This window comes from Sphingomonas agri (assembly GCF_038148795.1).
Taxonomy (GTDB): Bacteria; Pseudomonadota; Alphaproteobacteria; order Sphingomonadales; family Sphingomonadaceae; genus Sphingomicrobium; species Sphingomicrobium agri.
This window is the reverse complement of the sequence record NZ_JBAPEU010000003.1, coordinates 1-55,898: the sequence shown is the minus strand read 5'-3', so window position 1 is coordinate 55,898 and position 55,898 is coordinate 1. Positions and strand designations below refer to the sequence as shown.

55 protein-coding genes and 1 pseudogene (1 of these 56 running past the window's edge) are annotated in these 55,898 nt (G+C 62.1%); 33 read left to right on the top strand and 23 right to left on the bottom strand.

The features are described 5' to 3' along the window. Nucleotides 1–37: the start of a hypothetical protein gene (locus tag V8192_RS12300; RefSeq protein ID WP_341633398.1), read on the bottom strand. Its footprint begins 677 nt before the window's first position; 37 of the gene's 714 nt are visible here — the first part of the coding sequence; the start codon lies at nt 35–37; its stop codon lies off the left edge, out of view. A gap of 431 nt (nt 38–468) precedes the next feature. After that, on the bottom strand, nt 469–714 hold the full coding sequence (locus V8192_RS12295; protein ID WP_341633397.1) for a hypothetical protein: 246 nt from the start codon (nt 712–714) through the stop codon (nt 469–471). Nucleotides 715–1,570: 856 nt separating this feature from the next. Between V8192_RS12295 and V8192_RS12290 the strand changes: the two genes are divergently transcribed. From V8192_RS12290 to V8192_RS12235, 12 genes are all read left to right on the top strand, one after another. Continuing rightward, nucleotides 1,571–3,979, top strand: a complete 2,409-nt coding sequence (locus tag V8192_RS12290; protein WP_341633396.1) for a heavy metal translocating P-type ATPase — start codon at nt 1,571–1,573, stop codon at nt 3,977–3,979. Then, complete coding sequence (cueR, locus tag V8192_RS12285) at nt 3,976–4,425, top strand: Cu(I)-responsive transcriptional regulator (protein ID WP_341633395.1); 450 nt, start codon at nt 3,976–3,978, stop codon at nt 4,423–4,425. The genes V8192_RS12290 and cueR overlap by 4 nt, the downstream gene beginning before the upstream one ends. Beyond that, nucleotides 4,425–4,775, top strand: coding sequence for a hypothetical protein (locus V8192_RS12280; protein ID WP_341633394.1), 351 nt, complete (start codon nt 4,425–4,427; stop codon nt 4,773–4,775). The genes cueR and V8192_RS12280 overlap by 1 nt, the downstream gene beginning before the upstream one ends. Before the next feature lie 36 nt (nt 4,776–4,811). Then, complete coding sequence (locus V8192_RS12275) at nt 4,812–5,114, top strand: hypothetical protein (RefSeq protein ID WP_341633393.1); 303 nt, start codon at nt 4,812–4,814, stop codon at nt 5,112–5,114. 84 nt (nt 5,115–5,198) lie between these two features. Further along, nucleotides 5,199–7,280 (top strand): copper resistance system multicopper oxidase, encoded by a 2,082-nt coding sequence (locus V8192_RS12270; RefSeq protein WP_341633392.1) that lies wholly within the window; start codon nt 5,199–5,201, stop codon nt 7,278–7,280. Further along, complete coding sequence (locus V8192_RS12265) at nt 7,267–8,445, top strand: copper resistance protein B (protein ID WP_341633391.1); 1,179 nt, start codon at nt 7,267–7,269, stop codon at nt 8,443–8,445. Before V8192_RS12270 ends, V8192_RS12265 begins: the two co-directional genes overlap by 14 nt. A 21-nt stretch (nt 8,446–8,466) precedes the next feature. Further along, nucleotides 8,467–8,949 carry a nuclear transport factor 2 family protein gene (locus V8192_RS12260; protein ID WP_341633390.1) on the top strand — a complete coding sequence of 161 codons (483 nt, stop codon included), beginning with the start codon at nt 8,467–8,469 and terminating at the stop codon, nt 8,947–8,949. A gap of 51 nt (nt 8,950–9,000) precedes the next feature. Then, nucleotides 9,001–9,672, top strand: coding sequence for a c-type cytochrome (locus V8192_RS12255; RefSeq protein ID WP_341633389.1), 672 nt, complete (start codon nt 9,001–9,003; stop codon nt 9,670–9,672). A 44-nt stretch (nt 9,673–9,716) separates the two neighbouring features. Continuing rightward, nucleotides 9,717–10,205, top strand: a complete 489-nt coding sequence (locus V8192_RS12250; RefSeq protein ID WP_341633388.1) for a DUF305 domain-containing protein — start codon at nt 9,717–9,719, stop codon at nt 10,203–10,205. A gap of 529 nt (nt 10,206–10,734) precedes the next feature. After that, nucleotides 10,735–11,985, top strand: a complete 1,251-nt coding sequence (locus tag V8192_RS12245) for a TolC family protein (RefSeq protein WP_341633387.1) — start codon at nt 10,735–10,737, stop codon at nt 11,983–11,985. Continuing rightward, the gene (locus V8192_RS12240; protein WP_341633386.1) at nt 11,982–13,241 is read left to right on the top strand and encodes an efflux RND transporter periplasmic adaptor subunit; all 1,260 of its coding nucleotides are present in this window, start codon (nt 11,982–11,984) and stop codon (nt 13,239–13,241) included. The genes V8192_RS12245 and V8192_RS12240 overlap by 4 nt, the downstream gene beginning before the upstream one ends. Continuing rightward, entirely contained in the window at nt 13,238–16,414 is a 3,177-nt protein-coding gene (locus tag V8192_RS12235; protein WP_341633385.1) for an efflux RND transporter permease subunit, read from the top strand. Before V8192_RS12240 ends, V8192_RS12235 begins: the two co-directional genes overlap by 4 nt. Before the next feature lie 9 nt (nt 16,415–16,423). On the opposite strand, the gene V8192_RS12230 is transcribed toward V8192_RS12235, so the two are convergent. Both V8192_RS12230 and V8192_RS12225 read right to left on the bottom strand, forming a co-directional pair. Next, the gene (locus tag V8192_RS12230; RefSeq protein ID WP_505574279.1) at nt 16,424–16,810 is read right to left on the bottom strand and encodes a DUF302 domain-containing protein; all 387 of its coding nucleotides are present in this window, start codon (nt 16,808–16,810) and stop codon (nt 16,424–16,426) included. 173 nt (nt 16,811–16,983) lie between these two features. Beyond that, a complete protein-coding gene (locus V8192_RS12225; RefSeq protein WP_373276357.1) occupies nt 16,984–18,927 on the bottom strand; it encodes an FTR1 family protein in 1,944 nt (647 codons plus the stop codon). A 90-nt stretch (nt 18,928–19,017) separates the two neighbouring features. Here V8192_RS12225 and V8192_RS12220 point away from each other — a divergent pair. Together V8192_RS12220 and V8192_RS12215 are read left to right on the top strand one after the other, a co-directional pair. Next, nucleotides 19,018–19,182 (top strand): annotated as a pseudogene (locus tag V8192_RS12220) (hypothetical protein); the annotation flags it as partial. A 106-nt stretch (nt 19,183–19,288) separates the two neighbouring features. Then, entirely contained in the window at nt 19,289–19,648 is a 360-nt protein-coding gene (locus V8192_RS12215; protein WP_341633382.1) for a cation efflux transmembrane domain-containing protein, read from the top strand. Nucleotides 19,649–19,773: 125 nt separating this feature from the next. Here V8192_RS12215 and V8192_RS12210 read toward each other — a convergent pair whose 3' ends face one another. The 3 genes from V8192_RS12210 to V8192_RS12200 form a co-directional block, all read right to left on the bottom strand. Further along, nucleotides 19,774–20,073, bottom strand: a complete 300-nt coding sequence (locus V8192_RS12210; protein ID WP_341633381.1) for a GDCCVxC domain-containing (seleno)protein — start codon at nt 20,071–20,073, stop codon at nt 19,774–19,776. Beyond that, on the bottom strand, nt 20,001–20,384 hold the full coding sequence (merC, locus tag V8192_RS12205) for an organomercurial transporter MerC (protein WP_341633380.1): 384 nt from the start codon (nt 20,382–20,384) through the stop codon (nt 20,001–20,003). The genes V8192_RS12210 and merC overlap by 73 nt, the downstream gene beginning before the upstream one ends. Before the next feature lie 89 nt (nt 20,385–20,473). Then, entirely contained in the window at nt 20,474–20,956 is a 483-nt protein-coding gene (locus tag V8192_RS12200; RefSeq protein ID WP_341633379.1) for a hypothetical protein, read from the bottom strand. Between the two features lie 246 nt (nt 20,957–21,202). On the opposite strand from V8192_RS12200, the gene V8192_RS12195 reads away from it, so the two are divergent. The 6 genes from V8192_RS12195 to V8192_RS12170 all read left to right on the top strand — a co-directional run bounded on the left by V8192_RS12195 (nt 21,203) and on the right by V8192_RS12170 (nt 25,501). Further along, a complete protein-coding gene (locus V8192_RS12195; protein ID WP_341633378.1) occupies nt 21,203–21,550 on the top strand; it encodes an ArsR/SmtB family transcription factor in 348 nt (115 codons plus the stop codon). Continuing rightward, nucleotides 21,547–21,993, top strand: coding sequence for an ArsI/CadI family heavy metal resistance metalloenzyme (locus V8192_RS12190; protein WP_341633377.1), 447 nt, complete (start codon nt 21,547–21,549; stop codon nt 21,991–21,993). Before V8192_RS12195 ends, V8192_RS12190 begins: the two co-directional genes overlap by 4 nt. Then, the gene (locus V8192_RS12185) at nt 21,990–22,493 is read left to right on the top strand and encodes an arsenate reductase ArsC (RefSeq protein ID WP_341633376.1); all 504 of its coding nucleotides are present in this window, start codon (nt 21,990–21,992) and stop codon (nt 22,491–22,493) included. The genes V8192_RS12190 and V8192_RS12185 overlap by 4 nt, the downstream gene beginning before the upstream one ends. Continuing rightward, nucleotides 22,483–23,154: an aquaporin gene (locus V8192_RS12180; RefSeq protein WP_341633375.1), complete on the top strand. Its 672-nt coding sequence runs from the start codon at nt 22,483–22,485 to the stop codon at nt 23,152–23,154. Before V8192_RS12185 ends, V8192_RS12180 begins: the two co-directional genes overlap by 11 nt. Before the next feature lie 1,172 nt (nt 23,155–24,326). Then, entirely contained in the window at nt 24,327–25,025 is a 699-nt protein-coding gene (locus V8192_RS12175) for a DUF3800 domain-containing protein (protein ID WP_341633374.1), read from the top strand. Then, complete coding sequence (locus tag V8192_RS12170; RefSeq protein ID WP_341633373.1) at nt 25,025–25,501, top strand: hypothetical protein; 477 nt, start codon at nt 25,025–25,027, stop codon at nt 25,499–25,501. Before V8192_RS12175 ends, V8192_RS12170 begins: the two co-directional genes overlap by 1 nt. A 629-nt stretch (nt 25,502–26,130) precedes the next feature. On the opposite strand, the gene V8192_RS14685 is transcribed toward V8192_RS12170, so the two are convergent. Both V8192_RS14685 and V8192_RS12165 read right to left on the bottom strand, forming a co-directional pair. Next, entirely contained in the window at nt 26,131–26,487 is a 357-nt protein-coding gene (locus V8192_RS14685; RefSeq protein WP_505574277.1) for a ubiquitination-like system serine protease family protein, read from the bottom strand. Next, nucleotides 26,487–27,626 carry a HesA/MoeB/ThiF family protein gene (locus V8192_RS12165; RefSeq protein WP_341633372.1) on the bottom strand — a complete coding sequence of 380 codons (1,140 nt, stop codon included), beginning with the start codon at nt 27,624–27,626 and terminating at the stop codon, nt 26,487–26,489. Before V8192_RS12165 ends, V8192_RS14685 begins: the two co-directional genes overlap by 1 nt. An 84-nt stretch (nt 27,627–27,710) precedes the next feature. Here V8192_RS12165 and V8192_RS12160 point away from each other — a divergent pair, with 84 nt between their 5' ends. Continuing rightward, on the top strand, nt 27,711–27,860 hold the full coding sequence (locus tag V8192_RS12160) for a hypothetical protein (protein ID WP_341633371.1): 150 nt from the start codon (nt 27,711–27,713) through the stop codon (nt 27,858–27,860). Nucleotides 27,861–27,874: 14 nt separating this feature from the next. On the opposite strand, the gene V8192_RS12155 is transcribed toward V8192_RS12160, so the two are convergent. After that, complete coding sequence (locus V8192_RS12155) at nt 27,875–28,273, bottom strand: E2/UBC family protein (RefSeq protein ID WP_341633370.1); 399 nt, start codon at nt 28,271–28,273, stop codon at nt 27,875–27,877. A 3-nt stretch (nt 28,274–28,276) separates the two neighbouring features. Then, on the bottom strand, nt 28,277–28,552 hold the full coding sequence (locus V8192_RS12150) for a multiubiquitin domain-containing protein (RefSeq protein ID WP_341633369.1): 276 nt from the start codon (nt 28,550–28,552) through the stop codon (nt 28,277–28,279). Between the two features lie 125 nt (nt 28,553–28,677). On the opposite strand from V8192_RS12150, the gene V8192_RS12145 reads away from it, so the two are divergent. The 4 genes from V8192_RS12145 to V8192_RS12130 are packed head-to-tail and all read left to right on the top strand — an operon-like array spanning nt 28,678 to nt 31,022. Continuing rightward, entirely contained in the window at nt 28,678–29,220 is a 543-nt protein-coding gene (locus V8192_RS12145) for a hypothetical protein (RefSeq protein WP_341633368.1), read from the top strand. Further along, a complete protein-coding gene (locus tag V8192_RS12140) occupies nt 29,220–29,531 on the top strand; it encodes a hypothetical protein (RefSeq protein ID WP_341633367.1) in 312 nt (103 codons plus the stop codon). The genes V8192_RS12145 and V8192_RS12140 overlap by 1 nt, the downstream gene beginning before the upstream one ends. A gap of 25 nt (nt 29,532–29,556) precedes the next feature. Continuing rightward, on the top strand, nt 29,557–30,870 hold the full coding sequence (locus V8192_RS12135) for a hypothetical protein (RefSeq protein ID WP_341633366.1): 1,314 nt from the start codon (nt 29,557–29,559) through the stop codon (nt 30,868–30,870). Further along, nucleotides 30,867–31,022, top strand: coding sequence for a hypothetical protein (locus V8192_RS12130; RefSeq protein WP_341633365.1), 156 nt, complete (start codon nt 30,867–30,869; stop codon nt 31,020–31,022). Before V8192_RS12135 ends, V8192_RS12130 begins: the two co-directional genes overlap by 4 nt. A 220-nt stretch (nt 31,023–31,242) precedes the next feature. Here the strand turns inward: V8192_RS12130 and V8192_RS12125 are convergent, their stop codons facing one another. From V8192_RS12125 to V8192_RS12105, 5 genes are read right to left on the bottom strand one after another with little or no spacing between them, the layout of a single operon-like run. Next, complete coding sequence (locus V8192_RS12125; protein ID WP_341633364.1) at nt 31,243–31,473, bottom strand: hypothetical protein; 231 nt, start codon at nt 31,471–31,473, stop codon at nt 31,243–31,245. Next, the gene (locus V8192_RS12120) at nt 31,466–33,976 is read right to left on the bottom strand and encodes an ABC transporter permease (RefSeq protein WP_341633363.1); all 2,511 of its coding nucleotides are present in this window, start codon (nt 33,974–33,976) and stop codon (nt 31,466–31,468) included. The genes V8192_RS12125 and V8192_RS12120 overlap by 8 nt, the downstream gene beginning before the upstream one ends. Nucleotides 33,977–34,012: 36 nt before the next feature. Then, entirely contained in the window at nt 34,013–36,508 is a 2,496-nt protein-coding gene (locus V8192_RS12115) for an FtsX-like permease family protein (protein WP_341633362.1), read from the bottom strand. 40 nt (nt 36,509–36,548) lie between these two features. Next, nucleotides 36,549–37,220: an ABC transporter ATP-binding protein gene (locus V8192_RS12110; protein WP_373276365.1), complete on the bottom strand. Its 672-nt coding sequence runs from the start codon at nt 37,218–37,220 to the stop codon at nt 36,549–36,551. Between the two features lie 25 nt (nt 37,221–37,245). Next, nucleotides 37,246–38,559 carry an efflux RND transporter periplasmic adaptor subunit gene (locus V8192_RS12105; RefSeq protein WP_341633360.1) on the bottom strand — a complete coding sequence of 438 codons (1,314 nt, stop codon included), beginning with the start codon at nt 38,557–38,559 and terminating at the stop codon, nt 37,246–37,248. Nucleotides 38,560–38,811: 252 nt separating this feature from the next. Here V8192_RS12105 and V8192_RS12100 point away from each other — a divergent pair, with 252 nt between their 5' ends. The 6 genes from V8192_RS12100 (at nt 38,812) to V8192_RS12075 (ending at nt 46,549) form a co-directional block, all read left to right on the top strand. Next, nucleotides 38,812–40,182, top strand: a complete 1,371-nt coding sequence (locus tag V8192_RS12100) for a sigma-54-dependent transcriptional regulator (protein ID WP_341633359.1) — start codon at nt 38,812–38,814, stop codon at nt 40,180–40,182. Beyond that, on the top strand, nt 40,172–41,500 hold the full coding sequence (locus V8192_RS12095) for a sensor histidine kinase (RefSeq protein ID WP_341633358.1): 1,329 nt from the start codon (nt 40,172–40,174) through the stop codon (nt 41,498–41,500). Before V8192_RS12100 ends, V8192_RS12095 begins: the two co-directional genes overlap by 11 nt. 3 nt (nt 41,501–41,503) lie before the next feature. Beyond that, complete coding sequence (locus V8192_RS12090) at nt 41,504–42,133, top strand: SCO family protein (protein WP_341633357.1); 630 nt, start codon at nt 41,504–41,506, stop codon at nt 42,131–42,133. Nucleotides 42,134–42,173: 40 nt separating this feature from the next. Beyond that, nucleotides 42,174–43,550, top strand: a complete 1,377-nt coding sequence (locus V8192_RS12085) for a protein adenylyltransferase SelO family protein (protein WP_341633356.1) — start codon at nt 42,174–42,176, stop codon at nt 43,548–43,550. Beyond that, complete coding sequence (astD, locus tag V8192_RS12080) at nt 43,534–45,009, top strand: succinylglutamate-semialdehyde dehydrogenase (protein WP_341633355.1); 1,476 nt, start codon at nt 43,534–43,536, stop codon at nt 45,007–45,009. The genes V8192_RS12085 and astD overlap by 17 nt, the downstream gene beginning before the upstream one ends. Nucleotides 45,010–45,076: 67 nt before the next feature. Then, nucleotides 45,077–46,549, top strand: coding sequence for a L,D-transpeptidase family protein (locus tag V8192_RS12075; protein ID WP_341633354.1), 1,473 nt, complete (start codon nt 45,077–45,079; stop codon nt 46,547–46,549). Nucleotides 46,550–46,621: 72 nt separating this feature from the next. Here V8192_RS12075 and V8192_RS12070 read toward each other — a convergent pair whose 3' ends face one another. Beyond that, nucleotides 46,622–48,115 (bottom strand): replicative DNA helicase, encoded by a 1,494-nt coding sequence (locus V8192_RS12070; RefSeq protein WP_341633353.1) that lies wholly within the window; start codon nt 48,113–48,115, stop codon nt 46,622–46,624. 182 nt (nt 48,116–48,297) lie between these two features. On the opposite strand from V8192_RS12070, the gene dcd reads away from it, so the two are divergent. Together dcd and kynU are read left to right on the top strand one after the other, a co-directional pair. Further along, nucleotides 48,298–48,852 carry a dCTP deaminase gene (dcd, locus tag V8192_RS12065; protein WP_341633352.1) on the top strand — a complete coding sequence of 185 codons (555 nt, stop codon included), beginning with the start codon at nt 48,298–48,300 and terminating at the stop codon, nt 48,850–48,852. 59 nt (nt 48,853–48,911) lie between these two features. Continuing rightward, entirely contained in the window at nt 48,912–50,135 is a 1,224-nt protein-coding gene (gene kynU, locus V8192_RS12060) for a kynureninase (protein ID WP_341633351.1), read from the top strand. A gap of 43 nt (nt 50,136–50,178) precedes the next feature. On the opposite strand, the gene V8192_RS12055 is transcribed toward kynU, so the two are convergent. From V8192_RS12055 to V8192_RS12030, 6 genes are all read right to left on the bottom strand, one after another. Continuing rightward, nucleotides 50,179–50,583 (bottom strand): DoxX family protein, encoded by a 405-nt coding sequence (locus V8192_RS12055; RefSeq protein WP_341633350.1) that lies wholly within the window; start codon nt 50,581–50,583, stop codon nt 50,179–50,181. Nucleotides 50,584–50,646: 63 nt separating this feature from the next. After that, entirely contained in the window at nt 50,647–51,261 is a 615-nt protein-coding gene (locus tag V8192_RS12050; protein WP_341633349.1) for an NADPH-dependent FMN reductase, read from the bottom strand. A 94-nt stretch (nt 51,262–51,355) separates the two neighbouring features. After that, on the bottom strand, nt 51,356–51,619 hold the full coding sequence (locus tag V8192_RS12045; protein ID WP_341633348.1) for a hypothetical protein: 264 nt from the start codon (nt 51,617–51,619) through the stop codon (nt 51,356–51,358). A gap of 153 nt (nt 51,620–51,772) precedes the next feature. Then, nucleotides 51,773–54,034, bottom strand: a complete 2,262-nt coding sequence (gene rnr, locus V8192_RS12040) for a ribonuclease R (RefSeq protein ID WP_341633347.1) — start codon at nt 54,032–54,034, stop codon at nt 51,773–51,775. A gap of 19 nt (nt 54,035–54,053) precedes the next feature. Beyond that, nucleotides 54,054–54,317, bottom strand: a complete 264-nt coding sequence (locus V8192_RS12035) for a DksA/TraR family C4-type zinc finger protein (RefSeq protein ID WP_341633346.1) — start codon at nt 54,315–54,317, stop codon at nt 54,054–54,056. 40 nt (nt 54,318–54,357) lie between these two features. Further along, nucleotides 54,358–55,728 carry a M20/M25/M40 family metallo-hydrolase gene (locus tag V8192_RS12030; protein WP_341633345.1) on the bottom strand — a complete coding sequence of 457 codons (1,371 nt, stop codon included), beginning with the start codon at nt 55,726–55,728 and terminating at the stop codon, nt 54,358–54,360. Nucleotides 55,729–55,898 lie beyond the last annotated feature (170 nt).

Sequence of the window (55,898 nt, the reverse complement as noted above, 5' to 3'; positions counted from 1 at the left end):
GAACTACCAACGATAGAGTGATGACTGAGTCAGTCATTGCCGGACTCATCAGCGGCACGGATCGTGCGCGAAGTCCAGGTAGTCCCGAATGCTGCTTGGCCTCGGCGACAACCGTGAAGCTTACGCAGCTTCGCCCAGGCGGCAATATTGTTCGACACAACGAAAACTCCCCAAAGAGCGAAGGCCGCCGCGGTGAAGATACCGCGACAACTCACGCCAAGTGGTTCGTCTCCGAGCGCCTCATTCCCTTAAATCTCGAGACGTGTCAACAGGAAGTGTTACGATTAAATCAACGACAGAGGCAGATTGTCGCGCTATCTCCATTTCGAGATGCATTCGTTGATCAATGTGCATTAGTTATTTTAAATAACATACGTCGGCCGTCGTAAGCGAACTCCAAGTGATTACTGAATGTTTATTGGTCTACGTAAGAGACAACGATGGGGGTACTTTACGTCGTTCAAGAGCTCATTCTGAGAACTCCATGATCATTTGGATCCGTGCGACGGGAATGAGGACGATGCTGTCGACCGCGGCACCGCCGATTTCCACCATGCGACCCCCGATGAAACGAGCACTGCCAATCGCGTGGTGCAGCTCGCCTAAGTCCCGCTCGGGCAGGTCCAAAACCGGCATCTGGGGCGTCCCGACGAGAGCGAACTTGAAGCGCGCCATTACGCGACCCTCCGCCGCTGCCAGCAGCCAGTCATCCATCTCGAGGGTGGATAAGCGATCGCACTGCCAATCGTGGCGCCGAACTGCTTATCGGTCGAAACTTGCCGGTGATCCTCGAGCCATCTGAGCTCGCTGGCGTACAAATCGGTATATTTGTGCATGTGGGCCACGTTGCACGCTGCGCAACTATCACGCTTGATTGCCCGACCATGAATCGGGCACTTGGGCACCGGAAAATTAGGTTTAAGCATGGGAGCACTCCGAACGACTCGTGGGCGCTATCATGCAATATATTGGTGCTAAAATGCAAATCGTCGGTCATCGCCGAACGTGATTACTGGTGGTCAGCTGCGAGCGGCGAGAGGGCTGCTAAATTGGTCTGTAGCCGAGCTGGCCGATCGAGCTGACCTCGCGATCAACACAATCAGGCGCGCCGAGGCTACAAACGACGCCCCGCCTATCACCGTCAAAAATATGCTGCTTCTTCGGGGGACTTTCGAAGAAGCAGGCGTGGAGTTTATCGAAGCCGGCGAGAAAGGTCCGGGCGTCAGATTCAGCTGCCCGACGCCCGCGCCTCCACGGTCCAGACGCCGATAGTCCGCGTTCGAGTGCGTTTGCGACTCCCAAAGGTGGATTAAGCGCCTGCTTTGCGCCCTTCTCAGCCATTCCAGGACCTTCACGAACTTACCTGAAAGCAGCCGTTTCTGCGGATCACGGTCTCGTACGGGTTCGAGTCCTGTAGGAGGCGCCACGTCATGTCGCCCACAGTCTTGGTAATAGTTGTCGGAAGCAGACATAAGGGGATGGTGCCTGCTGGCCGGAAAGCGGACGTTTCGAAACGGAAGCGTGTCACGTCTTGACCATGACATAGTGTCAAGGTGCAGAAGTCATTCCCATGACGAGTCGCCCAGAAGCTGAAACGACCGCAGCCGAGTGCCACGGCCATGCGCACGCACATCACGGTCCTTCCCGCGCAGACCAGCACGGAACGGTCGTGACCGACCCCGTCTGCGGGATGAAGGTCGACACCCGGACCGCGACGCATCGCTACGAGCTTGGCGGCACGCCTTATTATTTCTGTAGCGCGCGGTGCCTTGAGAAATTCAAAGCGGACCCCAATCACTACCTCAATCCGTCCGAGCACGATCCGGCGGTGACCCATCCTGCGATGGGGGCGCTCCCTCAAGCCGCTGAAGGCACGATCTGGACCTGCCCGATGCATCCCGAGATTCGCCGCGACGGGCCCGGCCAGTGCCCGATCTGCGGCATGGCGCTTGAGCCGCTCGAGCCGACGGTCGACGAAGCGCCCAACCCCGAGCTGATCGACATGAGCCGCCGCTTCTGGGCTAGCGCGGCCTTGTCCCTGCCGCTCGTCATCCTGACCTTTGGCGCGGACCTGTTCGCCTGGCAGCCGCTGCCGATGCGCGCCTCGGTCTGGCTGCAGCTCGCGCTCGCGACGCCGGTCGTGCTGTGGGGCGGCTGGCCGTTCTTCGACCGCTTCTGGGCGAGCCTCAAGACCCGCAACCTCAACATGTTCACGCTGATCGGTCTCGGCGTCGGTGCGGCTTATTCCTACAGCCTCGTCGCCGCGCTCGCGCCGCAGCTGTTCCCGGCATCGCTGCGCACGATGGACGGCATGGTGCCGGTCTATTTCGAGGCGGCGGCGGTGATCACCACCTTGGTGCTGCTCGGCCAGGTGCTGGAGCTGCGCGCGCGCTCGGCGACCGGCAAGGCAATCCGGGCCTTGCTCGGCCTCGCGCCCAAAACCGCACGCCTGGTGAATGCCGACGGCAGCGAACAGGATGTGCCACTCAATGAAGTCCATGTCGGCGCCCTTTTGCGCGTGCGGCCGGGCGAGAAAGTGCCGGTCGACGGCGTCGTCGAGGAAGGCCGGAGCTCGGTCGATGAATCGATGATCAGCGGCGAGCCGGTGCCCGTCGAAAAAGGACCCGGCGACAAGGTCACGGGCGCCACCGTCAACGGCACCGGAAGCCTGCTGATGCGCGCGGAGCGCGTCGGCAAGGACACGATGCTGTCGCAGATCGTGCGCATGGTCGCCGCGGCCCAGCGGTCGCGCGCGCCGATCCAGAAGCTCGCCGACAAGGTCTCGGGCTGGTTCGTGCCCTCGGTGGTCCTGGTTTCCTTGGCGTCTTTCGTTGTCTGGAGCCTGTTCGGCCCTGCACCGCCGCTGAGCCACGCGATCGTCAACGCGATCGCGGTGCTGATCATCGCCTGCCCGTGCGCTTTGGGGCTGGCGACGCCGATGTCGATCATGGTCGGCACCGGCCGAGGCGCCCAGGCCGGCGTGCTGATCAAGAACGCCGAGGCGCTCGAGCTGATCGAGAAAATCGACACGTTGGTGGTGGACAAGACCGGCACGCTGACGCTCGGCAAACCCAAGCTGGTGGCGGTAGAGCCAGCCGATGGTTTCAATGAAGCCGACGTGCTGCGCCTCGCCGCGGCGCTGGAGCGCGGCAGCGAGCATCCGCTCGCTGAAGCGATCGTCGAGGGGGCCGAGCAACGCGGCCTCACCATCCCGGCGAGCAAGGACTTTCAGTCCCAAACCGGCAAAGGTGTCACCGGCGCGGTCGAGGGCCGAGCGGTCGCGCTCGGCAATGCGGCACTGATGAAGGACGCTGAGGTCGAGTTTTCCGCGCTCGAGGCCAAGGCCGACGGCTACCGCAGCCAGGGCGCGGGCGTCATGTTCGTCGCCATCGACGCCAAGCTCGCCGGCCTCCTGATCGTCGCGGACCCGGTCAAGGAGAGCGCGGCCGCAGCCGTCGCCGAACTCCGGCGCGACGGCGTTCAGGTCGTCATGCTAACCGGCGACAATCGGCGGACCGCTTTGGCGGTCGCGGCCAAAGTCGGGATCGACGAGATCATGGCCGGCGTGCTGCCCGATCAGAAACAAGCGAAGGTTGACGCGCTGCGCAAGGCGGGGCGCCGCGTCGCCATGGCCGGCGACGGCATCAACGACGCGCCCGCCCTCGCCGCGGCCGATGTCGGGATCGCCATGGGCACCGGCACCGACGTCGCCATGGAAAGCGCCGCGATCACTTTGGTCAAAGGCGACCTCGGCGGGATCGTCCGGGCGCGGCACCTGAGCCGGGCGGTGATGCGCAACATCCGCCAGAATCTGTTCTTCGCGTTCGTGTTCAACGCGGCCGGGGTCCCGATCGCCGCCGGCGTCCTTTATCCCTGGTTCAACTTGCTCCTGAGCCCGATCATCGCGGGCGCCGCGATGTCGGTCAGTTCGGTCACGGTCATCGGCAATTCGCTTCGGTTGAGGAACCTCAAGCTATGAAGATCGGCGAAGCCTCGGCGGCCTCGGGCATCAGCGAGCGGATGATCCGGCATTATGAGAAGATCGGGCTGATCGCGCCGGCGGCGCGGCGGGACTCGGGCTATCGCGATTATGACGAGCGCGACGTGCACAGCCTGAGCTTTATCGGGCGAGCGCGCGATCTCGGCTTCCGGATCGACGAGATCGGACAATTGCTTGCTTTATGGCAGGACCGCAGCCGCTCGAGCGCGGATGTGAAAGCGCTGGCGCTCACCCGCGCTGCCGAACTCAAGCGGAAGGCGCGCGAGCTCGATGCGATGCGGCGGACGCTGGAGCGGCTCGCCGCCGACTGTCATGGCGACGCCAGGCCCGACTGCCCGATCCTGGATGACCTCGAAGCAAGCGAGCATGATTCTGGTTCTGTGGCGGAACCTCGCCCCGCGCATTCGGTTGAACGAGCCGACTGATGCGCGCATATCCAACCTCGATGGGCAGCCGCTCCCTCTTTGCATTCGTGATCATGATCGCGGTGCTGTTCGCGTCGGCCGTTACCGGCACCGCGTCCGCATCGGCCGCGACGATGAATCACGACATGCAGATGATGGAAATGGGGCATTGTTCATCCCCGCCAGCCAAAGAAGACGGCAAGGCGCCGGTCAAATCCTGCTGCATCGCGATGTGCATGGCGGTCGCCATCGAGCCGTCAGCGCCCGCGCGGCTCGGCGACCTCCACCATCAAACGACCTATTTCGCCGTGCCCAGCTCGTGGCACGGCTTTCTTGGCGAGATCGCCACCCCGCCGCCTCGAGTCGCGTGAAATCGAACCAATCCACTCGATTTCACGGAGACTGAAATGACCAAATTTGTGACGGCGATCGCGTTGGCGATCGCATTGCCTGGGGCGGCGTTCGCCCAGGGCAAGCCTGCGCCGGCGCAGAGCGCGATGGGCGACATGCACGGCATGAAGATGGACGGCATGAGCATGTCGAGCATGAGCATGCCGGCCATGAGCTGCAAGGACATGCAGGCGATGATGGCCAAGGGTCATTCGATGCACATGTCCAAGGCGGGCATGGACAAGATGTGCCCTGAGGCGGCCAAAGCCGCGCCCAAGGGCGCCGCCGCCGACGCCCATCAGGGGCACAGCGGCCAATAAGAGGGGAGGCGCCGTCCATTTGCGGCGGCGCCTCTCTTCCTTCGGCCGCTGTTCCTGTCCTCCCTCCAACGGGTCAGACATCCCATGTATTTGATCAACCGACGCCGCTTCCTCGCCGGGGGAGCCGCCGCGGCAGGCGCCGCAGCGATCATGCCGGCCTGGGCGCAATCGCTTTCCAAGGGCATTGCGCCCGCCCTCCCCACGGTCAGCGGGTCCGACATCGCGCTCACCATCGGCAATGTCGCCGTCCGCGTCGACGGAAAGATCGGGCGCGCCGTCGGCATCAACGGCACCGTTCCCGGGCCCCTCGTCCGGCTGAAGCAGGGCGAAAAGGTCCGCCTTCAAGTCACGAACAGCCTCGACTCGGACTCGTCGATCCACTGGCACGGCATGCTGGTCCCGTTCGCCATGGACGGCGTGCCGGGCGTCAGTTTTCCCGGAATCAAGCCGCACACCACCTTCGACTATGAGTTCCCGATCATCCAGTCGGGGACTTATTGGTATCACAGCCACAGCGGTTATCAGGAGCAGGACGGACTTTACGGGCCGATCGTGATCGATCCCGCAGATGCCGACCCGGTCGCCTACCATCGCGAGCATGTGATCGTGCTCGCCGACCAAAGCCCTATGGGCGGCGCGGCCATCTACAAAAAGCTCAAGCAGATGGGTGGCGGCTATTTCAACATGCAGCGCTTGACGCTGTCGGGCCTGCTCGCCGGCCGCGACCTCACTGAAAAGGAACGGCTCGACTGGGCGAAGATGCGGATGGACCCGGCCGACATCGCCGACGTCACCGGCTCGACCTACACCTTCACCATCAACGGCCATGGACCGTTCGACAATTGGACCGGGCTGTTCACACCCGGCGAGCGGGTGCGGCTGCGCATCATCAACGCCTCGGCTCAGACCAACTTCAATATCCGCATCCCCGACCTGCCGATGACCGTCGTCCAGGCCGACGGACAGGATGTGCGGCCGGTCACGGTCGACGAGTTCCAGATCGGCGTCGCCGAGACGTTCGACGTGATCGTGACGCCGGGGGACCGCGCCTATTCGTTCGTCAGCGAGTCCATCGACCGGTCCGGCCTGGGCCGGGCAACGCTGGCGCCGCGCCAGGGCATGTCTGCTCCCGTGCCGCCACTGCGCGCCCGTCCCCTGACGACCATGAAGGACATGGGCATGGACATGAGCAGCATGGGCGGCAGCGGCATGGCTGGGATGCCCGGAATGGACATGCCGAACGCGCCCAACCCAGCCGCAGTCCGCGGCGTGGATCCTTCGGCCGAACAGAATGCGTCGAAGAATCTGTGGAAGCTGACCGGCTGGAAGGAGCCGACCGACCACGGCACCATCAAGGCGGCGGCTGGCGCCGCGATGAGCGGAATGGCAGGCATGGATCAGGGTTCGATGCCCGGAATGGCCGGCATGGACCATTCGCAGATGGCCGGCATGGCGGGGATGGCCGGCATGGATCATTCGGCGATGGGTCACGGGGCGGTGCAGATGCCGGCATCCGGCTCGATGGCCAGGATGCCGGGCATGGACCAGGGCTCAACGGCCGGAATGCCGGGGATGGAGCACGGCTCCATGGGAAACATGGACATGCGCGACTTCAGCAAGGCGCCGCAGGTCAAGAAGGGGCCCGGCGTCCAGACCATCTCGCCAATGCCAAGCGACCGGACGGGCGAGCCGCCGCAAGGCCTCGAGGGCATGGATCACAAGGTGCTCGTCTATCGCGACCTGATCGCGCTCGACCGCAACCCGGATCTGCGCGCGCCGACGCGGCAGCTCGAGCTGCACCTGACCGGAAACATGGAACGCTACATGTGGGGCTTCGACGGGCAGAAGATGAGCGATCCCGCCGACCCGATCCCGTTTCGCACGAACGAGCGGGTGCGGGTGACGCTCATCAACGACACGATGATGCCGCACCCGATCCATCTGCACGGCCATTTCTTCGAGCTGGTGACCGGGCACGGCGCCTATGGCCCACGCAAGCACACGATCAATGTGCCGCCGGGCGGCAAGATGACCTTCGACCTGACCGCGGATGCGCCAGGCGACTGGGCGTTCCACTGCCACAATCTCTACCACATGACCGCTGGCATGATGCGCGTCGTCACCATCCGCCCGCTCTCCGAAGGAAATCAAAATGCGCCTTCGTAAGATTGCGCTCCTCAGCGCCGCGGCGTCGTTCGCCTTCGCCACCCCGGCGATTGCGCAGATGAACATGCCGGGCATGCACATGCCTGGAATGAAGATGCCAACGCCGAAAAGGAAGCCTCCCGCAAAGAAGAAGGCGGCTCCCACGAAGAAAGGGACGGCCGGAAAGAAGGCCGGCAAGGTCAAGGCGTCGACGAAAAAGACATCGGCGAAGAAACCTGCCGCCAAGCCGCATGCGAAGCACGGCATGAAGTCGATGCCCGGGATGGAGATGAAACCCGGCGAGACCATGCACAGCATGCCCGGGATGGAAATGCCGCAGGGCCAGAGCATGCCGGGGATGCAAATGCCGTCGGGCCAGCCCATGTCGAACATGCCTGGAATGACCATGCCGGGGATGGAGGCGCCTGCGGGCACGGACCTTCCTGCCGGCAATGCCCCGCCACCGCCGCTTCCAACCGACCATGCCGCCGATCAGGTCTATGGATCGCAGGCGATGGCGATGGGCCGTCACCATCTGGAGACCTTCCACGGCGGGCAGAAGATCGGGCAGGTCTTATTCAACCTCGCCGAGTATCAGTTCCGCAAAGGCCACGACGGCTTCGAATGGAACGGCGAGGCCTGGTATGGCGGCGACATCAATCGCGTCTGGCTGAAGAGCGAAGGCGAAGGCAGGTTCAGACGTTCGGTCGAGCGCGCCGAAGTGCAGGCGCTCTACAGCCATGCGATCGGACCCTATTTCAACCTGCAGGGCGGCGTCCGCTACGATTTCAAGCCGAACCCCTCGCGCGTCTACGCCACGATTGGGATCGAGGGGCTGGCACCGAGTTTCTTCGAGATCGAAGGCGCCTTGTTCCTGTCCGACAAGGGCGAGCTGCTTGCTCGCGCCGAAGGTTATTATGACCAGCGGATCACGCAGCGGCTGATGCTGCAGCCGCGCGCAGAGCTCAATTTCGCCGCTCAAAGCAGCCGCGAAACCGGCGTCGGGTCCGGTCTGTCCAACGCCGAGCTGGGCCTTCGGCTGCGCTACGATATCAGCCGTCAGCTCGCGCCTTATGTCGGCGTCCAATATCGCCGGGCCTTCGGCGACACGCGCCGCTTCGTGCGCGACGCCGGGGAAGATTCCGGAGGCTGGGAACTCGTGACCGGCGTGCGGACCTGGTTCTGATCACAACAAGGGAGGGAAGAGATGCGCGTTGGTTTATCTGGGGCGTTTGCAGTGATGCTGGTCATTTCAGCGCCGCTAGCCGCCCACGAACAAGCGCCTCGAGCGGCGCAGGCTGGAACGCTCGCTCCATCGGCCCGAGGCGCGGCAGCGACGGTCGATGCCTTCCACGCTGCCCTGCAACGGGGCGACGCCCGAGCGGCCGCCGCCCTGCTCGCCGATGATGCCCTGATCTTCGAGTCCGGCGGCGCCGAGCGCAGCAAGGCCGAATATGCGGCTCATCATCTTCCCGCCGACGCCGAATTCTCGCGCGCGGTTTCGACCGTGGTGACCCGCCGCGCGGGCCAGGCCGACGGAGCATCGGCGTGGATTGCGACCGAGGGCCGGACGACGGGCACCTACAAGGGCAAGCCGCTCGACCTGATGACGACCGAGACGATGGTCCTCCGTAGCACCGGCGGCACGTGGAAGATCATTCACATCCACTGGTCGTCGGCGAAGCGATGACGGGACCGGATTACGGAATTTCATGGGCAGAGGCCAGGAAGGGGATGAGTTATGACTGAAGGAAAATCGTTCGACCTCAAAAGGCACCTTCCGAGCACAGCCTTCGTGGCCCTGCTGCTGGTCATCGTCGCGGCCTTCGGGGCGATCTTCATCTATATGGGAATCTACAATATCGGCGCCGACGCGCCGCACTGGCGATGGGTCTACAACACGCTCGACAGCCTGCGCGAACATTCGATCGCGAGCTACTCGAAGGACATCAAGCCGCCCGCCGACCTTAACGATCCGAAGCGCATTTCAGCGGGCGCCGGCCTCTATAATGAGATGTGCACCGGCTGCCATCTCGGTCCTGGACTGGAGAAGTCCGAGATGAGTCAGGGTCTCTATCCCCCGGCGCCGGAGTTGGCCAAAGGCAACGACCACACGCCGGCGCAGATGTTCTGGATCATCAAGCATGGCGTGAAGCTCAGTGCCATGCCGGCCTGGGGCAAGACCCATGACGACCAATTGATCTGGGACATGGTCGCGTTCCTTCGCCAGCTGCCGAAGATGTCGCCCGAGCAATATAAAGCAGCGGTCGCCAGCGCTCCCGCCGATCATGACGAGATGATGAAGGAGATGATGCCGGGAATGTCGGGCGGCGACGAGGCGCATGACACGGCGGCAGCGCCGCACAGTCACGGCGACGAGAAAGCCGGGCACAGCCACGCGCATACGCACTGACGGGATCGACCCGCGGGAGGGGACACGCACCAGGAGGAAAGCGAATGCAACAGGGACACGGACAGCACGGCGCCATGGACCGGCAGATGGCACGCAAAAATTACGCAATGCTGGGCGTCAGCGCCGTCGGCATGCTGACCCTCATGTATCTGATCATGTTCACGATGATCTACAGCTGGGGCGAGTTCGTCCAGAACATCAACTTCTTCTACATGGCGGTCATGATGGCGACGCCGATGGTCGTCATGATGCCGCTGATGATGGGCTCCATGTATCCGGACCGGAAGCTCAACCTGGCGATCACCATCGGCGGCGCGGTCCTGTTCGTCCTCGCTTTCATCGGCATCCGCGGTCAGTTGCTGGTCGGCAACGACCAGTTTCTGCGCTCGATGATCCCGCACCATTCGGGTGCGATTCTGATGTGCGAGCGCGCCAAGATTAGCGATCCGGAAATCCAAACACTGTGCGGCGATATCATCCGCTCCCAGAAGCAGGAGATCGATCAGATGAAGGCAATCCTGAATCGCAAATAGGCCAATCTTGAGAGAGGTTTGAATTCGAGCCGAAGGCACTGAAACTGAGGCTGGTTTGACTCTGTTAATGGCTAATCCGTATCCTATGCCGGTGATCAGGCTCTTCCTCGCGGTCCTCTGCTCATTCGGCCTGGCGCTCAGCCCGCCCGCGGCGACTGGCGCGGTCGCTGCGCCGACCACTATGCCCGGCTGCACGATGGACGGGCATATGCCGGCAAAACCAGCCGATCACTCGAAGATGGATTGCTGCACGCCTGCCTGTCAGGTTTCAGCCGCCGCGGCCCTCCTGCCGGATCGAATCTCAACGGATGGACCATTGAGAGTCAATGGCGCTTTGCACGACCGTCGCGCCGTCAAAGAGCTCGCGTCCCTCACTGCGTCCGGGCTCGACCCGCCTCCGCGACTGCCTTCCTAAGATTGCGGCGACGCTGCCCTTCGGCGGCGTGGCCTGAGAGCTGATCCGGCGTCCCAACGGCCGCCGGGTCGAAGCATGTTCGCCAAGCGAACGCGCGCTCAAGGAAGACAGACAATGAGAACAATTTCGCTTGTCGGCATCGCGGCGGTTGCGCTTGCGACGACTGCGATTGCCGAGGACAGGCCGACCGCACCGCCAATCCTCACATTGCAGGACGCGCTGGCGCTCGCGTCGGGCGATCAGCCAATGGTGACGGCCTATACCCGCGACGCCCAGGCGTCCGAAGAGGCTGCCGCCGCAGCGCGGAGCCTGCCCGATCCCCAACTGTCGGTGGGAGTCCAGGACTTTCCTGTCACGGGAGGGACGGCCTTCAGCCCGACCCGAGACGACTTCACCATGTATATGATCGGCATCATGCGCGAGCAGGTCCGCCGCTCCAAGCGCGAGGCCGCGGCGGCGCAGCTCAAGGCCGAGGCGGTGGTCAGCCGCGAACAGGCAACCGCTCAGCAAGTCCACGTCCGCCGCGATGTGACGGTCGCCTGGCTCAACGCCGTGGAAGCCTCGGCGAAGGAAAGGTTGCTGCTGCGGGTCATTGGCGACCTCAAGACCGGCCAGAAGATCATGGAAGCTGGCGTACCGACGGGTGCTTCGTCGCCCGCGCTCGCGCTCGAAGCCCAGGCTGAGGTTGCGCTTGCCCAATCGCAGCTCGCCGACGCAAAGGGTGCGGAAGCGCATGCCCGCGGCGAGCTTGCCCGCTGGATCGGCGGCGCCGCGCAGCGGCCATTGCCTGATGCCCTTCCGAACCTCACCCTACCGGCATCAATGCAAGGTCAAATGCTCGATCACCCACACCTTCGCGTCGCCTTAGCTGAACAGGCAGCAGCGCAGCGGCAAGTCGATGTCGCCCGGACTGATCGCCGGCCGGACTTCACCTGGTCCGTCAATTACGGGTTCCGGCCGTCTTTCGGCGACTTCGTCAGCGCCCAGGTCAGCATTCCGCTGCAGATCAATCGCAAGGGTCTGCAAAACCGTAAGATCGCCGAGGCCCAGGATCGCGCCGATGCCGCAATGCTCAGGGCCGAGGATGTGCGGCGAGAGCTGGAGGGTCAGTATCAGACCGCGCTCGCCGATTATCGTGGTGCGGACGCTCAGCTCGACAGCCTGACGAAGACCGCGATCCCATCGCTGGAGGCGGCGTTTAAAGCCGCTGAAGCCCGCTACCAGGGCGGACAGGGATCGCTCGACCTGCCGCTCAATATCGTGCGCCGTTATGTCGAAACCAACATCACGCTTGTCGAGCAGGAGGGCAAACGCGCCCGCGCCGCCGCCGAGATCATCTATCTGATGGGGGAGGCCGCGAGATGACCCGCGACAGCTCGACAACGGTCGTCCGTCGTATCGGTGAGCGGCCGGCGCTGATCGCAGCGCTTGCTCTCTTACTAGCCATCCTAGCCGGTATTGCGGGTTACGAGTTCGCGACCGGCGGCAAGGGGCAGCGGCAGTCCGACCAAACAGGCCGGCGCGTTGCCTATTGGTATGACCCGATGGTGCCGCAGGAGCATTATCCCGGCCCCGGCAAGTCCTCGATGGGGATGGCGCTCCAACCCAAATATGCCGACGAAGGCGCGCAAGGCGGGGTCACGGTCTCTCCGGCCGTGATGCAGAACCTCGGCATTCGCTTGGCCAAGGTCGAGGTGCGCGACCTTTCATCCGTCATCCGTTCGGTGGGCCATGTCGACTTCGACCAGCGGCTGATCACCCAGGTGCAAACGCTGACGCCTGGCTTCGTCGAGAGTCTGTCGGTGCGCGCCGAGGGCGAACCAATCGGCGCCGGTCGCGTGATTGCGACTGTCTATTCGCCAGACCTGCTGGCGGCGCAGAATGAATATCGGGCGCTCTTGGCGAGTGGCAGCATCATCTCGGCAAGTCTGCGCCAAGCCGCACGCAGCCGTTTGTTGTTGCTCGGAGCTCCGGCATCGTTGGTTGCACGGCTCGATCACGGCGGCGCTCCGCAGCGCACATATCCGGTGTTCGCCCACACTTCGGGTGTCGTGACCGCGATCGGTGCACGGCCTGGGGCGCAGGTGAGCCCCGGTCAATCAATCGTGACCATCCAGGGCTTGGGCCAGGTGCTGGTGATCGCCGATGTGCCTGAAGCGTCGCTCGGCAGCATTCGTGTCGGCCAGCCGGCCGAAATCACTTTCCCGGCCTACCCCGGCGACACCCGGCGAGGCGTGGTCGATTACATCTTTCCGTCGCTCACCGCGCAGAGCCGGACCGCGCAGGTCAGGATCACGCTCCCCAACCCCGGCGGCCGCCTCAAGCAGGGCATGTTCGCAAATGTGAACATGCAAGGCGCTGGCGGCATTGCCACCGTCGTTCCAAGCGAGGCCCTGATCGATACCGGGCGCCGCCAAGTGGTTATCGTGAAGCGCAGCGGCCGCTTCATTCCGCAGGAGGTGCGGGTCGGCCGCGACTCCGACCAGTGGACCGAGATCGTCGCGGGGCTGCGGCCCGGCGAGGATGTCGTCGCCTCGGGCCAGTTCCTGATCGACTCCGAGGCGTCGCTGCAAGGCTTCCTCAGCCGTCTGCAGGCCGGCCAGCCGGGAGCCGCACGGTGATCGCCCGCATCATCCGTTGGTCGGTCGCCAACCGCCTGTTCGTGCTCTTGGGTGCCGCGATCCTCGCACTCGCCGGAAACTACTCGCTGACCCGCACGCCGGTCGACGCCCTCCCGGACCTGTCCGACACGCAGGTCATCATACGAACTACTTATCCGGGCCAGGCTCCGAGCATTGTCGAGTCCCAGGTCACCTACCCACTCGCCAGCACCATGCTCTCGGCGCCGCAGGTGAAGGCCGTGCGTGGCTTTTCCTTCTTCGGGGACAGCTTCGTCACCGTGCTATTCAAGGATGGGACTGACCAATATTGGGCGCGGTCGCGGACGCTCGAATATTTGAGCCAGGCGCGCGACCGATTGCCGCCAGGAGTCTCACCGACCCTCGGCCCCGACGCGACTGGGGTCGGCTGGGCTTTCGAATATGCGCTGATCGACCGGACAGGCGGACACGACCTCTCCCAGCTTCGTTCGCTCCAGGACTGGTTCCTGCGCTTTCAGTTGAAGGAGATCGATGGCGTGGCCGAGGTCGCGAGCGTCGGCGGCATGGTCCAGACCTTCCAGGTCCAGGTCGATCCGATGAAGATGCAGCTCTACCACGTGTCGGTGTCGGATGTGATCGACGCGATCAAGAAGGCCAACAACGAGTCCGGCGGATCGGTGATCGAGCGCGCGGGCGCCGAATATATGGTCCGCGTCGGCGGCCATCTGAAAACGCTGCAGGACTTCCGCGATATTCCATTGAGCGCACAGGCGGGCGGCATTCCGGTGACCGTCGGCGATGTCGCTCGGGTCCAGCTCGCCCCGGACTTCCGGCGCGGGATCGCCGAGCTCAACGGCCAAGGCGAAGTCGCTGGCGGCGTGATAGTCGTTCGCCAAGGCGCCGACACGCTCTCGGTCATCCAAGCGGTCAAGGAGAAACTTGCCACCCTCCAGCGCAGCCTGCCCCCCGGTGTCGAGGTGGTCACGGTCTACGACCGCTCGGCGCTGATTCAGCGTGCCGTGAACAACCTGTGGGAGAAGCTCGCCGAAGAGTTGGTGATCGTGGCTTTGGTCACCGGGCTGTTCCTGGTGCACCTCCGTTCCTCATTGGTCGCGGTTGTAACGCTCCCCCTTGGCATCCTTGCGGCGTTTACCGTGATGGACCTCCAAGGCGTCAACGCGAACATCATGTCGCTGGGCGGAATTGCCATCGCCATCGGCGCGATGGTCGATGCGGCGATCGTGATGATCGAGAACGCGCACAAGAAGCTGGAGCACGCCAAGGCCAACGAGGGCATTTCCGAGACGCGGCGCGTCCAGCTTCTCGTCGAGGCCGCGGTTGAGGTGGGCCCCGCCCTGTTCTTCTCGCTCTTAATCATCACCCTGTCGTTCCTGCCCGTGTTCACGCTCGAAGCGCAGGAAGGGCGGCTGTTCCGACCGCTGGCGCTGACCAAGACCTATTCGATGGCTGCCGCGGCGGGGCTGTCGATCACGCTCGTGCCGGTGCTGATCACGATGTTCGTGAAAGGCCGCATTCGTGCCGAGCAGGACAATCCGATCAACCGTTTCTTGATCCGCGTCTACCGGCCGGCACTCGCGTGGGTGTTGGCCAGACCCAAAGGAACCTTAGCGATCGCCGGGGTCGCACTTGCGATAACGCTCGTTCCCCTGAGCCTGCTCGGCGCCGAGTTCATGCCGCCGATGGACGAAGGCGACATCCTCTACATGCCGACCGCGCTTCCCGGCCTGTCGGCGGCCGAGGCGAGCCAGCTGCTCCAGGTCACTGACCGCATCATTAAGACTGAGCCCGAAGTGAAAACGGTGTTCGGCAAAGCCGGTCGGGCTGAGACCGCCACGGACCCGGCGCCCCTAGAGATGTTCGAAACCACGATCCAATTGAAGCCGAAGAGCGATTGGCGGCCCGGCATGACCACCGACAAGATCATCGCCGAGCTGGACTCGAAGCTCAAAATTCCCGGTCTCGCGAATGTGTTCGTACAGCCGATCCGCAACCGGATCGACATGCTGGCGACCGGCATCAAGAGTCCGGTCGGTGTGAAGATCACCGGACCCGATCTCGACACGCTCCAACAGCTTGGTGAGCATGTCGAGCGGGCGGTGAAGCCGATCCCCGGCACGGCTTCGGCGGTCTCGGATCGCATTTCTGGCGGCCGTTATATCAGCGTCGACGTGAACCGGCTGGCGGCGGCTCGCTACCGGCTGTCCATCGAACAGGTGCAACAGACGGCGGCGACCGCCGTCGGCGGCGAGACGATCGGTCAAAAGATCGACGGTCTCGCGCGCTATCCGATCAATGTCCGCTTCCCACGCGAGCTCCGCGACAGCGTGCAGGCGCTTGAGCAGCTGCCGATCATCGCGCCCGATGGGGCCGTGGTCTCACTCTCACAAGTCGCAACGATCCGCGTCGAACCCGGCCCGTCGATGATCAAGAGCGAGAACGCGCAGCCGACCGTTTGGGTATATGTCGATGTTCGCGACCGCGATCTCGTCGGCTATGTCCACGAGGCACAGCAGAAGGTCGCGTCGGCCGTGCGGCTCCCGCCGGGCTATTCGATCGCGTGGTCAGGCCAATTCGAATATGCTGAACGTGCGGCGAAGCGGCTGGAATGGGTCGTGCCGGCGACGCTTGGCATCATCTTCCTGCTGTTGTTCATCGCCTTTGGGCGTGTCCGCCAGCCGTTGATCGTGTTGCTCACAGTGCCGTTCGCGTTGGTTGGGGGCATCTGGTTCATCTTCCTGCTCGGCCACGCCGTCTCGGTCGCAACCGCCGTTGGCTTCATCGCATTGGCCGGCCTGGCTTCGGAGTTTGGCGTCGTGATGCTCGTCTATCTCGATCAGGCGATTGATCATCGCATTAAGACGGGCACATTCAAGAGCGACGACGATCTCGACGATGCGCTGATCGAAGGGGCGGTGCTGCGAGTGCGCCCGCTGGCAATGACGGCGGCTGTGATCCTTGCCGGGCTCTTCCCGCTGCTGATCGGCCACGGCACTGGCCATGAAGTGATGCAGCGCCTCGCCGCGCCGATGGTCGGAGGAATGATCACCGCCCCATTGCTGTCGCTGTTCGTAATCCCGGCGATCTACAAGTTGCTCGGTGTCAGACGGCCCGCCGTTCAGGCGCGAAGTGACGCGGACATTGTTATCGGAAAGAGCCCGCCTCAACCCGCCTAGGCGCGAGTGTCAAAGAGCCTCGATCACCCTCCGCAGCTTCTGCCCCACCTGCTCGGCGGCCTGCTTCAATCCGGGGTTATCAATGGCCGCCATGGATGCGACCGGGTCGATCGCCGCGATCTCGGTGCGACCGCCGCCCACATCCTGAACGATGACATTGCACGGCAACATTGTGCCCACCTTGTCCTCGATCGTCAGTGCTTCGTAGGCGAGCGAAGGGTTGCAGGCACCGAGAATCCGGTAGTCGCGAAAGTCGACGCCGAGCTTGGTCTTGAGCGTCTCCTTTACATCAATCTGGGTGATGATGCCGAAGCCCTCATCCTTCAGCCGCGCCATAACGCGCTGAATCGAGTCGTCGAAAGGGGCCTCCACGGTCCTCGCAAAATAGTAGGTCATTGGGCCCATGGGGCTGCTGCTACTTTCAGTTGCGGGTTGCGCATAATCGGGCTCCTTCATGGGCGGGCTGTTACGCAACTTCGGACGTGAATATCATAAGTAGAGTTCCGGGTCGTTCAAAGCCGCCGCCGGCTTTTGTCTGCCAGCGTCGAGTTCGCACCAACAAGGATAATCTAAGCCTTGGAAGAGATCGGTGACGGCAGCCGATGCAAAGCGAATCCGACAATCAACGCGATCAAAGCTGTTACTTGGGCGACGACGACCTGAGCACTGGGCTGCAGTCCTAGCCAATCGATTCTCGGCACGAACGCGAGCGAAGTGACACCCACCAAGCCAGCCTCCTGAAGGGCCCCGATGCCCTTGCCGGCGAGCACGACCGCAAGCACGGCCATGAGAATAGAGCTGTAGCGGAAGAACTTGGAGATCGGCAGCTTCGCGCTGTAGCGAAGCATTGCCCACGCGACGCCGCCGAGAATGGCGGCGCCTGCACAAACGCCGGCGAGCAGCGCGCCCGGTGAATCTTCCCACATCGCGGCATAGAAGAGGATCGTCTCGAACGCTTCGCGGTAAACCACCACAAATGCGAGACCGAACAGGAACCAGCCGGAACGCTCGTTGAGGGCGCGGTTCAATTTCTCCCGGACATAACGCTGCCAGGCATCCGCTTGCGCCTTGCCGTGCATCCAGATGCCCACAAAGACCAGGACCAGCGCCGCGAAGACGCCGCCAAAGCCCTCGGTCAGTTCGCGGCTGGCGCCACTGAAGGAGATCAAGGTCGTCGCGACGAACCAGGTCAAAAGTCCGACAAGGAGCGCAGCAATCCACCCGCCGTGGACGAAGCGGAGCTCGTTCGTCCGCTCGGCTTTGCGCAGGAAGGCGATCATCGCCACTACGATCAGCAGAGCCTCCACACCCTCTCGCACAAGGATCGTGAGAGCGCTCAAGAAGGTGGAAACCGAGCTGCTGGCTTGTGGGGCCAACGCCTGCTCGACCGCCGCGAACTCGCTGTCGAGCGCTTGCGCCCTGGCCTGAATCTCCGCCACTGGCGCGCCTCGTCCGATCGCGCCCCTGAACTCGCCCATGCCGGACTCGATCCTGTGCATGAGGTTTGGATTCCGCGCGGTGAGGATCGGTTCGACGGGCTCGAAGCCGTCGAGATAAGCGGAGAGTGCAAGTGTCCGCGCTTGCTCTTTGTCGCCGGCCGCATAAGCACGCACGCTCGCTACGAGCTTCGACCGGCTGACCGTCAGGGATTCGCCGCTCGACGGCTGCACTGCAGCGGGATTGGAGCGCAAGTAGGCGATCAACGCAGTCGCTTTGTCCTCGCCTATCTGCTGAGCGAGGGCATTTGGCGTGATAGTGGCCAGTGCAGCGATGTTCGGCACGCGTGATCGGACGTCGGGATCGCTTTCCCAGATCCGTCGCCCTTCGGCCGCGAGACTCGTCGGATAAGCAAAAGTCCCAACCTTGAACGCGAGGTCCCAGCGGTCCTGGACGGGTAGGCTCGCAAAGCTCTGCATCGCCGTGCCGCTGAGGCCTTGGTCGATTACCTGCTCAAGGGCGAAGCTGCTCCGCTCCCGGCCCCGTGTGCGGTCGGTGAAGTTCACGGGTTTGGGATTGAGGCTTCGAGCAGCCGGACCATCTCCTTGGCCGGAACTGCCATGACACGCCGCGCAGTTGGTCTCGAACAGCTGAGATCCGCGGTTGAGATCGGGCAGCTGTGCTGGCGCGAGCGGGACAGGATAAGCCTTCAGGAGGTCCGCACCAAGTTGCCGGGCTAGCTGTGCGATCTCGGGCGGGGAGGCCTTCGTCGCAACTTTGAAGTGCAGAGCGTTGGCCTGCGCGAGCAGCGCGGGCTTCGACCCAGATGCAGGGAGAGTCCGGAGCTGCTTCTCGGCGGTCGCCGTGAATTCGTTCATTTCCGCAAATTCAGAGGCACTGACTACGCGCCCATTTTGGACGGCCCCAGGATAATCGACCGCTACATAGTCGAGAAGCCGCCAAGTGGTTTGGACGGTCGAGGCTGGGGCCTGCGGATCGGCGAGTCCGGCCGTGGCCCAAAGTAGGCCTAGGACGCATGCGACTAGGTATGTCAGATGAAGCGAAAAGCGATACATGGCGCCTGCATAGCTTTTTGCGAACGCTTCGCAAGAGCGGCTATGGGCACAATCGGGCTGAGCGAGATTGGGCTGTTCAGAGTTCACTGAATGCCGGCTAAGAGCCGGCGCATGGCTGATTGCGGTTGCAGGACGAACGAGGCCGACACACCCGAGCAGAGACGCGTTCTCACGATCGCGCTTGGCCTCAATGCTGCTATGTTCGTCATAGGGGTGACCGCAGGTGTGATCGCCGGATCATCAGGGCTCATCGCTGACGGCCTGGACATGCTCGCAGACGCAACGGCCTACGCGATCGGACTTGCAGCAGTCTCTCGCGGCCCGAATTTTAAAGGCAAATGCAGCTCGGGCAAGCGGATTGTTGCTTCTTGCGCTCGGCGCGGGTGTTCTTCTCGATGCAGCACGACGCGCCTTGTTCGGGGAACGCCCCGAAGGCTGGATCATGGTCGTAGTAGCCAGCATCGCGTTGATCGTGAACTCGACGGTGCTGCGAATGCTGACCAAGCAGCGCAACCGAGAGGTCCACATAAGAGCGACGGTAATCTTCACGCGCGTGGACGTGATCGCGAACATTGCTGTGATTGTCTCCGGCGCGATCGTGATCGTTACAGGTTTCCGGTTCGTCGACTTGCTGGTGGGCGGCGCGATCGGAGTGTACATCGTCAGGGAGTCGTTTGAGATTCTGGCCGATGCACGAAAGGCCAAAGAGGCTAGTTCCTGAGGGCCGCTCACCAGCGCCGCCGATGGTTAGTCAGTTAGGCTTCGCACCCGCACATTAACGACGCCTGGCGACCCAAAAAGATGATGCGCTGGGACGAAACGGGTCAGGCGTCCGGTCCCTGCGAACTACGAAGAGGAGCAGCACGCACCGGCGGAGCCCGAGTTGCGCGCCTCTTGGACGGGTGGACAAGCCACATCTCCATAGGAGCAAAAGACGCAGCAATCGCCGGAAACAGGTTTCAGCACCGCACCGCAATGCCGGCAATCATAGAAATACTGGCAAGCGTCAGCCGGCATCGTTTCGGTCGAGACGCCGTCACATCGGGGGCAGGTCAGAGTTGATTGGAGCTCGGTCAAGTGCGTGTCGCTTTCAAATCCCAGATGGCAATCCCAATCATGAGCACAAGGCCGGGATAAAGCAGCCATTCTGTCGCCATGCCAAATGTCGCCATCAGCAGCGCTGCAGCCAGCACAAGTAATGGTCCACTGATCCCGAGAACCATCCGCACCCAACCTCGGCGGCGGAGTCCACCGATAACGTTTGCGGCCAAGCCGATGAGGGCAAACAGCGGCAGTATGTAATGGATTGAGATGCCCTCGAACTGGCTGAGAAAGCCTAATCCGAGCGCGGAAGCGAGACTGGCGAGCGCAGGAAAGCACGCCGTGCAGCTCATCGCCGCGATGATGGCGCCGATGGTGCCGGTGCTGCCTGCAACGCGTGTGCCTTGGGTGGACATGCTGGTGGACTGACTCTCGTTTGTATTGATGTCGAGAAGGGTGCCCGGCCTTTCCGACCGGACACCCTTCCTTACTCTACCCTACTGTCTCACTTGCCGTGGGGGCAGTCGGGACAGCTTGGGCAACAACAATCGGCGACAGCCTTGGCCACCTGCGGCGCGGCGGCGAAAGCCCCCGACGCAGCAGACAGCGCTACTATCGCCAGAATGATTTTCTTCATGATGTTTTCTCCATCAATGAAATTGAATTGCTTGGCTCTCACGCCGTTCCGGGGTGGCGGCGGGTCCGGCGCATAAACATGGCCCCGAAGCTCTGCGATGGTCACGACGTAGGCGGGCGGGTGAACTATCGCGACCGGCGCGACGGTCGGAATCGCTGGCACCACGCCAAGGCACACCGGGCCGCAATCGGGCATGACGCTGTTGACGGGCTTGGAGTGCGTGCAGCTGTCATCGGCTGGCCTGGCAGCCACAGGCTCAGGGCAGGCATAGGCGGCAGCTGTCCAGCCAAGTCCGCAGAGCATCGCGAACGCTGCGAGGATGCTGAAGAGCGCGCGGCGAAGCCCAGCCATCAGGCGCTATTAGCGCGATTCAATCCTCTTTCCCATTGTCTGACCTGCTCCACCCAGCCTTTTCATTTCTACTTTTTTCGAAACATCCTTGACGTAGGTTGGAGAACAGGTCATTTCGACAATTATCGAAAGGACGAATTATGGCTTCCGTATACGGTTTCTTCCGGGCGGTTCTGAACGCTTTCACCGCGCTCCCACCGGCCCCTTGTTGCGCGGCCGCCGTTCATTGGGCGAGCTTCCGTTAGGATGCGCGCCGACAGTGCCATCGGAGCGCTCGGCGCGCTGGCCCAAGAGCACCGCCTCGCCTTGTTCCGCCTGCTCGTGCAGGCCGGCGACAAGGGCATGGCGGCGGGCGCGATCGCCGAGAATCTCGGCGTCCCCAATAGTTCGCTCTCCTTCCACCTCGCCCAGCTCAAGAATGCCGGCCTGATCCTGCAGGAGCGGCAGCACCGCTCGCTGATCTACCGCGCCAACTATCCGGCGATGAACGCGCTGGTCGATTACCTCATGGAAAATTGCTGCGCCGGTGCCGACTGCGGCGCCGCCTCGGCCTGCGCACCCACCCCTCAATCGGAAAAAAGGAAGTCCGCATGAAACGCCTGCACGTCCATGTCGGGGTCGACGACCTCGCCAATTCCATCCGCTTCTACTCGACACTGTTCGCTGCCGAACCGACTGTGGTGAAGGATGATTACGCCAAGTGGATGCTCGACGACCCGCGGGTCAATTTCGCAATCTCTCAGGGCAATCACGCGAAGAAGGGCATCGAGCACCTCGGCATCCAAGCCGAGAGCAGCGAAGAGCTGTCGGAGGTTTACGGACGCCTCAAGGCCGCCGATTGCCCGGTGCTGGAGGAAGGCCAGACCACCTGCTGCTACGCCAAATCGGAGAAGAGCTGGATCAGCGACCCCGACGGCGTCGTGTGGGAAGCCTTTCTCACCAACGGCGAGGCCACGACCTACGGCGATAGCCCTGCGCTCGGCACGCTGTCCGACAGCGTTGGCGATAAATGCTGCCTGCCGAAGGCCGCCGCGTGAGCAGGACCTACAACGTCCTGTTCCTCTGCACCGGGAACAGCGCCCGCTCGATCCTCGCCGAGGCGATCCTCAACAAGGAAGGCGAAGGCCGCTTTCGAGCCTTCTCCGCGGGGAGCTTCCCTAAGGGCCAGGTGCATCCGGGATCGCTGAAACTGCTTAGCGAGCTTGGGTTTCCGACCGAAGGCTATCGCTCGAAAAGCTGGGACGAATTTGCCGCCGACGGAGCGCCGCCGCTCGATTTCGTCTTTACGGTCTGCGACGACGCGGCGGGCGAGACTTGTCCAGTCTGGCCGGGCCATCCGATGACCGCGCATTGGGGCATTCCCGACCCCGCAGCCGCAGAACCGGACAGGCGAGATCGTGCGTTCCGCGACGCCTTTTACGCCCTGCAACGGCGCATTCAGTTGTTCCTGTCGCTGCCGCTCGACAGTATCGACGGGATGAGCCTCCAATCGAAGGTGCGCGAGATCGGACGTCGCAACGACGAAGATGCAGCTTGAGCCGCCGACCCTCGCACGCCGCGTTGCCGCCGAGGGCCTGGGCGCCTTCTTCCTCTTCGCCTGCGTGATCGGCTCGGGGATCATGGCGCAGAACCTCTCGGGCGGGAACGATGCCATCGCATTGCTCGGCAACACGCTCGCGACCGGCGCGATCCTGTTCGTGCTGATCACCTTGCTCGGGCCGATCTCTGGCGCGCACATGAACCCGGCGGTGAGCCTGGTCGCCGCCTCGCGCCGCGAGCTGGGTTGGGGCGACGCCGCCGCCTACATCGCTGCGCAGTTCGCCTTCGGCATTCTCGGCGCCTGGGCAGCGCATTTGATGTTCGGACTGCCGACGCTGCAGCTGTCGGTGAAGGCGCGCACCGGGCCCGGCCAGTGGACCGGCGAGTTCATCGCCACCTTCGGCCTGATCCTGACGATCCTAGGCACTGTCCGCTTTCGCGAGCGCTGGGTGCCGGTGACCGTCGCGGCCTATATCACCGCGGCCTACTGGTTCACCTCCTCGACCAGCTTCGCGAACCCGGCGATCACCGTCGCCCGCAGCCTCACCAACAGCTTCGCCGGAATCGCGCCGCACGACGTGCTGCCGTTCATAATCGCTCAGTTGCTGGGCGCGGGGTGCGGAGCGCTGTTAGCGAAGTGGTTATTAGCAGGATCCTAGTTTCCGGATTGGGTCGCAAGCCGCCGCTCGGCGAATTCCTGAATAGACCTCCGAAGTGCGACTACTCCAACCCAAAGCGGACGATCCGCCTGCGGCCAGAGCATGCCATTCGGCTTAGCGCCATCGCGGTCGTAGCCGGTCATACACAGAATCTGCGGAAGCTGCCGATCCTGCATTTACATATCGGCATCTGATCACGCAGCTAACATGCACTCTCGGGTCCCATGAAATAGCACGCCGCCCACGTAATTCTTGATGTGCTGAGCGATTTGCCAGACGTCAACGCACCGAGAAAGCTGCCCATTGCTGCCAGGCGACGGATGTGAGTCACTAAAGGCGAGGGTCCCGTGGGCCCCAAAGATCGCAAACTGTGCATAAGCACGGGTACGCACACCCAGCCTGTCCTGGAGTTCAGCAAGCCCCTCTTCTGAATGCATCTTCTGAGCAAGCTCGATGAAAGAGCTGCTTGTGACGTAGCGAGGTTCCCAGCTGCGCCGACTGAATTCCAGCATCGCGAGCCGCACGTATGCGACGTCCGCAATCTGGGTGATTAGTGGAAGCGCTTGCTCTCTGACGACTCCGGCTCTCTCCGCGTCTACCAAAGCCTTCCCAGCCGCAACTTCCCGCAGTGACACTCTTGAGACCGCATCGGCATTCGCACGGCCGAACGCACCGCGGGCGCGCAGCACCGTGAACGCGCCTCGACTGTCGAAGCCACAAATAGAGGCGGCGTGGTCGTCGGGTATACCGTTGTCGTGGATGTACCAAGTTCGCATGAGCATCTTTCAATTCTGCGGCGAGAGGGGAGCGCGTCGCTGCGTGCGGCAACGTGACGCGCGGGAATTTTTGAGCCATTGAAAGCTCAGATTATGCTTATAATCTAATTTCTACAGTACTGTCAAGTAGAAATCCGCGGTTAGTAAGTTATTCCAACTACAACCAAGAACTTTTATCCACCTTTTACTCCGCTCTACTGCGGGAGATCGCCCCTAATCGGCGCACCCCGCTCGATGGCACCAGTCGCGTCCTGAGGCGGGCCCTTGAGCGATCAACGGGGCGCTAAGCGGCGTCCCAAGCGACGCGGGGTAAAGCCTCTGCGCCGACCAAAGCTTTCCTCCGTCGATCTCTACAGTTAGCATCAACGATATGATCAATCACGAACGCCTCAGGTCATGAAGACCATCATCGACGTCTACTGTGATGAATCCTGCCACCTTGAGAATGACGGTCAGAGCGCCATGACGCTCGGCGCCCTGTGGCTTCCGGATGAGCGAAAAGCCGAGATCAGCGCGCGCATCGCCGAGATCAAAAACAAGCATAAGATGCCGTCCAGCTTCGAGGTAAAGTGGACGAAGGTCAGCGGGTCAAAAGTCGATCTTTATATGGATCTGGTCGACTATTTTTTCGATGATGACGATCTAAGATTCAGGTGTGTGGTCGCGCCAGATAAGTCGGCGCTCGATCATGAAAAGTTCCAGCAGAGCCACGATGATTGGTACTATAAGATGTACTTTCATCTGATCAGCTTCCTGCTGAAGCCGCAGTACCGGTATCGCATCTACCTCGACATCAAGGACACAAGATCGAAGCTGAAGGTGAAGCGGCTTTGGGAAACGCTATCCAACAGCCAATTGGATTTCTCCAGGAGCATGATCGACCACGTTCAGCAGGTTCGCTCGCATGAAGTGGGCCCAGTACAGCTTGCGGACCTCCTAATCGGCGCCATGTCCTATAAGGCTCGGGGCATGGGCGACAGCGCGGCAAAGCGAAAGATCGTCGAGCGGATAGCGGCGCGCAGCGGCTATTCGCTAGCGAAGAGCACCCTCCCGAAAGAGGACAAGTTCAATATTTTGATTTGGCAGGCGTCTTAATGCCAGATTGGTTGCCGCCGCTCATCCTCCTGGAACAGTTTAATGGTGATTGGAACGCTTATCTGGCCGCCATCTACGCGAAGTTTCAGCAGGACTTTCTCGGACATCGGCCTCCCTTTCAGGGCAGGCGCATGGGCCTAAAGAGGCAGCCGATCGAAGAAGGCAAGGAGGCCACCTTTTGGCACTTCGTATCGACTGGGAACGTGGAAGCGGATCGCATCATCGAGCCCCGTCGGTGCGAGCGTATCGCTTGGCCTCGCGCTATCATCGATCATTGCACGGATCCTGCCATTAAGATGTGGTCAGAGGAGCGCAAAGACTCCGTGAATATCCATCTGTGGTGCGAGGAGGCCGAGTACCTCGTCGTGCTCGCTGATCGCGGCGAATTCGTTCTTCCGTGGACGGGATATCCAGTTGAGCGAGAGCACCAACGGGAGAAGCTCAATCGGCGCTGGGAAGAATTTGGAGGGCCCTGAAACGGCTGGACCCGCCACTCCGAAGAGCAACGGGCCCGTAACTCCTTCCACACTGACGCCTTAGCGGCTGGTGGATGAGCTGATCGTTAAATAGCGCGTCAAGCCAAAAGTTTCAAGACTTTTCTACAAAAAACCCTTGACAAAAAGAGAATTGCTCGTTCCCGGCGCCTCTCTCTCAACTCTCTGCGTACGAGCACAAAAAAGTCGGATGAGTCAAGCGGACTGAGAGAGCCTTTCGGATCTCATCTAACTGTCCGCCTTTCTCCAAAGACGAAATCGCCTCTGCAAAGAGGCAATGTGGTGCACATTAGCAGCAGTGAAGAATTATAACGTGGCGGCCATTGCCTCGTGCTGAACCGAGCCTTCGGTCGCTCAATTAGGAGGCAGGTCGGACCTTCTCGGCCACCTAAACAGCAGCCGATCCGAATCGTCACGGATCTTAGCCCAGTCGGCGACGCCATCCTCTACCCAGCTCTGAACAGTTCCCCGAGCAGCCTCGAGAGGATAGTCGTTCCAATACTCTGGTCCCGACAGTTCGCCGTCTTTGGAATGTGTGATCCTAAGGTCCATGCTCAATGTCTCTGCGTAGCGCACTCCATATGGAAAGCGTCCTTTGAAATTTCTAGCACTCAACCTTGATCCAGGCTCGGCTTAGCCCATCTAATTTTGCCGTCTCGTACGACAAAATGACTGCCACAGCCCCTGGTGCGCCATACGGACGGGGATAGCGAGATAATACCATTCTCTGCGACCTGGGCGCGCCAGCGTGGGCGATCATTAGGGACCAAGCTTAGTTGTATGGTGGTTTGACACCCGCACGGACACACCATCGCTGCGCTCCACCACAAGCCATCTTCCCCCACGAGGTAGATGTGGTCCTCACTCAGTTCGTCGGGCAGATCCTCAACCTCCTGAGCTTTGAGCGGCCAAATCCATCGACGGAGAGCTACGAGCCGCCGTCTGATCCACGAAATCTCGCTACTCATTACGCCGCCTCCCGACTGAGCTCTGGCCACTCGAGCAACGGCTCAACATCGCCTCGGCCGAGATGTTTGGTGAGTGATGGGCAAGGTTCGCCATCGGATTCCGTTTCGAAGATCCCGTGGCTCAAACTGATACGTCGGACGGCGAAATCCGAATTGGGATCAAGTCGATATGGATGAATACGCGCTAGAAGCTCGTTCACGCCGAAACTGGCGATCAACATATTCAATTGAATGACCGCTGGGCGATCTTCGGCCACACCCTTGATGTAACCCTCTTCGAGAAGGTTGCGATAAGACGCTGGATCGGTTCGCTTCAGCCCGGCAGCTCTCAGTTGCTCTCCCGAATACACGTGACGGCTCAACAAGCTTGAGCCGCCGGGTTTGAGGTAGTGAACGGACCCGCAAACCTGTTCGACACCACCGGTGCCGTCCGCCTCGAGCTTCACGCCCAAATCGAAATATGGGATCATGTAAAATGCCGCTAATCGGTTGAGGAGGTGTCGCCCATCGACGCTATCCATGCAGCCGAAGAGCACATCGCAGTCGGCAAGAGCCTCGACGACATTCCGCTCGAAAATTGTCTCCGCGAACACATCGACCTGGGTGCCAAGGCCCATGGCGTCGATAGCGCGCTTCAAGGCTTCAACCTTCGGACGACGGGCGCGCGCATCTTCTGAGCTTGTGTTGAGAATACGATTGAGATTCCGCCCCTCAACGGTATCAGGATCAACGAGTACCAAAGCACCAACGCAATTCCGCGCGAGCATTTCAATGACGGGACTTCCAGTCCCTGAGCAGCCCACGACACCAATCTTCATGTGTCTGAGCAGCTCGAACGTGCCCTTTCCAAAACTTTGTGCGATGCGCTCGCCGAAGTCGGGAACTTCCTCCGAAGGGTGAGCGAATGAGATTTTGATGTCGTCGCCCACAACCGCGGCGCTCTCGAACGGTGTGAAGCCGCCATCCGGTTCGCAAACGCGGCCGATGAGGTCCCCGTCTGCCATCATGATCATGCTTCCAAGCGGGTGCTCACCGCCCAACCAGCCGTAGAGCGAGGGAAACAGCGCGTTATCAGCGACGTCGTCGATCTCTGAAAATTGACGATAGTCCGGGTGGCCGTGAACCTTAAGGACGCTCATTCCCTTCTTATCGGCTCGCTCCAGCAATGCGGGTAAGAGTTCCGTTGACCACGTCACTCGGTCTGCGGTCCGTCTGCATTGGTCATGAGCGATGGGTATCACTTCGCGGACGAAGAGTCGGTGGCGGCGGCCAGCGCGTCTGCCACAAAGCAACAGTGCGACCGCTTCAAGGCCATCGCCGGGGAAGAGATGTCGGTGAAGATCACTGTGCTGAGCTTCGGTCATGGTCACTGAGACGCGCGTCATCTTCAACACTTCCTAAATTCGCGGACGAGCCATTCCTCGACCAAGGCGAAGTGGGTCGAGAGGTTATCTATTCCCGGTCGCCAGGGATTTGCGGGAGTGCGGTGACGGCTCCATCTTTGCCAGTTGCGGCCGTCGAATGGATCGTGGGCTAAGCACCCAATTGTTGCCCCATCCCTTCGCGCCAATGGCGGGTGGAAATAGGCCATATCAATCTGCGAGTCCGGGTAGCCCGGTTCGATGCGCACGTTGATCGAGACGCGTTCCACTGTGTAGCCATCCGGGACCGGAAACTCGTGCAGGACGACACGCTGGACGGCGCCCTCCCGCACGAGTTCGTAAGGGCGGCCCAACGATTCAAGCCACTCCATGTCCTCTTCTGGCAACGAGAAGTCGCGTCGCATCGATCAGCCCTCGGTCTGATCGAGTGGGAGCGTCACGAACCTTTCAATCCCTTCACCACGAAGGTCGACAGTTTGATCGAGCATGATCCGCTCGGCCTGCTGGCCCTGTAGGCGAAGATAGATGCCAAATTGTTCCACCGGGATCTTGCCGGCCAATGTCAGCAGGAACCGGCCGGTGGGCGTCGGCTCTTCCACCTCGTATTCGCGCTTATCAATTTGGATTTTATACTTGTGGGGCTTCGGCTTGCCATGCTCGTCGCCCGCTTGCTTTTCGGCCACTGTCCGTTCCTTTCATCATCGCGGTAGTTTTGCCGTATGATGCTGGTCAGGATGGCTGATTTGGACGCGCGGAAATTTTTTGTTCGCCGTGTCCAAATGCGGCAAGCTGGAGCGCATGGAGGTTCATGCTGAACGCAAGAGTCGAAGGTGATGGTGAGCCGCGATTTGCGGGATTAGCCGAGGCAGCCCGTGGCATCGCAACGCTCGGGCGGGCAGACCTTCGACGACTTGAGTTGATCGCAAGAGCGAGAGCTCAGGGCTTACCGGCAATGGATTGGCGCGACCTGCTGCAAGAAAGCATTGTCCGCACGCTGGAAGGATCCCGGCGTTGGCCACACGGCATCCCGCTCGTCGTCTTCCTGGCTCAAACCATGAGAAGTATTGCGAGCGATGTCAGACAACGTGCCTCCGAGGACTATCCCGGCGAAGGTGCGACCATCGAGCCTGTCGATGATGCCCATCTGAAGATCGAGGCGGATCAACAACTGAGGGACATAATGCGCCACTTTCAGGATGACCGCGCCGTCCGAGATCTAATCAGCGGTCTGCAGATGGGCGAAACGGCGCTTGAAACGCAAAGGCGATGCGGCCTGAGCGCAAACGAATTTGACGCTGCCCGGAAAAGATTTTGGCGCGGTGTCGCTCAAGCGAGTGGAGGCGACTTGTGATGGACGATGACGACCGGCTCGAACGCGTTCTTCACGGTTTCGACGATGCGGTCATTGAGGCGAACGATGAAGAGTTGGGGGCGCCCGATGAAGGCGTCGGCAAGTTAATTGCCGGTGCCCTTAAGGCGTATGGTTTCGACCGCGATGGTTCGCGTGTGCGGACTTCTTGGAAGCGAGCGAGGCGCGGCCGTCCACGACCGGTCGCTCGCTCACCCGTTTCTGCATCACATTCCGAAACACCTTTGCGAGCAACTTTCAGCTGCGATCGCCATGATGAAGATGATGATGATCCAGAAGGGTCGAAAACGTGAGCCGTTAAGAAGCTAGGAGAGCTTGATGACGTCGGAAGTGGCAGTGATGAATCGGCTGGCGGTCGCCTTGGCGGCGGACAGTGCCGTTTCGGTGTCCGATGGTCGTCGGAGCAAAGTCTACAACACAGCGAACAAGCTGTTTATGTTGTCAAATCGGGACCCGGTGGGTGTCATGGTTTACCAAAACGGCTCCCTGATGGGCGTCCCGTGGGAAGTCTTGATAAAGACCTTCAGAGCGACGCTTCCGGACGAGGGGTTTCCAACATTAGAGGAATATGCCGCCGCGTTCCTATTCTACATCGAGGAGCAGAAGGGGCTTTTCACTCCCGAACTCCAGGAACGCTACTTCCGGGAAATGGTGGAGAGCGAATTCGCCGAACTCGCCCGCCAGGTGCAGAAAGCCCTGCGCGAGGAAGAGCAGAATATCAAAGACGACGATGATTGGGAGGCAATTCGAGACAATACGATCAAAAGGAAGATCCGTGAGGCGCATCAAGAATGGTCAGAGTACGAACCGTATCCTGGAATACCTTCCGAGTATGGCAAGCACCTGCGGACCCAAGCGTCTGGCGAGGTATCGAAAATTGTCCTCACGCATTTTCGAACGCGAGGCTGGACTATACCGAGTGAGGATATCCACCTGCTGAATGAGCTCGCCGAGTTTTACGTAGAGAAGAAATTTATCGCGCCGGCATCTTTCACTGGCCTCGTCGTTGCCGGGTTCGGCAAATCCGAATTTTTCCCCGTCTTGAAGCGATTTAGGGTGGGAAATGTGTACGACGGCCACCTTAAGAGGGTAGAACTTGATGCCGTGAAGATTACAGAAGAGGAGCCGGTGCATGTCGGCGTGTATGCCGACTCCGATATGGCAGAATTGTTCCTAAAGGGCTTCTCGCCCCCCGCGCTGAACATGTTTCTGCGGGAAGCTTTCAAGCGCGGACATCAGATCGCTGCCGAGACTTTGAACATCATGAAGATCTCGCCGGACGAAAAGGCGTGCGACGCGATCGAGCAAAAGTGCGATGAGATCCTAATGGAGCTTGTCGACACCATTCAGCGGTATCGACATCGTTCGGGGATGACGGATTTTGAGAAAGCGCTGATTCACATACCGAAAGACGAGTTGGCCAATGTCGCTGCGTCGCTCGTCAACTTGAATTCGTTCAAGAAGCGCATGTCGATGAATATCGAGTCTGTGGGAGGTCCGGTCGACGTCGCCGTGATCTCTAAGGGCGACGGATTGATCTGGATCGATCGGAAACACTATTTTGAGGCGGAGAAAAATCCGCAATACATGCAGCGGCAGTTCAGGCAATCCGGAACGGAAGCACCGCAATGAACGATCGCGATAAATTTCTGAGCTCAGATTCAGGAAAGAAGCGCTCCACGGAAGTCGATCCCGATGGCCGCTATCAACGGTTTCTCGACAAGGTCATCAAACGCCATCCCGATTTGAAGATGTTAAACGGTCTCCGAGACCCGCGGCCTTAGCTATGTGGTCGCGAGCGCCTTCGTGAATATGCCGCCGGCGCGGGTGCACTTGAGCCGTTAGGTCGTATGATCGGAAATGGAGTCAGGTGCCCGGAATTTGAGTCCGTGCCCGCGGAATGCGACAGTTCCGCCCCCCTTCAAATCCTGCAGGCCCCAGTCGGCACGGGCGGCCGGCAGGTTCCGAAGCAGGCCTTATTCCGCTGATCACAACGAAGGTTCGTCATGGGCGGAGCACCGCGGTAATTGTCCGTTCGAGCGAAAATGCTCCTCCGCTGCCACCGCCTGGCGAACGGGCGGGTGCAGCGGACTTCTTCGTGAAGCGAGCCCTTTCACGCGGCGGCTCTGCAAAGACCGGGGTCACCGCGGACGCGAGTACAGCCCACGCGCCCGCGATGACCACCACACGCCGCTGTGAAGGGGACTTCGACGGCGTGTTCACGTGTTCACTCATACCTCAAGGCATGGATCGGATTTGCTCGCGCAACCTTGATCGCGTGTCCGACGACGGTCGCAATCGCGATCCCAAGCGCAATCGCTGCCGCTATCAGGAACGGGACGGGGGTCAGCGAAATGCGCTGGTCGAAGCCGTTCAGCCAGTCACGCATCAACCACCAGGCAATCGGCCAGGCGATGATGTTGGCGATGATCACGGGCCGGCTGAACTGCCACACCAGAAGTCTCACGATGTCGCGCGTGCTGGCACCAAGGACCTTCCGGATCCCGATTTCCTTGGTACGCCGTTCAGCAGTGAAGGCGGCTAGGCCGAACAGCCCGAGGCAACCGATGACCACTGCCAGAAGCGAGAAGGCAGCGAAGATCTTCGCACGCGAATCCTCCGCCTTGTAGAGCTCGCGCATGATGTCCTCGCTGAACTTCGCCTGGAACGGGACGTCGTTCGTGATCTGCTTCCACTGCGCCTCGATCGCGCCCTCTACCGTCGCCGGATCGCCGCGGTAGCGGATGATCATCCAGCCCGGCCCCCGGTGCTGGTTCTGGAACATGATCGGATCGATCGGCGTGCGCACGGAGCGGAAGCGGGTGTCGCCGACGACTCCGATGATGTTGATGTCGACCATGCCGGTGCCGGGCTCGAACAGCTCGCTCTTGAGAACCTTGCCGACTGCGTCCCGCGGAGACGCAAAGCCGAGCTTCTTGGCCGCATATTCGTTCAGGACGACGTTCACGCCGCGCTGCGCAAGCGCCATCTCCTGGGTCTTCTGGACCGGGAAATCGAGCGTCATGTCGTCCATCGGCCGGTTCCGGTCGAACCACCGGCCAGCCAGCAGCTTGAGGCCCATCGCGTCGAAGAAGCCCTCGTCCACGCCATATTGGCCGATCGTCACCTGCTTGTTGCTGCCCGGCGGGATGAGGCCCGTGTTGCTGCTGTTGTCGGTGGCAACGCCGATGTCGGTCAGTCCGACCGCAACGACGCCGGGTACGCGCTTCATCTGCTCGATGATCGTCTGCACCTTGGGGAGAAGCTGGTACCGATTGAGGTCCTCGACCTGGACTATGTGGTCCCGCTTGTAACCGGGATCGACCGAACGAGCATAAACTGTCTGCCCGTAGATTACCGCCGTGCAGATGATGAGGCCGATCGACACCGCGAACTGCGCGACCACCAGCGCGGCGCGCAAGCGCCCCGAGCCGGGCGTCTCGGCCGCGGACCTGTTGGCCTTCAGGACCTGCGCGGGCTGGAACCTCGAGAGGAAGAAGGCTGGATAGAGGCCGCTGACGACGCCAACGACAAGCGTGAGCAGTAGTGCAGGCAGGATGATGCCGTTGCTCCCGATGTAATTGAGCGTGATGTCCGCATCGAGGAAGGCCGCAAAAGGCCTTACCAGGACTTCGACGAGCGTCAGTGCAAGCAGCATGGCAACTGCCGAAATCAGGACCGATTCAGCGACGAACTGGACGACGAGCTGCCGGCGCGTTGCGCCGAGAACCTTCCGCAGCGCCACCTCACGGGCCCGCTGGGCGGCCCGCGCGGTCGCGAGATTCGTGAAGTTCACCACCGCCATCGCAAGAATGAGAACGGCGATGATCGCAAACGTCGTGATCGACCGCTCGTCGTTGCCCGGCGTCATCGAGCCGCCCTGCGCCTTGCCCAGGTGAACGTCGCGCAGGTTGACGAAATGCCAGTCCTGGTCGTCGCCCTGGTTGAAGCGGATGCTTCCGTTGGGCTCGTCCGGGATGTTCCTCTTCTCCCAGGCAGGCTCCTGCGCCTGCAACTGCGCAGCATCGGTGCCGGGACGGAACTTCAGATAAACCCAGCCCGACTGGCAGCCCCAGCAGGTGAGGAACCGCGGCTCCTGGGCGAAGAAGCTGTTGAAATCCAGGCGTTCGATGCCGTTGATCTTCAGACTGGAATTCTTCGGGATATCCTTGAAGACACCGGTGATCTTGAAGTCTCGGCTGACGCCCTTGGAGATCGTCGTCATTGTTCTGCCGACGACGTCGTCGGTGCCGAAACGCCGCATCGCTTCGCTTTGCGAGAGAATCACGGTGTTCGCTGAAGGAGTGCCGGTGCCGCGAACGAGCGGCAGGTTGACGACTTTCAGGAAGTCATCGTCGGTAAGAAGATAGTCTTTGGTCGTCGAAGCCTGGCCGTTCTTGACGAATACCGGCTGACTGCTGAGCGCGTAGACGGCGCCCGTGACCTGTGGGAAGTCCTTCCTGATCGCGTCCTTGGTGACGTAGGCCGACATCTGCAGAAACAGCGGGTCGCTATCCTTGGGATGCGGGTACCACGCCTGAAGCTGGTAGGTGTTCTCGACGTCGGGAAGCCAGCTGTCGTAGCTCCGCTCGTAACGAATATAGAGAAGGATCATGACGCACGCGGCCATGCCGATCGCAAGGCCCGCGATGTTGATCACCGAATAGGTCTTGCTCTTCGCGAGCGCCCGGACCGCAACGGTCCAGTAATTGCGCCACATGATGACTGTCCTCTCCAAGATACGGGTTCCTCTGATCAGATGGTGCGCAGTCGCTTATTCATAGCGAAGCGCATGGATGGGGTTGGCGCGGGCGACCTTCATCGCGTGGCCAACGACGGTTGCGACGGCGATTCCGAGTGCGATTGCAGCGGCCAGAAGAAAGGGAACGGGCGTCAGCGCAATTCGCTCGTCGAAACCGTTCAGCCAATCGCGCATCATCCACCAGGCGACCGGCCAGGCGATGAGGTTCGCGATGATGACGGGACGGCTGAACTGCCAGACCAGTAAGCGAACGATGTCGCGGGTACGGGCACCCAATACCTTGCGGATGCCGATTTCCTTTGTCCGGCGCTCGGCCGTGAAGGCAGCGAGCCCAAAGAGGCCGAGGCAACCGATGATCACTGCAAGAAGCGCAAAGGCAGCGAAGGTCTGCGCCCGGGCATCCTCTTTCTTGTAGAGCTCGGCAATCACGTCCTCGCTGAACTTGGCGTTGAAGGGAACTTCGTTCGTAATTTGCTTCCACTGGGCTTCAATGCCGGCGCGCACGCTCGAGGGATCACCGCGGTAGCGGACGATCAGCCAGCCGGGACCCGCGGTTACCTTGTGGAACATCATCGGTTCGATTGGAGTCCGGACCGAGCGGAAGCGCGTATCGCCAACCACTCCGATGATGGTGGCGTTGGTGATACCCGCCTCCTCCGACATGAGCTTGCCGCGGACGACCTTTCCGACTGCGTCCTGGGCATTGCTGAAGCCCAGTTTCTTCGCGGCATTCTCGTTGATGACGACGTTGACGCCGCGCGCCGCGAGCGCCTTTTCGACATTGAGGTTCTGGGGATAGGGCTGCGTCATGTCATCAACGGGCCGGTTCCCGTCGAACCAGCGTCCCGCCTTCAGGCTGAGGCCCATGGCGTTCAGATAATCTGCACCGACATTATACTGACCGATCAGGACCTGGCGGTTGCTTCCCGGCGGAATGATGTAGGTATTGCTCTGGTTGTTGGTGTTGACGCCGATCTCGGTCAGCGAGGCCGCGACCACTCCTGGAACCCGCTGCATCTGGTGCACGATCATGTCGGCCTTGGGCCAGAGCTGAGCGCGTCCCAGTTCCTCGACCTGCAGAATGTGATCGCGCTTGTAGCCAGGATCCACCGAACGGGCGAAAACGGTCTGTCCGTAGATGACGGCCGTGCAGATGATGAGACCGATCGAAACGGCGAACTGGAAGACGACGAGGATCGTCCGGACACGCCCTGATCCCGGCGTTTCTGCCGCAGACCGGTTCGCCTTGAGAACCTGCGCCGGCTGGAACCGCGAGAGGAAGAAGGCGGGGTAGAGGCCGCTGAGGATCCCGACCAGCAAGGTCAGCCCGATCGCGGGGAGGAGGACGCCGTCACTCCCGAAATATGAGAGCGTGATGTCGCCGTCGAGGAACGCCGCAAAGGGCCTGACGAGGAGTTCCACCAGCGTGAGCGCAAGCAGCATCGCGACTGCAGAAATGAGAATGGACTCGGCGACGAACTGGACGACCAGCTGACTGCGATTGGCGCCAAGCACCTTGCGGAGCGCAACTTCTCTCGCCCGCTGGCTCGCGCGTGCCGTCGCAAGGTTGGTGAAGTTCACGACCGCCATCCCAAGAATGAGAACGGCGATGATTGCGAAGGTGGCGATCGAGCGCCGGTCGTTGCCGGGCGTCATCGGCGAATCCTGTGCCTTGCCGAGGTGAATGTCCCTGAGGTTGACGAAGTGCCAGTCCTCGTCCTGCCCGGCATTGTAGCGGATATTGCCGTTCATCTCGTCGGGAATGTTGCGCTTTTCCCATGCCGGCATCTGTGCCTCGAGAGCGTGGGCGTCGCTGCCGGGGCGAAGCTTCACGTACACGTAGCCTGACTGGCACCCCCAGCAGGAGGTCAGGAAATTGGGCGTGTCGGCGTAGAATTGGTTGAAATCGAGCCTGATGACGGCGTCGATCTTCATGCTCGAGTTCTTCGGCAGGTCCTTGAGGACTCCGGTGATCTTGAGATCGTGCTTCACGCCCCTCGTGATGATCGTCATCGTGCGCCCGACGACCTTGTCGGTCGCGAAGCGCTTGATCGCCTCGCTTTGGGTGATGACCGCTGTCTCTGGCGCAGTGAGCGAGCCGCCTGCCAGGAGCGGAAGACTGACGACCTTCAGGAAGTCATCGTCGGCGAAGTACCAGTTTTTCGTCGCCGACGCCTGACCGTCCTGGACCAGGACCGGTTCATTGTCCTGGACGTAGACCGCATTCTGGACCTGCGGAAAATCCTTCTTGGCCGCATTCTTCGACACATAGGCCGACATCTGCATGAAGGCCGACACGCCGTCCTGCGGGTGCGGGTACCAGGCCTGCAGCTCGTAGGTGTTCTCGACGTCGGGAAGCCAGCTGTCGTAGCTCTGCTCGTAGCGGATGTAGAGGAGAATCATGACGCACGCGGCCATGCCGATCGCGAGACCTGCGATGTTGATCACCGAATAGGTCTTGCTCTTTGCAAGCGCGCGAACCGCGACTGTCCAGTAATTCCGCCACATGTGACCGTCCTCTCTTCAAGAGGGAGCTTTCATCAGATCCTCAGGCAGCGCGCCGGCGCTCCTGGAGGATGCGGCCGTCGAGCATGTTGACGACGCGGCTCGCAAAATCGGCGTGCGCCGGCGAGTGTGTCACCATGACGATGGTCGAACCTTCCTGGTTGAGCTGGCGGAGCATCCGCATGACTTCTTCGCCGTGAGCGGTATCGAGGTTGCCCGTCGGCTCGTCGGCAAGGATCAGCTTGGGCTCGCCAACGAGGGCCCGTGCAACAGCAACGCGCTGCTGCTGGCCGCCCGAAAGCTGGGTCGGGCGATGCTTGGCGCGGTGGGCGATTCCGACCTTGTCGAGCACCTTCTCGACGCGCTGCTTGCGCTCCGAGGCGGGGAAGTTGTGATAGAGCAGGGCAAGCTCGACATTCTCGCGCACGGTCAGCTCGTCGACCAGGTTGAAGCTCTGGAAAATGAAGCCGATGTTACTCTTACGGGTGTCGGCGAGCTGGGACTCGTTCAGCCCCGCGACCTCGTGACCGTTGAAGACGTAGGAACCTGCACTCGGGCTATCGAGCATTCCCATGACGTTGAGCAAGGTCGACTTGCCGCAGCCCGAAGGGCCCATGATCGCGACGAACTCGCCGTCCGCAATGTCGAGGTCGACGCTGTCGAGTGCGGTCGTTTCGACCGTGTCGGTGCGATAGGTCTTGGTGAGGCCAGTCATGGTCAGCACGAGAGGGTTTCCTTTCTTATTCGCCGGAACTGAAGGTGAGGTGGTCCTTGTCGACCAGCCCGCTGTAAGATGAAGTGATCACGCGCTCCCCGGGCGAGAGGCCGCCGAGCACTTCGATGAAATCGGCGTTGCGCCGGCCAAGCTGCACCTGGCGCTTGCTCGCGCCGCGGCCGCCCCTGTCGACGACGAACACCCAGTTGCCGCCGGTGTCGTTGAAGAAGGCGCCGTTCGGGATCAGCACCGCCTTCGAGGAATCTCCGAGCGTCAGCTTGGTCTGGACGGTCTGGCCGCGCTGCACCGATGAGGGCGCAGGGCCGTCGAACACGAGATCGATCTGGAACTGGCCGTTGCGCACCTGCGGATAGACCTTGGCAACTTTGAGCCGGTAGGTCTTGCCGTCGAGATCAGCGGTAGCCGTCTGCCCCACGCGTACGCGCCCCAGATAGAATTCGTCGACGTCGGCCTGGAGCTTGTTGCCGCCCGCGCTGTCGATCTGGCCGATGCGTTCGCCCTGCTGGAGCGACTGGCCGAGCTGGATGTCGAAGCCGCTGAGCTCGCCCGTCACCGGCGCACGGATGCTGAGCTGGCCAAGATTGTTGCGGGCAATGCCCATGCTCGAATTGAGCGAGCCTGCAGCAACGCGCAACTGGGACAACTGGCTGGACTGCAATTGCTCGGTCTGGGCGATGCTCTGTTTGAGGATCTGCAGTCGCTTGGACTGGTATTCCATGTCGTCTTTGGTGTCGTTGTAGGTCTTCATCGACACGAACCCGCGCTCGGCGAGCGGCTTGTAGAGATCATACTGGCGCCGTGCCTTAGCGAGATCGGTTTCGGCCTGGTTGAGGTCGCGAAGGTTGCCGTTGCGGGTCTGCGTCAGCGCCAGCTCCTGGCTTCGCATATTGTTGAGCTGCTGTTCGACCTCGGCCTGCTTCTCGAGCGTCGAAAGCTGGAGCTCTGCGTTCGAGAGCACTGCGAGAAGCTGCCCTTGCGTAACATGAGCACCGTCTTCGACGAGCTTCTGGTCCACTCGCCCGCCCTCGACCGCGTCGAGGTAAACGGTGACGAGCGGAGTGACCCGCCCGCGCAAGGGGAGGAAATCGTCGAAGGTTCCGGACGCAATCGTCGAAACCGTCAGCCGGTCCTGCGCCACGCTGACCGAGTCAGAGCGGGGCGCGAACAGCCAGAAGAAAGCGATGAGGATGAGCGCCGCGCCGGCAGCACCGGCTATGATGATCCGGCGGTCGAGGCGCTTGCGCACGACGACACGGTCCATCGCGCCGCCGCTCACTGCTTCGGACCGGTTGGCCTGGCGCAGTTCCACGAGGCTCACTGTCCACCTTCGGTCAGCGGATGTCCGGAACCGGACAGATCGAAACACTCGTCGGCAGCGATTTGCTCTGGGGAGCGCGAATGAGAAGCAGTCGTCATGCCCCAATCTTTGCAAGTGCCGTGCCAAACGCCCATCGGTTCGCTGCGACCTCTTTCGCGCGGTGGTAGGAACGGGCGCGCCTTCACCGGTCTTTTGGTGATTTAACAGAATAAGACACTGTTCATTTCCGAACAGTGGCGCTACAGAAGTAGCGTGCAACCGCCCTTCAGCCTTGCGGTCGTCGTCGACGACGACCCCGACATCGCGCTCGCAGCGCGCCTGGCGCTGCGTGATCTGTTCGAGCGGGTGGAGACGGTGGACTCACCAGCGGAACTCCTGCCGCTGCTCGACAGGGAAAGCCCGGAGGCCATCCTGCTCGACCTGAATTTCGAACGTGGAGCAACCGATGGACGCGAGGGCCTGAGCTTCCTTTCCCAAATCATGAAGCGCGATCCCGACTCGGCAGTGGTCATCATCACGGCGCATGGTGCGGTCTCGATCGCTGTTGAAGCGATCAAGGCCGGCGCAAGCGATTTCGTTGCAAAGCCCTGGAGCAACGAGCGCCTCGCAGCGACCGTGAGGAGCGCCGCGGCGCTTCGCCGTAGCCGGATCGATGCAAGGACCGAGCGCGGGCGCGCGTCGGAACTGGCGCCATCGGGAGAAACACCTCTTCTTGGAAAGTCGCCTGCGATGGAGCGCGTGCGGATCCTTATCGAGCGCGCCGCACCGACAGAGGCAAATGTCCTGATCCTTGGAGAAAACGGAACGGGCAAGGAAATCGTCGCGCGCGAAATCCACCGATTGTCACGCCGCAGCGGGCATCCATTGGTATCAGTCGATCTCGGCGCGACGAGCGAAACCCTGTTCGAATCCGAGCTTTTCGGCCATGTGAAGGGCGCGTTCACGGGCGCCGACTGCGACCGGATGGGCCGCCTCAAGGCCGCTGACCATAGCACGCTGTTTCTCGACGAAATCGGCAACCTGCCGCTCCATCTTCAGCCAAAGCTGCTGACTGCGCTCGAGCAGCGCGAAGTGGTCCCGGTCGGCTCGAACAAGCCGATCCCGATCGATGTTCGCGTCGTTGCCGCGACGAACCTTGCTGCCGACAAGCTTAGCGACGAGAAGCGTTTCCGTCAGGACCTGCTTTTCCGACTGAACACGATCGAGATCGAGCTGCCGCCGCTGCGCGAGCGGCGTGAGGACGTTCCCGTCCTGCTCGACCATTATCTTGGCCTTTATGCGCGCAAGTACGACAAGCCGCAGCGAGAACTCCCGCCCAACGTCCTCGATCTGCTTTCCCGCCACGACTGGCCCGGCAACGTGCGCGCGCTTCGTCATGCCGCGGAGCGCGCCGTAATCCTTGCCGAAGGCGATCGATACCGGGTTGAAGACTTCCCGCTGCCGCAGCGCTCAGAGGCCGCGTCGATGGCGGTCGTGGGGGACAGCCTCAACCTCGACCAGCTCGAGAAACAGATGATCGAGCGGGCCCTGCGCATGCACCACTTCAACGTGTCGCTTGCGGCTTCAGAGCTTGGCCTTTCGAGGGGAGCGCTATACCGCCGCATGGAGAAACATGGACTTTAGGCGCAAGTTCGAGTTCGGACTCGCCTGGCGGACGCTGCTTCTCATTGCCGCGGTCCTCCTGATCGCCAAAGCCGCGACAACGCCAGGAATTCGCGCCGGCATCGTCGTCGCCGCTATCGTCGGCATTCTTGCTCTTGCAAGTCTTTGGAATTTCATTCGCCGCACGAACTTCCTCGTTTCGCGCTTCATCGAAAGCGTCCGCTTCGAAGATTATTCGCAACGCTTTTCAGATCCCTCCGGCGGCGGCTTCGATGTCCTCGGCCAAGCGCTGGATCAGGCGCTGAAGAGCCTCCAGAAGAGGCACACCCAGGAAACTGCGGAGGCGCGCTATCTTGCGGCCATTGTGGACGATGCGCCAAGCGCTCTTCTCACGATCGACCATGATGGCCGTATCGAGCTTCTGAACAAGGCTGCGCGCCAGCTGCTCGGCCAGCTGCCGCTGCAGCGCCTCGAACATCTTGAGGCGCTTGGTCCAGAGCTTGCGACCGCCGTGCGGCTGCCGCCTGGCACGCGAAAGATCACTCGTCTCATCCTCGAAGGGGTCCCGCAAAAGGCGATCTTTGCGTCCGCGCAGGTCGCGCGTCTCGACCAGCCAGTCACTGTCCTCTCGATCCTTCCAGTCCAGAGCGAGCTCGGCGCTCTTGAAGTTGCCGCGCAGGCAGACCTTGTCCGGGTTCTCACCCACGAGATCATGAACTCGCTGACGCCGGTGACATCGCTTGCCAGGACCGGCGCCGAGCTCGTTGCGGTCGCGGCAAAGCGCGACCCTGCGCTTGCCGATGCGAAACAGGCCACCGATACCGTTGCGCGGCGCGCCGAAGGGATCCTCCGCTTCGTCGAGAGCTACCGGGAATTTGCGCAGGCACCCGACATTCACCGCCGCCAGTTCAAGGCAGCGCCATGGGCCGAGGAGATCATGCGTCTCGCGCTTGCCAACGCATCGGACCGGAAGATCGACGCCCGCCTGGAAGTGGAGCCGCAGACCATGAGCGTCACTGCCGACCCCGAGCTCCTCGCCCAGGCGCTGCTCAACCTCCTGCGCAACTCGATACGCGCGGTCGCCGACCTTGATCATGGAATCGTCGTGCTCCAGGTCGCACGCGAGCCTGGAGGGCACTTCCGCATCGAGGTGCGCGACAACGGCGTGGGAATCCCCGAAGATCGCCGCGAGGACATTTTCTTACCCTTTTACACGACGCACAAAGGCGGCAGCGGAGTGGGCCTCAGTTTCGCTCGACAGGTTGCCTTGGCTCACGGAGGCTCCATATGCGCGCTTGAGGCGCCCGAAGGGGGCGCCAATTTGCGCATGGTGATCTGACAAGTGACGGGGAAGACTCCTCCCAAGTCGTCGTTGAGGACGGTACGGCTGATGTTGTGGGCACTCGTTGGGCTCGCGGCCATTGGTACGGCAGCACTCTTCCTCGTGCCGCGGGAGCAGGCACACGAACGCGGGGCCTCGGCCGGCCCCGTCCAGACGAGGTTCGGAGGACCGTTCACACTCATTGGGGGCAATGGCAAACCGTTTTCCAGCCAGGCCCTGGCGGGGAAGCCCTACGCCATCTACTTCGGCTTCACGCGCTGCGGCGACGTTTGTCCGACGACGCTGTCGCGGCTCGTAAAGCTGAGACGGGAGGCAGCAAACGATCAGGCGATGCACATCGTCTTCGTGACCATCGATCCTGCAAATGACGGACCAAGGGAGGTCGGACAATATGCAGGCCTCTTCAACGCGCCCATCATCGGCCTCACGGGGTCAAAAGCGCAGATCGAGGCGGTGAAGAAGCAATATGGGATCTATGCAGAACCCGTTCCCAATGCCCCGATGGGCAAGCAAATGGAGCATACGGCAACGGTGCTGCTGTTCGACCGAGGCGGAAATTTCGCGGGCGCGATCTCACCTGACATGAACGATGGTGACGCGCTCGAGAAGATGAGGAAGCTTGTCGCTTGAACCATCAAAACCAGGTCCCTGCATTGCCGCTCGAGCGGGAATGACAAGCCACCGGCCTGACCCCAGGATCCTCGCTCTTGGACCCGACTTCTACGATCCCGTCGAACCTGCCCGATTTCCAAGCTGCATCCCGCGCTTTCTCAACCATCGGTGGGCGCTGCGGATCGGGCTCGAGCTCGACGAGCAGGGCTGGTCGAACCATTTCTGCCGGTTCGAGCCGCTCCCCGGGAATATCGGAAAGCCGCTTGCCCAGCGGTATCACGGCCATCAGTTCCGGGTGTACAATCCGGAAATCGGCGATGGCCGCGGCTTCACATTCGCGCAGCTGCGGGACGACCGTGGCCGCCTCCTCGAACTCGGCACCAAGGGTTCGGGCGAGACTCCCTACAGTCGCCACGCGGACGGCCGTCTGACGCTAAAAGGCGGTGTGCGCGAAGTTCTCGCGAGCGAAATGCTCGAAGCCCTGGGTGTGAACACGTCGAAGAGCTTCGCGCTTTTCGAGACGGGGGAAGCCCTGGAGCGGGGCGACGAGCCCTCGCCTACGCGTTCCGCGGTCCTCACCCGCCTCAGCCGCGGGCATGTCCGCATCGGCACCTTTCAGCGGTTTGCCTTCTTCGGCGAGGTCGACAACCTCAGGAAGCTGACGCGCTATTGCCTCGAAAGCCTCTTTGGGGAGGACAGTTCGGGTGATGACCCGACGGATGCGCTCAGACTGTTCGACCTTGCATGCGATGCGACCGCAAGGCTCGCCGCCTCCTACCTTGCCGCCGGTTTCGTCCACGGAGTGTTGAACAGCGACAATATCAACGTCACCGGCGAGAGCTTCGATTACGGTCCCTGGCGCTTCACGCCTTATTGGGAGCCCGAATTCACGGCCGCTTATTTCGATCATTACGGCCTGTACGCGTTCGGCCGGCAGCCCGAAGCCATTCATTGGGACCTTGCGCAACTTGCGGGCGCGCTCTCGCTCAACGCCGAGAGTTCGGCCCTGTCGGCACGCCTTTCGGGCTGGAGCCAGCAATTCGAGGAGGCAATGATCGGCGCGATGGTGCGGCGTCTGGGGCTTGCTTCTGGAGACAATGACCGCGTCCTCACTGCCGCCCTGATCCGCGCCCTTGCAACGAGGGCGCAGCCAATCGACCGGGTCTTCTTCGACTGGCGCGGGGGCCGTGACCCGGGAGCGAAGCTTTATCCCGAGGCCCCTTTCCGCGAGCTCGCGGTGCTCCTCGAGGGGCGCGCGCAAACGAGGTGCCATCCTTACTGGTCTGATCCTGAGCCCTGCTCGATGCATATCGAAGAGGTCGAAACCATCTGGTCCGCCATTGCCGAGGGGGACGACTGGCAGCCGTTCGACAACAAGGTTAAGGCCATCCGGCGCATGGGCGAGGCAATGGAACAGGATGCATCCGAAAGCTGAGGACAGTTCAGATGTCGTGCAGCGCTGGGACGCGGGCTCCACTCTGCTTTCGGCCAATCCGGCGACGGGGGATCAGATCTGGTCCGGCACGATCGGGGACGTGGCCAAGGAAGTTGCGGCGGCACGTGCCGCCTGGCCGGCGTGGGCCGCGCACTCTCACGCTTACCGCATCGAGGCCCTGCGCCGCTTCGCCAATGTCGTGCGCAAGCGCGAAACCGAATTTTCAGAACTGATCGCGCGGGAAACCGGCAAACCGCTTTGGGAAAGCCGGACCGAGGTCGGAGCGGTCGTCAACAAGGTAGATATCTCTATCGAGGCCTATGCCGAGCGGACGCCCCAGCGGCGGATGGAGGCCGCGCTCGGCAACAAGATCGCCGTGCGCCACAAACCGCACGGCGTACTCGGGGTTCTTGGTCCTTATAATTTTCCGGCTCACCTCCCGAACGGACACATCGTGCCGGCGCTCATTGCCGGCAATGCGATCGTCTTCAAGCCGTCGGAAAAGACGCCGGCTGTCGGCGAGATGCTGGTCAGCTGCTTCCACGAGGCCGGAATTCCCGAAGGCGTCGTTCGCCTGCTGATCGGCGGCCCCGAACAAGGTCGCTCCCTTGCCGGACAGTCCGGCCTCGACGGCCTGCTGTTCACGGGGTCGGCCCGAGCCGGAATGGCGCTCCACAAGCAGTTTGCCGAAACTCCGCACAAGATCCTCGCGCTCGAGCTCGGCGGCAACAACCCGCTGGTCGTCTGGAACGCCAAGGATATCGAATCCGCCGCGATCATGGTCGTTCAGTCGGCCTATCTCTCGGCGGGCCAGCGCTGCACTGCTGCGCGACGGCTGATCCTCGAAGACGGTCACCACGAGCCCCTCATCAAGGCGGTCAAGAGCCTCGCCGACCGGATGATCGTGGGCGAGCCATTTGCCGATCCGCAGCCCTTCATGGGGCCCGTCATCGACAATGCCGCTGCCGACCACGTCCAGGAACTCTGGCTCAACCTCATGATGAAGGGGGGAAAGCCCCTTTGCCGCCTCGACCGCCCAGACAAGGACCGGCCTTTTCTCACGCCCGCCCTGATTGATGTTACCGAACTCAAGGACCGGCCCGACGAGGAAATTTTCGGGCCGGTGCTCCAGGTCATCAGGGTCAAGGATTTCGATGCCGCGATCGAGGAGGCAAACAATACAAGCTATGGTCTTGCGGCCAGCCTCATCGGCGGCAGCCCGGAGATGTACGACAAGTTCTGGGCAAATGTCCGGGCCGGCGTCATCAACTGGAACAAGCCTACCAACGGGGCCCCTTCCAACGCGCCCTTCGGCGGCATCGGGCTCTCCGGCAACCACCGGCCCAGTGCATTCTACGCGGCGGATTATTGCGCCTACCCCGTGACTAGCAGCGAATCCGACCGGCCCCGCGCGGCGATCGGCCAAGGCCTGCGCGACCCCAACATGCAGGAAGATTGAGCAGGCCGCGCGCGCGTCGGCCAAAGTAGCTTGGATCGGTTTTGCAAGTCCCGGCGTTCAGGGCAGTGTGACAAAACAAAAATGGATCGGCACGGCCCTTGGCCTTGCCCTGTTGAGCGTCGCTTTGCCCTCCTGTTCGAAGGGGGGCAGTTCGTCAGGCCAGCAACAATCGGGTTCGGCTGAGCCGGACACACCCCAACTCCAGTGGAACAAGAAGGTCGAGCAGCAGCTCGTCGGCGCAATCGCCAATGCGCCGGCGAATGGCCTCAAGCCCGAGCTGTTTCTGAAAGGCGACCTGCCCAGGGACGACAACGAGCGCTTCACGGTGCTGACCCGGGCAGCGCTCGGATATGCTCAGGCACTCGCCCATGGATACCTGGATCCGACCAAACTCGAGAAGGATTACACGATCCCGCACCCGAGCGCGGACGTGAGGCAGGGCCTGGCCCAGGCCATCCAGAACGGCAATGTCGACCAGTGGCTCGCTTCGCTTCCGCCCCAGACCGATGAATATCGAGCGCTGAGCCAGGAGCACCTCACTTATCTCAAGATGGCCCAGGGAGCGGATTTCCAGCCCGTCGCTGACGGAGACCCCATCAAGGCGGGAAGCCGCGATCCGCGGGTGCCGGCCGTCGCCGCAGCGCTTCGCGCAGTGAATTATTTCCCGCCTGCCCAGGCGAACTCGGCGCCTCCCACCCGCTACAGCGGCGCACTGGTCGCAGCGGTGAAGAAGCTGCAGACCGACTTCGGCATCAAGGCCGACGGGATCATCGGCGACACGACGCTCGATGCGCTGAACCTCGGGCCGGGCGGCCGCGCACGCATGCTTGCGATCGCGATGGAACGCCTGCGCTGGCTTGAGCGCGACCCGCCCAAGACCCGCATCGACGTCAACACCGCCGCCACGTTCATGGATTACTGGCGCGACGGCCAGCACCTTGATCATCGCAATGTCGTCGCCGGCGAGCCCGACAAGCAAACCCCGCAGATCCAGGCACCGATCGTCCAGCTGGTGGCCAACCCCAAGTGGCGGGTCCCGGACTCAATCGCTCAGAAGGAGCTTGCGACCAAGGATCAGGCCTGGCTGCAGGAGAATGAGTTCACGGTCGAAAAGGGGCAATACGTCCAGCAATCGGGCGACAAGAACTCGCTCGGGCTCACCAAGTTCGACATGGACGATCCCCAGCAGATCTACCTTCACGATACTCCCGCAAAGGCATTGTTCGCGCTTCCCGAGCGCCATCGGAGCCACGGCTGCGTGCGTGTCGAGAACGCGACCGAATTCGCGCAGATGCTCGCTCAGCAGGACGGAGTGCTCGACAAATATGAAGAGGCGATGGCGAGCGGCGATGAAACTTACATCAAGCTGAAAACACGCATCCCTGTGCGCCTGCTTTACCAGACCGCCTTCTGGGACGGCTCGCGCGTGCAATTCCGTCCGGATGTTTACGGCTGGGATCAGGATGTCGCCCGCGCGCTGGGCTTCGTTCGAGGTCTGGCTGCGCGGCCGATCCAACCGGGCCCGGACATCGGCCCATAAAAGCTGAGGGCGCCGGACCAGGCCGGCGCCCTCACCCCCTCCCCACGCGGCACCCGGCCGCGCATCATCCGATCAGTTGCGCATCTCGGGCATATAGCCCTCGTCCACGATGTCGCTGAACTTTGTGATCCGGCTGTCGAACTTGACCCTGACCTTGCCGGTCGAGCCGTGGCGCTGCTTGGCGACGATTATTTCGGCAAGCCCGTAGACCCGAGCCATTTCCTCGCGCCACTTGTCGATCTCCGGATGATCGTCAGCGGGCTGGCGAGCGGCAAGATAATAATCCTCCCGATAGATGAAGAGGACGATGTCGGCGTCCTGCTCGATCGAGCCCGATTCACGAAGGTCGGAGAGCTGCGGCCTCTTGTCCTCTCGCTGCTCGACGGCGCGGCTGAGCTGCGAGAGCGCGATCACCGGTACGTCGAGCTCCTTGGCAAGCTGCTTCAGACCCCGGCTGATCTCCGAGATTTCCTGCACTCGATTATCTCCAGCGCTCCCCTTCCCGGTTCCCTGGAGCAGCTGGAGATAATCGACGATGACCATGCCGATGCCCTTCTGGCGCTTGAGGCGCCGGGCCCGAGCACGAAGTGCGGCAATGGTCAGTCCCGGCGTGTCATCGATGTAGAGCGGAAGGCTCTGCAATTCGGCAGCCGCCCGGGCGAGCGAACGAAATTCCTGCTGGCTGATCCGGCCCATGCGCAGATTCTCGGAACTGATGCCCGACTGCTCGGCAAGGATACGCGTTGCGAGCTGGTCGGCGGACATTTCGAGGCTGAACAGCGCGACCGGCGTTCCGGCCGACTTCGCCGTCTCGATCCCGTCTTCCTGGTCCTGCTGGAGCCGCTTGGAAGCGCTGAACGCGATGTTGGTCGCAAGCGAGCTCTTGCCCATGCCTGGGCGCCCCGCGACGATCACGAGGTCGGACTTGTGGAGGCCGCCGATCTTGCTGTTGAGACTGTCGAGACCGGTCGTGAATCCCGACAGGTGGCCACCGCTGTTGAGCGCTTTTTCGGCAAGCTGCAGCGCTTCCTTCGTCGCCTCGCCGAAGCTCTTCGCCTTGCCTTCGGCGCCGCCCTCCTCGGCAACCTTGTACAGTTCGGTTTCGGCGCGCTCGATCTGAGCAAGGGGGGCAACATCCTCACTCGTATCGAGCGCGCCCTCCACGAGCTCGCGGCCCACGCCGACGAGGGCGCGGAGCAGTGCGAGATCGTAGATCTGTGAAGCAAAGTCCCGGGCGCCGATCACCGCGGCACCGGAGCCCGTCAGCTGGGCAAGGTAAGCGGGGCCTCCGACCTCCTTCATTCCTTCGTCCGCATCGAAGAGCGGCTTCAACGTCACCGGGTTGGCGATTCGGTTGCTGTCGGTAAGCTTCAGGATCGCATCATAGATCCGTGCGTGAAGCGGCTCGAAGAAGTGATGGGCCCGCAGTTTCAGCTGGACGTCCTCGACCAGCCGGTTGTCGACCATCAATGCTCCGAGGAGCGCGGCTTCCGCCTCGACGTTCTGCGGAAGAATTGGAGTTCCGACTTCTGACGCAGACTCGGCTATTCGGATAACTTCGGCCATGACGAGGCTCCTACGCTCGTGCGGCCCCACATCAAGCGCGACAAAGTAGCACGGTTGTGGATAGCTTGTGCACGAATCGACGGTGAGTTCGAAGGAAATGCCGGAAACGCTAAACGGCGCTCATCCACAGAAATAATCAGTACCAATTTGAAGGCTTCAACTCGCCCCGTTACGCAATCCGCATGGCGATTTTGTCAGACCGCTGGATTCGCGAGCAAGCGCAGTCTCACCGCATGATCGAGCCGTTCGTGGAAGCTCAGCGCCGGGAAGGCTGCATAAGCTATGGCCTTTCATCCTACGGCTATGACGCAAGGGTCGCCGACGAGTTCAAGATTTTCACCAATGTCGACAATGCGCTTGTCGATCCAAAGGACTTCGCGGTGAACAGCTTCGTCGATCGCAAGACCGACGTGTGCATCATCCCTCCAAACAGCTTTGCGCTTGCCCGCACCGTGGAATATTTTCGGGTACCCCGCGACGTGCTGGTGATCTGCCTTGGCAAGTCGACCTACGCGCGCTGCGGCATCATCGTGAACGTCACTCCCCTCGAACCCGGCTGGGAAGGCCATGTGACGCTCGAATTCTCGAACACGACGCCGCTTCCGGCAAAGGTCTATGCCAACGAAGGCGCGTGCCAGTTCCTGTTCCTCCAGGGCAACGAGCCGTGCGAGGTCAGCTACGCCGACCGCGCGGGCAAATATATGGGGCAGAAGGGCGTCACTCTTCCAAAGCTCTGAGAGATAATTCGTCGGCGGCGGATTGCCTCCCGCCATTCATCCCCGCAAATGGCGAAGGCGTGACCCTCGAAGAAATCCAGCAGCTGGACAGGAACGATCCGATCGCTTTTGCCCGGAACCGGTTCCGATTGCCGGGCGGCGTCATCTACCTCGACGGTAATTCCCTTGGAGCGCTGCCTGCAGCGGCGCCAGGAGCACTCGCGGCGACGGCCGAGCGCCAGTGGGGCGAAGACCTCATCGCCAGCTGGAACAGGCATGGCTGGATCGACTGGCCGACCCGGATAGCGGCAAGGCTGGCGCCGCTCGTCGGCGCCAAGCCGACCGAGCTCCTCATCGGCGATTCCACCAGCGTCTGTCTGTTCAAGCTTCTTGCGGCGGCGGCCCGCAATAACGCCAAACGCAGGAAAATCCTGACGCAGCGGCGGAATTTCCCGACAGACCTCTATGTCGCCCAGGGCGTTGCCGGAATGATGGGCCTGGAGCTTGTTGCCGCCGAGCCCAATGAAATCATGGGCGCGATCGACGGCGACACCGCGGTCGTTACCCTCACCCATGTCGATTACCGCTCAGCCTCCTTCTACGACATGCAAGCGATCAACGAGGCGGCCCGCGCGGTGGACGCGCTCGTCGTCTGGGACCTTTCGCACAGCGCCGGAGCCGTCGAACTGGATCTTGCGGGAACCGGATCGCAGCTCGCTCTTGGCTGCGGCTACAAATATCTGAATGGCGGTCCGGGGGCTCCTGCCTTCCTCTATGTTGCCGAGGATTTGCAGGAGCAGCTTCATAATCCTCTCCAGGGCTGGATGGGCCATTCAGAACCCTTTTCATTCGTCGACAATTACAGGCCGGCCGAAGGGATCCTCCGCTTCCTCACGGGTACGCCATCGATCCTGGCCATGGCCGCGCTCAATGCGGGTATTGCGACCTTCGAGGGCATCGAAATGGCGGACGTCGCCGCCAAATCGCGTTCCCTTTCCCAGCTGTTCATCGGGGAAGTCGAGGCCCGCTGCAAAGAACGGGTCCGGCTCGCCTCGCCAAGAGACCCGGCAAAGCGCGGCAGTCACGTCGTCTTCGCGCACGATGAAGGCTATGCCGTGATGCAGGCGCTGATCGCGCGCGGCGTCATCGGCGACTTTCGTGCGCCGGACCTCATGCGCTTCGGGTTCGCCCCGCTCTACAATAGCCACGCAGAAATGGTGCGTGCGGCCGAGATCCTCGCCGACGTGCTTGAAAGCGGCGAGTGGGAGAACGCCCGTTTCAAAACGCGCTCCAAGGTCACCTAATTCGGCGTAGCCTTCTCGCTCCGACGAGGCCCTTTTTCAAAGCCTAGCGGATCGGCTCGTTCCGCATCCTCATCGAATCGATACTCCAAGCGCCAGCGCCGGCGGCCGCGAGATAAAGGAAGATAAAGCAGAACAGGATTGCAGCTTCGCCCTTGTTCACCGCGGGCCAGAAACCCTGGGGAAAGTGTGACATGAAATAGCCGATGGCCATTTCGCCGGACGCAATGAATGCCGCGATGCGGGTGAAGAGACCAAGGGTGACGAGGACACCGACCACAAGTTCTATGACGCCGGCCGCGACCAGCAGCGGCGGCAGGGGGTGCACTGGAAAGGGCGCGGGGAAGGCCAAGAATTTCTGCGTGGCGTGCTCAAGGAAGAGCAGCCCCGCGAAGATGCGCAGAAGAGCAAGCAGCTGCGGCTGCCAGCGCGAAAGCCACGGCAATTCCATAATGATCCTCCCGCTTGTTGGTGGAAGCTAGCTAAACGCTTGGTTCACGCCCTCCCAGAGGGATCATGCATGTTCCCGCTGGCTCTGCGCCGCGTGCGCCGCGTCTTCCGCAAGCAGCTGCCGAGAACGGTGGATCATCTCAACCCAGTCGTGGAAGGCATGGGCAAGCGTCGTGACGAGCTGTTTGAGCGGCCCTTCCCTGAGGCAGCCCGTCTCGTCGAAGCTGTCGTCCGTGACGTGGCCGAGATAGGCCTCCGGCTGCTGCATCACCGGCATGTTCAGGAATACGCACGCCTGGCGGATCTGGTGGTTGGCGCCAAAGCCGCCAATGCTCCCGGGAGAGGCAGTCACGATGGCCGCCGGCTTCTTGTCGAACACGCTCTGCCCATAGGGGCGCGAGCCGACGTCAATCGCGTTCTTGAGAACTCCGGGAATGCCGCGATTATATTCGGGACTGCAGAAAAGAACGCCGTCGGCTTTCCCGACCTGGTCGCGAAATCGCCGCCACTGCTCCGGCGGATTTGGATCGAGGTCCTGGTTGTAGAGCGGGAGGTCGCCGATCTCGATCATCGAACAATCGAGGTTGTCACCTCTCAAGCCACAGATCGAGCGCGCGACCTTGCGATTGATACTGCCTTCTCGAAGGCTGCCGACGATAATTGCGATCTTATAAGCCATGGGCGCACCTCATCTTCCGGTGCCGTCCCAATACGCCTGGCGCTGGAAAGTTGCGACCGGGCCGGCGCCGGCAGGTGCCGGCGTCCCCCCGTCTCTATTGCTCGAGTTCGGCCTCGAGCTGCTTCCATTCCCGCTCAGTGAGGCAGGCGCGGTTGGGCAGGCGCGAACCCGTAGAGGGGAGCTGCTTGCAGATCTTCCGCTCCACGGGAGCCTGGACGGTCTTCCCGCCGCCCGACAGGGTCACGGCCTGCTGCGCGTCCGACGGCCCGATTTCATTGGCAAGGGGCGCCGGCGCCGAGGCTGCAGGGGCAGCGGCGCCAAGCAAGGCAATACATGGCAGGAGGATAAGCTTACCCATGGTTCGTCTCCCTTTTTGGTAAAACGAAGCTACATGTGTAGCGCGCTCCAGAACCATCCGCCCGCTGTCGACCTGCAGAAATGGGAAAGACTTTCCGTCGAAGCGATTTCGACGAACGCCGTTTGTCGATGAACCCCAGATAAACGGCGTTCTTTAGCGGCGCCGACTCGAATGACGGATGTTGGAAGGACGACCGCGGGGCCTCCGCACGCGATCTCGCCGAACCGGCGGGGCGCCGCCGCCATAACCGCCTTCCGGAAGCTCGAAACGAAGCGATCCCGACACGGGGTTCGCATCGGCCAGTCTCAGCGTCAGCCGCTGGCCAATGCGATAGGTATCTCCGCTTTCCTCGCCCACGAGAGCCCGCGCAGCCTCGTCGTATCTGAAATATTCCCGCCCCAAGTCCTTTGCGAAAATCAGTCCATCGCCGCCCAGGTCCTCGATACTCGCGAAAAATCCGAACGGCTGCACGCCGGTGATCCTGCACGGCACGAGCTGTCCCACCTGATCTGCAAGAAATGCCGCAACGTAGCGGTCGATGGTCTCCCGCTCAGCCTCCATGGCTCGCCGCTCGAGCATGGAGATCTGTTCCCCGATCTGCTCGAAACGCTCCTCTTCACCGACCGGAAGCCCACCCTCTCCCAGCCTGTAGGCCTTCACCAGCGCCCGGTGGACGAGGAGGTCGGCGTAGCGGCGGATCGGAGAGGTGAAATGCGCATAGGTTGCAAGGGCAAGGCCGAAATGGCCCAGACGCTCGGGTCCGTAGCGCGCCTGCATCTGCGTTCGCAGGAGCTGCTCCATGATTTCCTCGCGCCCGTCCTTCTCACCCGTTCGCTCGATGATCCGGTTGAACGTGCCGGGCCTCACCACCTGGCCGAGTGTGAACTCAATTCCAAAGGTCGACAGATAGTCCTTGAGGGCGACCAGCTTTTCGCGGCTCGGCGGTTCGTGGACACGATACATGACCGGCATCTTCTTGGCTTCGAGCGCTCTTGCGGCTGCGACATTGGCCGCGATCATGAAATCTTCAACGAGCCTGTGGGCATCGAGCCGGTCGCGCGGGCCAATCGAGCTGATGCGGCCTTTCTCGTCGAGCATCACCCGTCGTTCTGGAAGATCGAGCTCCAGCGGATCACGTTTCTGCCGCGCCTGGAACAGCGCCCGCCAGCAGGCCCACAGCGGCTTTAACGCCTTGTCGACCAACTCACGGGGAACTGCACCTTCGACGGGCGGCATGAAGCAGACGGGCGAGGAAAGCTCGACATGCTCCTCCTCGGCCGCATCGATTGCGGACTGTGCATCCTCATAGGCTATGTTGGCGGCGATCCGGACCCTGGCGCGAGAAAAGCGCCAGCTCCTGAGATTGCCCAGGCGGTCGATCTTGAGATGGCAGGCCATTGCCGCGCGGTCCTCGCCCTCCGTGAGCGAACAGATGCCCGCCGACAGTTCCTCGGGAAGCATCGGGACCACGCGGTCCGGGAAATAGACGCTATTGCCCCTCGCCCGGGCCTCGCGGTCGAGCTCCGAGCCGGGCCGCACGTAAAAGCTCACGTCCGCGATGGCGACGATCGCGTTCCAGCCGCCCTCCCCGTCTGCCTCCGCCCAGATCGCATCGTCATGGTCGCGCGCGTCCTCAGGGTCGATGGCGACGATCGGGAGATGAGTGAGGTCCTCGCGCTGCCCAAGCACCTGCAACGAGGCCTGGTGAGCCTCGGCGATCGCCTCCCTTGAGAATTCGTGACGAAGCCCGTGCTTGTGGATGGCGATGAGGCTGAAACTCTTGGGAGCAAAAGGATCGCCAAGAACAGCATCGACGCGAGCGCTTACCCGGGGCGGACGACCGCTCACTTCGCAGAGCACCAGGTCGCCGGCCTCGGCATCCTTCAAGTCCGCGATTGCGAACTCGCGGCGCTCCCGCTTGTCGACCGGCGACAGCCAGAACCGCTCGCCGTCGCGCCGGACGACCCCAAGGACAAGCTCGGCGGCGCGCGCGAGCTTCTTCATCGGGTGGGCGATGAAGCCCCGGGCCGTCTCCTCTGTCCGAACCAGCACGCGGTCTCCGATCCCGAGCGCGGTCCGTCGTCCGCGCTCGACGATCCGCAGTCGCGGAGGTGCCGTTTCGGCATGCCATTGCTCCGGGATTGCCCACAGGGCTCCCCCGTCGTCGACCGATTGCACGCGAACCACGGTCACCTTTGGAACGCCGCCACTCTGGTGGAAGGCACGCCCGGGCGAGCTGTCGATCAAGCCCTCGTCCGCCATGTCCTTGAGGAGGCGCTTCAGATCGATCTTGGTCTGCCCGGACAGGCCGAACGCGCGCGCGATTTCGCGCTTCCCGGCGGGCTGGTCCGAGGAAGCGATGAAATCGAGTATCTGCTTGCGGCTGGGGAGGCCGGCTGAGCGCTTTCGGGGCATTGCGCCGGCCTAAACGCGCTTATCGCAGCTGGCTATCCTTGCTGCCCCTGCGATTGATGGTCGAATGAACCACGCGCTTGTCGCGATCCGCCTGGCAGGCAATGCAGGTGCGGACGCCAGGAAGGGCCTCGCGCCTTTTGCTGGGGATCGGCTCGCCGCAGTCATCGCATTCCTCGGCACTATCGCCGCTGGGAGTCAGCGCGCGCGCCCGCAGCACGGCATCCTTCACCGTATCTTCGATCTGGTCCTGAACCGCGCCGTCGCGCGTCCATCCGCCGGCCATTTCTTCACTCCTTGCCGCAATCACACGGGGGAAGCCCGCGTCAGGGCTTCTTCTGAGGAGCAATATAGGGATGGAAGGCACCGCCCGGTACCGCCGATGCGGCCGGACTTGGAAAGCCGTCCCTGCTGACCGAGGAGACCCCGAAGACCCAGTCGTCGACCCGGATGTGCGGCAGGACGATCTTGCACGTGGCGGCGCACCTGTTCGCAGGAAGAGCGCGCGAAACCTCCCAGTTGTTTGCGTCGGTCCGGCGCCAGCGGACCTCATAGCTCGAGGCGCCCTCGACGGGGGCCCAGCTAAGCGTCGTATCGGTGCTGACCGCGCCCTCGACCTTGGGCTCGGGTGGGGGCGGCGCGCTCGCGATCGCGGCGAGCGCCGCGATGTTCAGCCTGGTCATCTTGGCGAGGTAGGCAAAATCGACATGGTCGATCGTGTCACCGTAGCGGACGCCGTTCTCGGTCCTTAGGTCCTGGTGCTGCCAGTTGTAGTTCTCAACGGCAACGGTGATCCGGGCGGCTGGAAACCCCTGCTGCAGGAAGGGAATGTGGTCACCGCCGCGGCTGAAGCGGTCGGTCCGCCAGATCTGGCGCACGTCGAGCCCGAACTTCATCCGGTCGGCAAGGCTGTCAAGGAAGCGCGAGATATTGCGCGAGGGTGCATCGTTCTCGCCGCCGAGGCTGTGCGTTGCGGCCATGAGCTCGGCCTGGCCCTGCGAGCGGGGCCCTTCCGAGAGAACCCGTGCGTGGGTCGCGTCGCATACGCCGTCCGAGGAACAGCTGTTGCCGATGATGTCGTTGTTGAGGACGGCGACGACATTCCAGCCTTGCTGCTTTGCGTAGGCGGCGAGGACCTTCCCGCCATAGAGCCCCTGTTCCTCGCCCATGAGCGTCGCGTAGACGATGGTTCCGGGAAACTTGTGCTTGCTCAGGACCCTTGCCGCCTCGAGGACGGCCGCCGTCCCCGACCCGTCGTCGTTGGCCCCGGGCGCATCGGACGTTGCGTTCATGGGATCGCTGACGCGGCTGTCCATGTGACCCTGGACGATCACCACGTCATTGGGCCGCTCGGAGCCGCGCTGGATCGCGATGACGTCGGTGATCCTGGTTGGAGCGGGTAGCCTGTCGCCGCTGAACGTGTCGCTTGCGCGCGTTACCGACAGGCAATCGCCGCAGGCCGCGGAGTAGCGGCCGAATTCGGCTTCCGCCCACCTGAGCGCCGCCCCGATGCCCCGCTTGGGATCGGTTTGCGAGGAAAGGGTGTGCCGGGTCCCGAAACCGACGAGAGTTTCGATCGTGTGCCGCTGCTCGGCCTGGCTCACGGGCGCAGCGATCGCGCGGAGCCTCGCGTCGGGCGAATTCACCGGCGCCGCACCGATCAGGGCGAGGCTGCTCAAGACCAACAGTTTACGCATCCCGACTCTCCCTCTCCTCGTCTCGGGCAACTGGCATTTGCATCGTGCGGGGTCTAGTGGCGCGGCATTCACCAGAGACTCCACGAGGACGCGTATCCATGCTTCGCAGCATCGACCATTTCATCGGCGGTTCCAGCTTCGCTTCGGGGGAGCGGCAGGGGGACGTTTAT

Excerpts from the sequence above, each read along its gene's own strand:
- V8192_RS12295 (WP_341633397.1), bottom strand. The coding sequence starts at position 714 with ATGGATGACTGGCTGCTGGCAGCGGCGGAGGGTCGCGTAATGGCGCGC.
- V8192_RS12290 (WP_341633396.1), top strand. The coding sequence starts at position 1,571 with ATGACGAGTCGCCCAGAAGCTGAAACGACCGCAGCCGAGTGCCACGGC.
- cueR (WP_341633395.1), top strand. The coding sequence starts at position 3,976 with ATGAAGATCGGCGAAGCCTCGGCGGCCTCGGGCATCAGCGAGCGGATG.
- V8192_RS12280 (WP_341633394.1), top strand. The coding sequence starts at position 4,425 with ATGCGCGCATATCCAACCTCGATGGGCAGCCGCTCCCTCTTTGCATTC.
- V8192_RS12275 (WP_341633393.1), top strand. The coding sequence starts at position 4,812 with ATGACCAAATTTGTGACGGCGATCGCGTTGGCGATCGCATTGCCTGGG.
- V8192_RS12270 (WP_341633392.1), top strand. The coding sequence starts at position 5,199 with ATGTATTTGATCAACCGACGCCGCTTCCTCGCCGGGGGAGCCGCCGCG.
- V8192_RS12265 (WP_341633391.1), top strand. The coding sequence starts at position 7,267 with ATGCGCCTTCGTAAGATTGCGCTCCTCAGCGCCGCGGCGTCGTTCGCC.
- V8192_RS12260 (WP_341633390.1), top strand. The coding sequence starts at position 8,467 with ATGCGCGTTGGTTTATCTGGGGCGTTTGCAGTGATGCTGGTCATTTCA.
- V8192_RS12255 (WP_341633389.1), top strand. The coding sequence starts at position 9,001 with ATGACTGAAGGAAAATCGTTCGACCTCAAAAGGCACCTTCCGAGCACA.
- V8192_RS12250 (WP_341633388.1), top strand. The coding sequence starts at position 9,717 with ATGCAACAGGGACACGGACAGCACGGCGCCATGGACCGGCAGATGGCA.
- V8192_RS12245 (WP_341633387.1), top strand. The coding sequence starts at position 10,735 with ATGAGAACAATTTCGCTTGTCGGCATCGCGGCGGTTGCGCTTGCGACG.
- V8192_RS12240 (WP_341633386.1), top strand. The coding sequence starts at position 11,982 with ATGACCCGCGACAGCTCGACAACGGTCGTCCGTCGTATCGGTGAGCGG.
- V8192_RS12230 (WP_505574279.1), bottom strand. The coding sequence starts at position 16,810 with ATGACCTACTATTTTGCGAGGACCGTGGAGGCCCCTTTCGACGACTCG.
- V8192_RS12225 (WP_373276357.1), bottom strand. The coding sequence starts at position 18,927 with ATGTATCGCTTTTCGCTTCATCTGACATACCTAGTCGCATGCGTCCTA.
- V8192_RS12210 (WP_341633381.1), bottom strand. The coding sequence starts at position 20,073 with ATGGCTGCTTTATCCCGGCCTTGTGCTCATGATTGGGATTGCCATCTG.
- merC (WP_341633380.1), bottom strand. The coding sequence starts at position 20,384 with ATGTCCACCCAAGGCACACGCGTTGCAGGCAGCACCGGCACCATCGGC.
- V8192_RS12200 (WP_341633379.1), bottom strand. The coding sequence starts at position 20,956 with ATGGCTGGGCTTCGCCGCGCGCTCTTCAGCATCCTCGCAGCGTTCGCG.
- V8192_RS12195 (WP_341633378.1), top strand. The coding sequence starts at position 21,203 with ATGCGCGCCGACAGTGCCATCGGAGCGCTCGGCGCGCTGGCCCAAGAG.
- V8192_RS12190 (WP_341633377.1), top strand. The coding sequence starts at position 21,547 with ATGAAACGCCTGCACGTCCATGTCGGGGTCGACGACCTCGCCAATTCC.
- V8192_RS12180 (WP_341633375.1), top strand. The coding sequence starts at position 22,483 with ATGCAGCTTGAGCCGCCGACCCTCGCACGCCGCGTTGCCGCCGAGGGC.
- V8192_RS12175 (WP_341633374.1), top strand. The coding sequence starts at position 24,327 with ATGAAGACCATCATCGACGTCTACTGTGATGAATCCTGCCACCTTGAG.
- V8192_RS12170 (WP_341633373.1), top strand. The coding sequence starts at position 25,025 with ATGCCAGATTGGTTGCCGCCGCTCATCCTCCTGGAACAGTTTAATGGT.
- V8192_RS14685 (WP_505574277.1), bottom strand. The coding sequence starts at position 26,487 with ATGAGTAGCGAGATTTCGTGGATCAGACGGCGGCTCGTAGCTCTCCGT.
- V8192_RS12165 (WP_341633372.1), bottom strand. The coding sequence starts at position 27,626 with ATGAGCGTCCTTAAGGTTCACGGCCACCCGGACTATCGTCAATTTTCA.
- V8192_RS12160 (WP_341633371.1), top strand. The coding sequence starts at position 27,711 with ATGAGCGATGGGTATCACTTCGCGGACGAAGAGTCGGTGGCGGCGGCC.
- V8192_RS12155 (WP_341633370.1), bottom strand. The coding sequence starts at position 28,273 with ATGCGACGCGACTTCTCGTTGCCAGAAGAGGACATGGAGTGGCTTGAA.
- V8192_RS12145 (WP_341633368.1), top strand. The coding sequence starts at position 28,678 with ATGCTGAACGCAAGAGTCGAAGGTGATGGTGAGCCGCGATTTGCGGGA.
- V8192_RS12140 (WP_341633367.1), top strand. The coding sequence starts at position 29,220 with ATGGACGATGACGACCGGCTCGAACGCGTTCTTCACGGTTTCGACGAT.
- V8192_RS12135 (WP_341633366.1), top strand. The coding sequence starts at position 29,557 with ATGACGTCGGAAGTGGCAGTGATGAATCGGCTGGCGGTCGCCTTGGCG.
- V8192_RS12130 (WP_341633365.1), top strand. The coding sequence starts at position 30,867 with ATGAACGATCGCGATAAATTTCTGAGCTCAGATTCAGGAAAGAAGCGC.
- V8192_RS12125 (WP_341633364.1), bottom strand. The coding sequence starts at position 31,473 with ATGAGTGAACACGTGAACACGCCGTCGAAGTCCCCTTCACAGCGGCGT.
- V8192_RS12115 (WP_341633362.1), bottom strand. The coding sequence starts at position 36,508 with ATGTGGCGGAATTACTGGACAGTCGCGGTTCGCGCGCTTGCAAAGAGC.
- V8192_RS12110 (WP_373276365.1), bottom strand. The coding sequence starts at position 37,220 with ATGACTGGCCTCACCAAGACCTATCGCACCGACACGGTCGAAACGACC.
- V8192_RS12095 (WP_341633358.1), top strand. The coding sequence starts at position 40,172 with ATGGACTTTAGGCGCAAGTTCGAGTTCGGACTCGCCTGGCGGACGCTG.
- V8192_RS12085 (WP_341633356.1), top strand. The coding sequence starts at position 42,174 with ATGACAAGCCACCGGCCTGACCCCAGGATCCTCGCTCTTGGACCCGAC.
- astD (WP_341633355.1), top strand. The coding sequence starts at position 43,534 with ATGCATCCGAAAGCTGAGGACAGTTCAGATGTCGTGCAGCGCTGGGAC.
- V8192_RS12070 (WP_341633353.1), bottom strand. The coding sequence starts at position 48,115 with ATGGCCGAAGTTATCCGAATAGCCGAGTCTGCGTCAGAAGTCGGAACT.
- dcd (WP_341633352.1), top strand. The coding sequence starts at position 48,298 with ATGGCGATTTTGTCAGACCGCTGGATTCGCGAGCAAGCGCAGTCTCAC.
- V8192_RS12055 (WP_341633350.1), bottom strand. The coding sequence starts at position 50,583 with ATGGAATTGCCGTGGCTTTCGCGCTGGCAGCCGCAGCTGCTTGCTCTT.
- V8192_RS12050 (WP_341633349.1), bottom strand. The coding sequence starts at position 51,261 with ATGGCTTATAAGATCGCAATTATCGTCGGCAGCCTTCGAGAAGGCAGT.
- V8192_RS12045 (WP_341633348.1), bottom strand. The coding sequence starts at position 51,619 with ATGGGTAAGCTTATCCTCCTGCCATGTATTGCCTTGCTTGGCGCCGCT.
- rnr (WP_341633347.1), bottom strand. The coding sequence starts at position 54,034 with ATGCCCCGAAAGCGCTCAGCCGGCCTCCCCAGCCGCAAGCAGATACTC.
- V8192_RS12035 (WP_341633346.1), bottom strand. The coding sequence starts at position 54,317 with ATGGCCGGCGGATGGACGCGCGACGGCGCGGTTCAGGACCAGATCGAA.
- V8192_RS12030 (WP_341633345.1), bottom strand. The coding sequence starts at position 55,728 with ATGCGTAAACTGTTGGTCTTGAGCAGCCTCGCCCTGATCGGTGCGGCG.